This window comes from Mucilaginibacter gossypiicola (genome assembly GCF_900110105.1).
In the GTDB taxonomy this organism is placed as follows: domain Bacteria; phylum Bacteroidota; class Bacteroidia; order Sphingobacteriales; family Sphingobacteriaceae; genus Mucilaginibacter; species Mucilaginibacter gossypiicola.
On sequence record NZ_FOCL01000002.1, the window covers coordinates 461,374 to 519,044 of the forward strand.

47 protein-coding genes (2 of these 47 only partly in view) are annotated in these 57,671 nt (G+C 43.3%); 18 read left to right on the top strand and 29 right to left on the bottom strand.

The genetic code is table 11. The annotated features are described in order from the left end of the window. The 3 genes in view from BMX50_RS07270 to BMX50_RS34485 are tightly spaced (at most 18 nt apart) and all read left to right on the top strand, a layout consistent with a single transcriptional unit that may run on beyond the window. Window positions 1-248, top strand: the end of a protein-coding gene (locus BMX50_RS07270; RefSeq protein ID WP_091209653.1) for an inorganic phosphate transporter. Its footprint begins 1,177 nt before the window's first position; 248 of the gene's 1,425 nt are visible here — the last part of the coding sequence; its start codon lies off the left edge, out of view; it ends in the stop codon at window positions 246-248. Between the two features lie 9 nt (window positions 249-257). Beyond that, window positions 258-1,079, top strand: a complete 822-nt coding sequence (locus tag BMX50_RS07275; RefSeq protein WP_091209655.1) for a universal stress protein — start codon at window positions 258-260, stop codon at window positions 1,077-1,079. A gap of 18 nt (window positions 1,080-1,097) precedes the next feature. Further along, window positions 1,098-1,265: a hypothetical protein gene (locus BMX50_RS34485; protein WP_167667839.1), complete on the top strand. Its 168-nt coding sequence runs from the start codon at window positions 1,098-1,100 to the stop codon at window positions 1,263-1,265. Window positions 1,266-1,359: 94 nt separating this feature from the next. Here BMX50_RS34485 and BMX50_RS07280 read toward each other — a convergent pair whose 3' ends face one another. Further along, complete coding sequence (locus tag BMX50_RS07280) at window positions 1,360-2,244, bottom strand: UbiA family prenyltransferase (protein ID WP_091209657.1); 885 nt, start codon at window positions 2,242-2,244, stop codon at window positions 1,360-1,362. Window positions 2,245-2,375: 131 nt separating this feature from the next. Here BMX50_RS07280 and BMX50_RS07285 point away from each other — a divergent pair, with 131 nt between their 5' ends. The 8 genes from BMX50_RS07285 (at window position 2,376) to BMX50_RS07320 (ending at window position 9,560) form a co-directional block, all read left to right on the top strand. After that, complete coding sequence (locus BMX50_RS07285) at window positions 2,376-2,903, top strand: YceI family protein (RefSeq protein WP_091209659.1); 528 nt, start codon at window positions 2,376-2,378, stop codon at window positions 2,901-2,903. Window positions 2,904-2,922: 19 nt separating this feature from the next. Then, a complete protein-coding gene (locus BMX50_RS07290) occupies window positions 2,923-4,032 on the top strand; it encodes a type III polyketide synthase (RefSeq protein WP_091209662.1) in 1,110 nt (369 codons plus the stop codon). Between the two features lie 6 nt (window positions 4,033-4,038). Further along, complete coding sequence (locus BMX50_RS07295; RefSeq protein WP_091209664.1) at window positions 4,039-5,163, top strand: NAD(P)/FAD-dependent oxidoreductase; 1,125 nt, start codon at window positions 4,039-4,041, stop codon at window positions 5,161-5,163. A 118-nt stretch (window positions 5,164-5,281) separates the two neighbouring features. After that, window positions 5,282-5,980: a methyltransferase domain-containing protein gene (locus BMX50_RS07300; protein WP_091209666.1), complete on the top strand. Its 699-nt coding sequence runs from the start codon at window positions 5,282-5,284 to the stop codon at window positions 5,978-5,980. A 9-nt stretch (window positions 5,981-5,989) separates the two neighbouring features. Further along, window positions 5,990-7,054 (top strand): sensor histidine kinase, encoded by a 1,065-nt coding sequence (locus tag BMX50_RS07305; protein ID WP_091209668.1) that lies wholly within the window; start codon window positions 5,990-5,992, stop codon window positions 7,052-7,054. 48 nt (window positions 7,055-7,102) lie between these two features. Beyond that, entirely contained in the window at window positions 7,103-7,753 is a 651-nt protein-coding gene (locus BMX50_RS07310) for a DUF47 domain-containing protein (RefSeq protein ID WP_091209670.1), read from the top strand. Window positions 7,754-7,775: 22 nt separating this feature from the next. After that, on the top strand, window positions 7,776-8,786 hold the full coding sequence (locus tag BMX50_RS07315) for an inorganic phosphate transporter (protein WP_091209672.1): 1,011 nt from the start codon (window positions 7,776-7,778) through the stop codon (window positions 8,784-8,786). Window positions 8,787-8,822: 36 nt separating this feature from the next. Beyond that, window positions 8,823-9,560, top strand: a complete 738-nt coding sequence (locus BMX50_RS07320; protein WP_091209674.1) for a DUF4197 domain-containing protein — start codon at window positions 8,823-8,825, stop codon at window positions 9,558-9,560. 72 nt (window positions 9,561-9,632) lie between these two features. Here the strand turns inward: BMX50_RS07320 and BMX50_RS07325 are convergent, their stop codons facing one another. The 3 genes from BMX50_RS07325 to BMX50_RS07335 form a co-directional block, all read right to left on the bottom strand. Further along, on the bottom strand, window positions 9,633-11,009 hold the full coding sequence (locus BMX50_RS07325) for a carboxypeptidase-like regulatory domain-containing protein (RefSeq protein ID WP_143065119.1): 1,377 nt from the start codon (window positions 11,007-11,009) through the stop codon (window positions 9,633-9,635). 16 nt (window positions 11,010-11,025) lie between these two features. After that, entirely contained in the window at window positions 11,026-11,595 is a 570-nt protein-coding gene (locus tag BMX50_RS07330; RefSeq protein WP_091209679.1) for an RNA polymerase sigma factor, read from the bottom strand. A 226-nt stretch (window positions 11,596-11,821) separates the two neighbouring features. Further along, entirely contained in the window at window positions 11,822-13,381 is a 1,560-nt protein-coding gene (locus BMX50_RS07335; RefSeq protein ID WP_091209681.1) for a M28 family metallopeptidase, read from the bottom strand. A gap of 525 nt (window positions 13,382-13,906) precedes the next feature. On the opposite strand from BMX50_RS07335, the gene BMX50_RS07340 reads away from it, so the two are divergent. After that, window positions 13,907-15,841, top strand: coding sequence for a hypothetical protein (locus tag BMX50_RS07340; protein WP_091209683.1), 1,935 nt, complete (start codon window positions 13,907-13,909; stop codon window positions 15,839-15,841). 120 nt (window positions 15,842-15,961) lie between these two features. Here BMX50_RS07340 and infB read toward each other — a convergent pair whose 3' ends face one another. The 4 genes from infB to BMX50_RS07360 all read right to left on the bottom strand — a co-directional run bounded on the left by infB (window position 15,962) and on the right by BMX50_RS07360 (window position 21,422). Then, on the bottom strand, window positions 15,962-19,105 hold the full coding sequence (gene infB, locus BMX50_RS07345) for a translation initiation factor IF-2 (RefSeq protein WP_091209685.1): 3,144 nt from the start codon (window positions 19,103-19,105) through the stop codon (window positions 15,962-15,964). A gap of 61 nt (window positions 19,106-19,166) precedes the next feature. After that, on the bottom strand, window positions 19,167-20,402 hold the full coding sequence (gene nusA / locus BMX50_RS07350) for a transcription termination factor NusA (RefSeq protein ID WP_091209687.1): 1,236 nt from the start codon (window positions 20,400-20,402) through the stop codon (window positions 19,167-19,169). Window positions 20,403-20,405: 3 nt separating this feature from the next. After that, entirely contained in the window at window positions 20,406-20,870 is a 465-nt protein-coding gene (gene rimP, locus BMX50_RS07355; protein ID WP_091209689.1) for a ribosome assembly cofactor RimP, read from the bottom strand. Between the two features lie 126 nt (window positions 20,871-20,996). Then, the gene (locus BMX50_RS07360; RefSeq protein ID WP_091209691.1) at window positions 20,997-21,422 is read right to left on the bottom strand and encodes a hypothetical protein; all 426 of its coding nucleotides are present in this window, start codon (window positions 21,420-21,422) and stop codon (window positions 20,997-20,999) included. 66 nt (window positions 21,423-21,488) lie between these two features. On the opposite strand from BMX50_RS07360, the gene BMX50_RS07365 reads away from it, so the two are divergent. Continuing rightward, window positions 21,489-22,094, top strand: a complete 606-nt coding sequence (locus BMX50_RS07365) for a murein L,D-transpeptidase catalytic domain-containing protein (RefSeq protein ID WP_244280889.1) — start codon at window positions 21,489-21,491, stop codon at window positions 22,092-22,094. Window positions 22,095-22,173: 79 nt separating this feature from the next. Further along, window positions 22,174-23,079, top strand: a complete 906-nt coding sequence (locus tag BMX50_RS07370; RefSeq protein ID WP_091209694.1) for a prohibitin family protein — start codon at window positions 22,174-22,176, stop codon at window positions 23,077-23,079. Window positions 23,080-23,092: 13 nt separating this feature from the next. Here the strand turns inward: BMX50_RS07370 and BMX50_RS07375 are convergent, their stop codons facing one another. The 7 genes from BMX50_RS07375 to BMX50_RS07405 all read right to left on the bottom strand — a co-directional run bounded on the left by BMX50_RS07375 (window position 23,093) and on the right by BMX50_RS07405 (window position 36,289). Continuing rightward, complete coding sequence (locus tag BMX50_RS07375; protein WP_143065120.1) at window positions 23,093-23,650, bottom strand: hypothetical protein; 558 nt, start codon at window positions 23,648-23,650, stop codon at window positions 23,093-23,095. 293 nt (window positions 23,651-23,943) lie between these two features. Beyond that, the gene (locus BMX50_RS07380) at window positions 23,944-26,226 is read right to left on the bottom strand and encodes a GH92 family glycosyl hydrolase (protein WP_091209699.1); all 2,283 of its coding nucleotides are present in this window, start codon (window positions 26,224-26,226) and stop codon (window positions 23,944-23,946) included. A gap of 142 nt (window positions 26,227-26,368) precedes the next feature. After that, complete coding sequence (locus tag BMX50_RS07385; RefSeq protein WP_091209701.1) at window positions 26,369-28,555, bottom strand: hypothetical protein; 2,187 nt, start codon at window positions 28,553-28,555, stop codon at window positions 26,369-26,371. 73 nt (window positions 28,556-28,628) lie between these two features. Continuing rightward, complete coding sequence (locus tag BMX50_RS07390; RefSeq protein WP_091209704.1) at window positions 28,629-29,378, bottom strand: DUF3823 domain-containing protein; 750 nt, start codon at window positions 29,376-29,378, stop codon at window positions 28,629-28,631. A 13-nt stretch (window positions 29,379-29,391) separates the two neighbouring features. Next, window positions 29,392-31,314 (bottom strand): RagB/SusD family nutrient uptake outer membrane protein, encoded by a 1,923-nt coding sequence (locus BMX50_RS07395; protein WP_208864661.1) that lies wholly within the window; start codon window positions 31,312-31,314, stop codon window positions 29,392-29,394. A gap of 15 nt (window positions 31,315-31,329) precedes the next feature. Continuing rightward, a complete protein-coding gene (locus tag BMX50_RS07400) occupies window positions 31,330-34,500 on the bottom strand; it encodes a SusC/RagA family TonB-linked outer membrane protein (protein ID WP_167667840.1) in 3,171 nt (1,056 codons plus the stop codon). A 601-nt stretch (window positions 34,501-35,101) separates the two neighbouring features. After that, window positions 35,102-36,289, bottom strand: coding sequence for a class I SAM-dependent rRNA methyltransferase (locus BMX50_RS07405; RefSeq protein ID WP_091210345.1), 1,188 nt, complete (start codon window positions 36,287-36,289; stop codon window positions 35,102-35,104). A 165-nt stretch (window positions 36,290-36,454) separates the two neighbouring features. Between BMX50_RS07405 and BMX50_RS07410 the strand changes: the two genes are divergently transcribed. Then, a complete protein-coding gene (locus BMX50_RS07410; protein ID WP_091209708.1) occupies window positions 36,455-37,309 on the top strand; it encodes a DUF2911 domain-containing protein in 855 nt (284 codons plus the stop codon). A gap of 200 nt (window positions 37,310-37,509) precedes the next feature. Here BMX50_RS07410 and BMX50_RS07415 read toward each other — a convergent pair whose 3' ends face one another. From BMX50_RS07415 to BMX50_RS07435, 5 genes are all read right to left on the bottom strand, one after another. Next, a complete protein-coding gene (locus BMX50_RS07415) occupies window positions 37,510-39,222 on the bottom strand; it encodes a sodium:solute symporter family protein (RefSeq protein ID WP_091209710.1) in 1,713 nt (570 codons plus the stop codon). Window positions 39,223-39,330: 108 nt separating this feature from the next. Next, on the bottom strand, window positions 39,331-39,522 hold the full coding sequence (locus BMX50_RS07420; RefSeq protein ID WP_091209712.1) for a hypothetical protein: 192 nt from the start codon (window positions 39,520-39,522) through the stop codon (window positions 39,331-39,333). Between the two features lie 483 nt (window positions 39,523-40,005). Further along, a complete protein-coding gene (locus tag BMX50_RS07425) occupies window positions 40,006-42,060 on the bottom strand; it encodes a M13 family metallopeptidase (RefSeq protein WP_091209714.1) in 2,055 nt (684 codons plus the stop codon). A 172-nt stretch (window positions 42,061-42,232) separates the two neighbouring features. Then, window positions 42,233-44,287 (bottom strand): M13 family metallopeptidase, encoded by a 2,055-nt coding sequence (locus tag BMX50_RS07430; protein ID WP_091209717.1) that lies wholly within the window; start codon window positions 44,285-44,287, stop codon window positions 42,233-42,235. An 85-nt stretch (window positions 44,288-44,372) separates the two neighbouring features. Next, window positions 44,373-44,615 (bottom strand): helix-turn-helix domain-containing protein, encoded by a 243-nt coding sequence (locus BMX50_RS07435; RefSeq protein WP_091209720.1) that lies wholly within the window; start codon window positions 44,613-44,615, stop codon window positions 44,373-44,375. Between the two features lie 407 nt (window positions 44,616-45,022). Here BMX50_RS07435 and BMX50_RS07440 point away from each other — a divergent pair, with 407 nt between their 5' ends. Together BMX50_RS07440 and BMX50_RS07445 are read left to right on the top strand one after the other, a co-directional pair. Beyond that, the gene (locus BMX50_RS07440) at window positions 45,023-46,162 is read left to right on the top strand and encodes an acyl-CoA dehydrogenase (protein ID WP_091209722.1); all 1,140 of its coding nucleotides are present in this window, start codon (window positions 45,023-45,025) and stop codon (window positions 46,160-46,162) included. 57 nt (window positions 46,163-46,219) lie between these two features. Further along, window positions 46,220-47,461, top strand: coding sequence for a peroxiredoxin family protein (locus BMX50_RS07445; protein ID WP_091209724.1), 1,242 nt, complete (start codon window positions 46,220-46,222; stop codon window positions 47,459-47,461). A 140-nt stretch (window positions 47,462-47,601) separates the two neighbouring features. Here the strand turns inward: BMX50_RS07445 and BMX50_RS07450 are convergent, their stop codons facing one another. The 6 genes from BMX50_RS07450 to BMX50_RS07475 all read right to left on the bottom strand — a co-directional run bounded on the left by BMX50_RS07450 (window position 47,602) and on the right by BMX50_RS07475 (window position 54,283). Then, entirely contained in the window at window positions 47,602-48,324 is a 723-nt protein-coding gene (locus BMX50_RS07450) for an ABC transporter ATP-binding protein (protein WP_091209727.1), read from the bottom strand. A gap of 3 nt (window positions 48,325-48,327) precedes the next feature. Beyond that, complete coding sequence (locus BMX50_RS07455) at window positions 48,328-49,803, bottom strand: DUF5687 family protein (RefSeq protein WP_091209729.1); 1,476 nt, start codon at window positions 49,801-49,803, stop codon at window positions 48,328-48,330. A gap of 88 nt (window positions 49,804-49,891) precedes the next feature. Continuing rightward, the gene (locus BMX50_RS07460) at window positions 49,892-50,620 is read right to left on the bottom strand and encodes an Abi-alpha family protein (RefSeq protein WP_091209731.1); all 729 of its coding nucleotides are present in this window, start codon (window positions 50,618-50,620) and stop codon (window positions 49,892-49,894) included. An 18-nt stretch (window positions 50,621-50,638) separates the two neighbouring features. Next, window positions 50,639-51,919, bottom strand: coding sequence for a replication-associated recombination protein A (locus BMX50_RS07465; RefSeq protein ID WP_091209733.1), 1,281 nt, complete (start codon window positions 51,917-51,919; stop codon window positions 50,639-50,641). 531 nt (window positions 51,920-52,450) lie between these two features. After that, window positions 52,451-53,560: a DUF6515 family protein gene (locus tag BMX50_RS07470; RefSeq protein ID WP_091209734.1), complete on the bottom strand. Its 1,110-nt coding sequence runs from the start codon at window positions 53,558-53,560 to the stop codon at window positions 52,451-52,453. A 147-nt stretch (window positions 53,561-53,707) separates the two neighbouring features. Next, entirely contained in the window at window positions 53,708-54,283 is a 576-nt protein-coding gene (locus BMX50_RS07475) for a hypothetical protein (RefSeq protein ID WP_091209736.1), read from the bottom strand. A gap of 153 nt (window positions 54,284-54,436) precedes the next feature. Here BMX50_RS07475 and BMX50_RS07480 point away from each other — a divergent pair, with 153 nt between their 5' ends. Beyond that, entirely contained in the window at window positions 54,437-54,850 is a 414-nt protein-coding gene (locus BMX50_RS07480; RefSeq protein WP_091209738.1) for a hypothetical protein, read from the top strand. Window positions 54,851-54,883: 33 nt separating this feature from the next. Here BMX50_RS07480 and BMX50_RS07485 read toward each other — a convergent pair whose 3' ends face one another. From BMX50_RS07485 to pafA, 3 genes are all read right to left on the bottom strand, one after another. Beyond that, window positions 54,884-55,273 (bottom strand): hypothetical protein, encoded by a 390-nt coding sequence (locus BMX50_RS07485; RefSeq protein WP_091209740.1) that lies wholly within the window; start codon window positions 55,271-55,273, stop codon window positions 54,884-54,886. 8 nt (window positions 55,274-55,281) lie between these two features. Further along, window positions 55,282-55,908: a thiamine phosphate synthase gene (locus tag BMX50_RS07490; protein ID WP_091209742.1), complete on the bottom strand. Its 627-nt coding sequence runs from the start codon at window positions 55,906-55,908 to the stop codon at window positions 55,282-55,284. A 129-nt stretch (window positions 55,909-56,037) separates the two neighbouring features. Further along, window positions 56,038-57,671, bottom strand: the 3' portion of a protein-coding gene (gene pafA, locus BMX50_RS07495; protein WP_091209744.1) for an alkaline phosphatase PafA. 49 nt of this gene lie beyond the right edge of the window; the window shows 1,634 of its 1,683 coding nt (coding positions 50-1,683); its start codon lies beyond the right edge, outside the window; its stop codon occupies window positions 56,038-56,040.

Genomic DNA, 57,671 nt, shown 5'->3' on the forward strand with positions numbered 1-57,671 from the left:
ATGCACAGGGTGCTACGTCGGAAATAGTGGCGGCGTCAACCATTGGTTTGAGTACCGGCTTCGGCCTTCCGGTTAGTACTACACACGTGTTATCAAGCGGGATAGCCGGGGCAATGGTTGCATCCGGAGGGAAAGGAAATTTAAATAACGGCACGCTTAAAAATATCGCTTTAGCCTGGATACTTACCTTACCGGTTGCGATAATTTTAGCTTTTTTATTATTCATGCTTTTTCATTTGTTTATATAATAGGGTAAAATGAAACAAATACTGGTAGCCACCGACTTTTCAAAATGCGCCGCAAACGCTATGGCTTATGCCATGGAACTGGCAACTATATTAGGCCGCGAAGTTTGTGCCATACACGCTATACACCCAACCGAAGGGATCAATAATAGTACTTACAACGCCATTTTCATTGAAGATTATTACAATAACAAGCGCGAGGCGTTAAAAGAATGGGTAAGCACTTATACTAACGATGACAAGTATAAAAATGTTAAGGTTACCACGCTTTGCGATGTAGGCTTTTTAAAAGCAGTAATAACCCGCTATGTTGATAAGCACGAAGTTGAGTTACTGGTGATGGGTATTATGGGTGCTACCGGCATTAGTGGTATTGTTGGTAGCAATGCCAGCATGGTGGTAACCAAAATAAAGATCCCTACACTGATCATACCATTGGAAAGCAAGTTCGAAAACGTACCGATGATCACCCTTGCCACCGATTTTGAAACCCGGCTTTCGGCTGTTGATGTGAATGCGCTTAACGAAATGATCAAGGCGTTTGGTTCGGCCAAAATGCAGGTGCTTTATGTGGCCGAAAAAACCGATGCAGAGCAGGTACAGATTTGGGAAGCCCGCTTACGCGACCTGATTAAACATACCGATCTGGAATTTAATTATATTCAGGGCAGCAGCGCATTAAACGGCATCATGAACTTTATCCAATCGCACGAAACAGATATGCTTTGCCTTGTGAAACATCATCACAATATCGTGTACCGTTTGTTTACCCGTAGTACAGTGAACCAGGTGATGAACAAATCGGTAAAGGCAATATTGATCTTACATGAGTAACCACTAAATACAAGCATTATGAACCAGGTAAATTATCCTATAGTAATCATCGTAGTTATTGCGGTTATTATACTATTGATATGGATCATCAGGCGTAACCGGAAAGATGAAAAACAATTGGAAAAAGATATCATCCAATCCGAACTAAAACCGGAACATAACGACGACAAAGAAATAAAGTCCTGAATTTACTTAACGCGCAAGAAGCGTTTTCACCTTGCCGAAATATTGCGGGTATTGCAGCAATCACAATTTAGTTTGTATAGGGGCCGCATTTATCTTAACTGAATACCGCCAGCACCCCAAAATAAATCAGCATACAACCCGAGCTTATAAAATTCATGCGCATGGCATTTTTAAAGTTGGCATTGGCTGTTGATTGGCCCACTTTATAAAACCAATAATTGAAAAAGAAAAATATCGGTGCTGCACATACCAAAAAGAAATAAAAGTTTAGCATCATGCCCGCCAGGTGCCAGTACCAGTAGGAGAGTGCTATTCCCGAAGCAAACAATACGCTTGAAAATATAAAAGAGCCTTTGTAGCCTAAAACGATACTGAGCGTTTTATCGCCACGTTTGCTGTCTTCCTCATGTTGATAAACCTGGGTTAATGGGTATGATGCTCCAATGAGGCATGAGCTGATAGCCCCCGGAATAATAAACCCTAAATCCCAATGACCAAACAAACTTGTACCGGTGAGGGCCGTATAGGTAGTATAATAGATGAAACATCCCTGAAAAATAAACACCGTTAAAAAGCTGATGACAGGATATTTTTTTAAACGGGTAGCAGGATGGCTATACAGCTTTGACATAATGCCATAAATGAGCACCGCAAAAGCAAATTCCCAGCTTATAATAAAGCCAAGTAAAAACGCAACTGCCTCCAACAAAATAGAAAAATAGTACAGGCTGATATCTACTTCGGGCGGTTTGGCTAACAGGGCAATGCTATCCTCATCCTTATCAAAATAACTATTGTAGCCGTTACTGGCCGGAAAGGCAAGAAAGTGCCAGATAAAAAACACAAGCACAGCAGTGGAAGCCTTAACAGTATTGGCCTGGCTAAAGGCAAACAGGTATACCGGCAGCAAAAAAACAGAAAACACAAACCTCAAATGCGCCAAGGCCGACCGGGTAGGAATAAATTGTTTCAGTTTCATTATTGCTGTTTGCTGGTAAATACTCTAAAAAGCAACTTAAAGTTGCCCAGGTAACGTTATAAACTTACAACCTTTTATATAAAAAATTGTACCGCATAAATTATTATGTTTGGGAACAGCGTTAATGTAACATGAATAAGAAAATTTATATAGCTGCACTTTTAATATTAGCAGCAACAGCAGGCTTTGCACAAACGGTAACTAAATCAGATGTCAGCTTTAAGATCAAAAATCTGGGCTTTAATGTAGGCGGCACCTTTAGCGGTTTGCAGGCCGATATTAAGTTTAAGCCTAATGATCTGGCAGGCAGCTCTATTGAAGCATCGGTTGCTTCAAATACTGTGAACAGCGATAATGAGAGCCGCGATAACCACCTTAAAAGTGAAGATTATTTTGATGTAGCCAAATATCCGAAGATCACCATAAAGTCGGTTTCATTTAAACGTAAAAGCGGGAGCAACTATACCGGCAATTTCAACGTAACTATTAGAGATAAAACAAAGTTGATCGAAATACCTTTTACCTACGTAGAAACAGGTAACACGGCACAGTTGAAAGGCAGCTTCATGATATTACGGACAGATTTTGGCATAGGCGGCAAAAACCTGATCCTTTCAAATGAGGCCAACGTTTCGGTTGAGGCAGAGATCAGCAAATAAAACGGCTTAACTATTTTTAATGGAGAGTTGCATCAGTGCTATCGGGATAGCAAATCCCGCCAATCGTATTGCCCAGCAGGATATTTACCATTTCATGGCTAACGCCTTTGGATTGGATGCAACCAACGCCGCGAGGTTAAAAGGGATCTATGACCATTCCGGAATTGACTACCGATATTCGGTGATCCCTGATTTTGGCTACCGCGATCCTGCCGATTTTACTTTTTTTGAGCAATCAGCCGGGCTCGAACCATTTCCTGATACTCAAAAACGATTAAAACTTTACGAAAAAGAAGCCATCGCCATAGCGGTAGATGCCGCTAAAAATTGTCTTGAAAATTTTGACGGAGACATTACCCGCAATATAACTCACCTTGTAACTATCAGCTGTACAGGCATGCATGCACCGGGTATTGATATTGAACTGGTGGACAGGCTCCAATTAAACCGCGACACCGAACGTACCTGCATTAATTTCATGGGTTGTTACGGTGCCATAAACGGCCTCAAAGCTGCCGACTATATTTGCCGTGCCGATGCCGGCGCTAAAGTGCTTGTAGTAAGCGTGGAGCTTTGCACTTTGCATTTCCAAAAAGTAAATACGCTGGATAACTGGGTTGCCAATTCGCTGTTTTCGGATGGCGCGGCAGCTGTACTGGTCGAAAACACAGCAAATCGTTTAGGCAGCGGCAATTACCTTTCACTCAAAAATTTCTATTCGGAATTTGTTGCCGAAGCCCGCAATGAAATGGGCTGGTATGTGGGCAATACCGGCTTTGAAATGAAGCTTACTTCCAAAGTATCCAAACAAATCAAAAAACATATCAAGGCTCTTACCGAGCGCTTTTTACAAAAGGCAAAAACCTCAATGGAAGATATCACGGCTTATGCTGTCCATCCCGGCGGCCGCACTATTTTAGAGGCAGTTGAAGATGCCTTGGAACTTCCCGAAGAAAGCAACGCCTTCGCTTACCAGGTGCTGCAGGAATACGGTAATATGTCGTCGGCCACTATTTTGTTTGTACTGGATAAAATGCTTAAGGCAGGAAATCTTGTTGATCAAAAGATATTGAGTTTTGCCTTCGGTCCGGGATTAACGGTTGAGGGAATGATACTTGAAATGCATTAATCCTATATGAGCGATGTAATTGTAGTTGGCGGAGGCCTGGCCGGATTGTTTAACGCTATATTGCTGAACCGCGCCGGGCTTAAGGTTACAGTCATCGAAAAAAAGACCTATCCCATGCACCGCGTTTGCGGCGAATACATCTCTAACGAAGTGATCCCTTTTTTGTCTTCGCTGGATATCAATCTTGATGAACTTAATGTTGCCCGCATTAACCGGCTCGAGGTAACAGCAGCATCCGGAACCAAACTTTCGCAGAAGCTCGATTTGGGAGGTTTTGGCCTGAGCAGGTTTACTTTCGACAATTTCCTATATCAAAAAGCCCTTGCCGAAGGGGTAAATGTTTTAGTCGGCAGCCGGGTAGAGGACATCCGTTTTGCTGATGAACAGTTTGAAGTACTAACTCCCGGCGAAACACTGACCGCTCCGTTGGCTATCGGCTCGTTCGGCAAACGATCCAATCTCGATCAAAAGCTTAAACGGCCGTTCTTTTATAAACGAAGCCCTTACCTGGCGGTAAAATTTCATTTGCAGATGGATTTCCCACAGGATTTGATCCAGCTTAATAACTATAAAGATGGCTATTGCGGTGTAAGTAAAACCGATGGCGACAGGTATTGCATGTGCTATATGGCGCATCGGGATGATCTGCGCAAATATGGTTCACTGCAAGCTTTAGAAGAGAACGTGATCCGCAGAAACCCATACCTGGATGAGATTTTTCGTAACGCCAAATTTCTCCTGGATAAGCCGGAAGTGATCAATGAAATCTCCTTTGAGAAAAAAGCACCGGTTGATAACCACATCCTCATGAGCGGCGACACTGCCGGGATGATAGCTCCTCTTTGTGGCAACGGAATGACTATGGCTATCCATTCGGCCAAAATTCTTTCAGAAAAAATTATCGCCCATTACAACCCTGGCAGCTTTAATCCTGATAAGCGTGCCAACCTCGAGCAAGACTATACCCAAAGCTGGAATAAACAGTTTGCCCAACGGCTTTGGATTGGCCGGCAATTACAGCGTTTATTTGGCAACGATAATATGACGGCCTTTACTTTAAATACGCTAAGTCATCTGCCTTCAGTAGCGCAATACCTGATAAGTAAAACTCACGGCCAACCATTTGCGTAGCTCAAGCGTATCCTATTATAGTGTCTGTTAATAAATTTCACCCAAGGTTGGTAAATGGCTTTAATAATCAAATCACCAGCTTTCGGCTTTATGCATTCTGCTTTTAGCTTCATAACATATGCCCGATTTAAGTTACCGTACCGATACCCTGGAAATCATGGATGATTTTAATCTTCCATCTGCCGATATAAACCCGGTGCTTGAAGGGCTTGGGAAGATGAACGCGCTGTTTGGTGGCCATAAAAGCATCATCAAACTATTAAATAAACTTCCGGTAAGTAACGGCTATACTGTAAGCGATTGGGGCTGCGGCGGCGGGGATACTTTGATTGCCATTGCCAAATGGGCTAACAGTAAGCAAATAGATCTTAACTTAAATGGAGTGGATGCCGCTCCGGCAGCAGTTAAGTACGCGCAGCAACAAACTTCCGGATATAAAAATATCAGCATTACACGAGCCGATGTTATTGATGAAGTATGCCTCATTAAACCGGCCAATATCATCATCTGCAGCTTGTTCACCCATCACTTTGATGATGAACGCTGGATAACGCTTATTCAAAATATGCATGCATCGGCACAAAAAGGAATTATCATCACCGACCTGCACCGGCACTGGCTTTTATATCATGCCATAGTGTTAATAACCCATGTTTTTACCCGCAATGATATGGCCCGTAACGATGGCCCCCTTTCGGTTAAGCGGGGCTTTAAAAGGCACGAATTGTTAGCTTTATTAAAAAAAGCACAAATTGATAACTTTAAATTAACATGGCGCTGGCCATTCAGATGGGAGTTAATCATCTATAAATCGTAGCTTTACGCTATGAATTTGCGTGTACTGGTTTTAACAACCTCGCTTGGCGTGGCTATTACGCTATCAGCCGTTAACTTTTATTTTCAGCATAAATGGTACGATGTGATGGTTACTTTCACTGTAGCCCTTGGTGTAAGTTACTTCGTTTTTTACTACCTCATCGAAAAGTACATTTACTCCCGTATCAAGTTAATTTATAAACTCATTCACAACCTGAAATTAGGCCGCGACCTTAGGGATGCCCTTGGCGAGCACGTAAGCGCTAATCCCATTGCAGACGTGGAACAGGAGGTAAAAGAATGGGCAAAACAAAAAAAAACCGAAATAGACGAGCTGCGCAAACAGGAAAAATTCCGCCGCGATTTCTTATCCAATATTTCGCACGAGTTTAAAACCCCGCTTTTTGCTATACAGGGGTACATAGAGGCCTTGCAGGATGATGATTTTGACGACAAGGAAATGGCGCGCCAGTTTTTGGAAAAAGCTTCAAAAAATGTCGACCGCTTAAGTTACCTGATCAAAGACCTTGATGAAATTTCAAAGCTTGAATCGGGCGAGATGCCTATCAATTACACCAAATTCAAAATCAACGACCTCGTAAAAGAGGTTTTTGAATCACTGGAGATTAAGGGCAAGCAGTACCACATCAAACTCATATTTAAGCAAAAATACGATGAACCTATTGTGGTAAATGCCGACAGGGAAAAGATAAGACAGGTGCTGGTAAACCTGATAGATAACTCATTTAAATACGGCAAAGAAGAAGGAAGCACTTCGGTAAGCCTTTTTGTGCTGCATGATCAGGTTTTGGTTGAAGTTACGGACGATGGTATAGGTATAGAGGAGAAATTTCTGCCACGCTTATTTGAACGCTTTTTCCGTACAGACAGCAGCCGTTCGAGGCAGATTGGAGGCTCGGGCTTGGGGCTTGCTATTGTTAAGCATATTATTGAGGCCCATCAGCAAACTATTAATGTGCGCAGTACTGAAGGGCTGGGGTCAACTTTCGGTTTTACGCTTGCAAGGGCTAAACAAACCATTCCGTTCCCGAATTTACCTACACTAAAAAGTTAACATTAATTTAACATACTAACCGTACCTTTACAGCAATTTTAAATCATTATGTCGCTTAACAGTATATTCCAGTATTTTGTACCAAAGGATAAAAAAATATTCTTCCCACTGTTTGAACAAGCCGCAGCCAACGTTGTAGCCATGGCAACAATATTGGTTGAAGCCGTTAACTCCAACAACGCCCAAACCCGTGAGGACTTATACAAGCAGATTGACAAACTGGAAAACAAAGGCGACGAATATACTCACCAGATTTACCTTGAGCTTGGTAAAAACTTTATCACTCCGTTTGACAGAGAAGATATCCATGCTCTGGCTACAGCTATCGATGATGTTGCCGACTATATTCAAGGCGCTGCCAACCGCATGAGCCTGTACAGGATAGATGATTTAAATGAGCATATCCGCAAGCTATCTGACCTGATACTACAGGCAAGCATCGATCTGGAAAAAGCAGTAAAAGAGCTAAAAGACCTTAGGAACGTACGCAACATTGCCGATTCATGCATCAGGATAAACAGTGTTGAAAACCAGGCCGACTATGTTTTTGACCGCGCCGTAGCTGATTTGTTCCTGTATGAAAAAGATGCTATCCGCCTTATCAAATACAAAGAAATATTAGCTGCCCTTGAAACCGCCACAGATATGTGCGAAGATGCAGCTAACGTTATGGAGTCAATCTTAGTTAAAAACGCTTAAGTAAAATCTTATCCCCAGCTAAATGGTTACTTCCCTACTTGTAGTTATTGTTGTACTCGCCCTGTTGTTTGATTACACCAATGGCTTTCATGATGCCGCAAACTCCATAGCTACCATCGTATCTACCAAAGTATTAACACCGTTTCAGGCTGTGTTAATGGCTGCGGTATTTAACTTTGCCGCTTACTTTTTTATTAAAGACCATAAAGTAGCCAATACTGTATCAAAAATTGTATTGGAGCACTATGTTACCCTGCACGTGATTTTGGCAGGCTTAGTTGCAGCTATTACCTGGAACCTGTTTACATGGTGGTTCGGGATCCCATCCAGTTCATCGCACACCCTTATAGGCGGTTTTGCCGGTGCAGGTATGACCAATGCGCTTTACATGGGCGCTAATGCCTTACAGGCTGTCGAAATGCAATATGTACTCAAGATCATTGCATATATCGTATTAGCGCCTTTTATCGGTTTAATTATAGCCTACGTTGTAACCATATTAATATTACACCTTTGTAAAACTGCAAGACCCGCCACTGCCGAGCGCTGGTTTAAACGCATGCAGTTAGTATCATCCGCAGCGCTAAGCTTTGCTCACGGTGGTAATGATGCTCAAAAGGTAATGGGTATTTTATATGTAAGTCTTATTGCTTCAAAAGTTATACAACCGGGCACCGCAATGCCTGAGTGGATCCCATTGGCTTGTTACTCGGCTATAGCAGCAGGTACTATGTCAGGTGGTTGGAAGATCGTTAAAACAATGGGCTCAAAAATAACCAAGGTTACACCGCTTGAAGGCGTAAGTGCCGAAACAGCCGGTGCCATCACCCTGTTTATTACCGAGCGCTTCGGGATTCCGGTTTCAACAACACATACTATCACCGGTTCAATTATTGGTGTAGGTTTAACTAAACGTGTATCGGCAGTACGCTGGGGCGTTACTATTAACCTGGTTTGGGCATGGATCATCACCATCCCTATTTCGGCCCTGATAGCAGCCGGTGTATTTGCATTGTTACATTTCTTTGCATAAACAAACAGGCAGTAATTTTGTTAGCTTTACTTAAATATGAAAACAAGACTACTTATTATTCCCGCTTTAATAGCTTTCATTACATTAAGCAGCTGTGATACATTGAACCAGGTAGCTAACGCCACCGTTCAAAACCAGGGAACTCCAACATCACTTGAAATTGGCAACGGTTTAAAACAAGCCCTTGAAATAGGCACAGGTAAAAGCTCTGATCAATTATCAGCAGTTAACGGTTTTTTTGGCAATGCGGCCATCAAAATCCTTTTCCCGCCCGAAGCTCAAAAAGCTGAAAAAACCTTACGCAGCCTTGGCTTAAACAGTCTTTGCGATAACGTGATCCTTTCGCTTAACCGTGCGGCCGAAGATGCAGCAAAGCAGGCAAAACCTATTTTTGTTGATGCTATTAAGCAAATGACCCTGCAGGATGTTACCAACATTTTATTAGGCAATCAGGATGCAGCAACACAATATTTTAAACGTACAACTACTGCAAAATTAAGCCTGCAATTTAAACCTGTTATACAGGGAAGCTTAAACAAGGTAAATGCTACCAAGTATTATACTGATGCTGCACAGGCTTACAATAAAGTGCCTTTTGTATCAAAGCTTAACCCCGATATCAGCGATTATGTAACTCAAAAAGCCATCGATGGTTTATTTGTGGAGATAGCGAAAGAAGAGCTTAACATTCGTCAAAATCTTGGTGCACGTACAACACCATTATTGCAAAAAGTATTTGCTTTTGCTGATAAGAAGAAAACTACCGGACAATAAAACCGAAAATTAAAACATAAAAAATGGCAGTGTTAATTTAACTAACACTGCCATTTTTATTTATAGTGATTTTTATTTCTGCTTTTGGAACTTCACCTTTACAGTAACAACTTCGGGCTTGTTGTTGGAACTGCCAACCCATGAAGGGCCATTTTTTATCAATTCAATGGCCTTTTGATCAGCCGTTTCATTCAGTCCTTTTTTGATATTGAACTCGTCGGTTATACCACTCGGAAATACGGTAAATGTTACGGTAACTGTACCCGTTGTATTATCAGGCAATACGGCATTGGTTTGCAGGTATTTTTTCAGGCTACCCCAACCTAACTGCGGATGCGCTACCGTCACACTCACCTCGCCATTATCATCATCTCTTTTAGGGTTAGTTACTACCACTTCGGCCAGCGCCCTTGAATCGGGTTTAAGTGCCACTTTAACGCTATCGCCGCGTGTGGCATTAACCTGCCTTGATTCATAACCAATATAAACAACGTCAAGCGTAGCTTTATCGGCCGGAGAACTGAGGGCGAATTTGCCGTTTACATCAGTTACTGTACTTCGGTTGGTACCTTTTATCCTGATAGCTGCACCAATTAAAGGTGAGCCATCATCGCGGGAAATAATAGTACCAGCAATGTATAATGACTCCGCATTTGCTTTACTGCTAAAGCCTGGTGCTGGCGAAGAGGTAACCCCATCAACCTTACCTGGCAATTTATATTGCATCGGAGCTTTTGCTTTTGCCACGGTTGTATTAGCTCTTAGCAATATTGGCTCCGAACCCGTAGTATCTTTTTTGGTGGGCGATGCTGTATAGCCAAACACAATCCGTTCACTTAGCCCCGTTGCCGGAGCTTCTTTTAATATCTCTTTATCTTTAGCAGCAGGTTCCGCAGGGGCTATCTGCATAGTGTTGCCGGCAGACGGGACAACATTGTTTGATGCTGTCTTATTATCGGCAGCCGAGATATCCTGCTGATAAAGCGCGTTAGCCGACGGCTTTCCCTTTCTCGTTTTTTTATTTACAGCGATTAAAGGCGCTTGTACTGTTCCAACGGGATTTGCATTAGCTTTTTTAACGGTATCCCCGGTTTTTATTGTATCTGTAGCAGCTATTAACGGCGGAGTAGAATTTCTGTTTTCTGTGATGTTATTGCTTTGCAATTCGGTTTTGGCCGATCTGTTAAGATAAAGCCCTCCTAAGCTTAATGCAATTAAAACCGAAGCAGCAATGGGCCAAACGGTCCATGGAATAACCCGGTCTTTCTTTTCTTCGGTACGCTGTTGCAGCCTGGCTGTCAAATCAGCAAGGTTTAACTGTTGACTTGTCCCCATGTTTTCATATCCTTCCAATGCATCCATCAAAAAAGGGTCGTTTAGCGCCTCCATTTCCAGTTTGTGCATAGCACGGGCATCAAGCTCTCCGCTGAGATACTTCTGTATTTGCAATATATTTGCCTTTTTACTATGCACTGTTCCGTTCGAGGCAAATTTTCAAATTCCTTTTACCGTTCTGGATATAACTCTTCACCTCATTTAAAGTATACCCGGTTATATCGGCAATTTCTTTATAACACTTCTCTTTTAAATAAAACAGGTCGATGCTCTGCTTTTGTCCGCCTGTAAGCCCAGCTATACAGCTTTCTAAAGCTTTCAATGCCTCTTCCCTGTTATTATCATCAGGATGCAAAAAGGGGGTAAATTCCATAACCTCATCTAAATTAACCAACTCCATCTTTTTACCGCTCCGCAACTGCATCAAACAATAATTGCGCCCAAGTACATAAACCCAATTCCTGAACTGGTTAATTTCATGCTTTTTAACCTTATCAACCAGTTCCTCAAAAATGCCCATTACCGCATCTTTAGCGAGTTCCTCATCTTTCAGATATTTAAGGCAAACGCCATAAACAAGGGGCATATACCGTTCATATAAGTTGCCCAAAACAGTTAGGTTACCGCTTGCGCGATAATCACTAAGTAGTTCCTCGTCTGTTGATTTCCCTGGTTTTTGGGGCTTTATAAATAGGTTCATTAAACATACAAAATTAATTTATTAAAACGGTTTATGGAAATTAACTGACTGCAGATAGCTCTATTTAAGCGAAATAGACTGATAACAAAGTATTTTTCACATAGATTATGCCAAAATAAGGAGATCAAACTATACAACGAACAGGAATAAACAGCGAAAAAAAGTGTAAAAAATAAAAGAGCGACACCCTGAGGCATCGCTCTTTTACAAATATAGTTACCGGTTATTACCTTGCCCGTTGTGGCTTTGGCAGTTCTTTACGCGGTATCATTTCGGCTCGTTGCGAGGTATGATAAACAAAGGAAGCAACAATTGTAGCAGCTTGTTTCAGGTCGTCCTGTACAAGTCGATCATAAGTGTCCTGGTTACTGTGGTGGGTACGTGTACCATAGTCAATAGCATCCTGGATAAACTGAAAGCCCGGAATACCCACTGCATCAAATGAAAGGTGGTCGGTACCGCCTGTGTTACGGATGGTAAGCGTGGTAGCGCCAAGATCTTTAAATGGCTCAAGCCATGCTTTAAAGATAGGGGCTGCCGCCGAGTCGCCCTGCAAGTATACACCACGAATCTTGCCCGTACCATTATCCAGGTTATAATAAGCCGAAAGCTTTGCCTGTTCCGGTTTCAGCTCCATGGTTTTAGGGTCGCCAAAATGGTTGGCCACGTAACCTCGCGAACCAAACAAACCCTGCTCTTCCGAACTCCATAAAGCAATACGGATGGTACGTTTTGGTTTAAAATTGATGGCTTTTAAAATACGCATGGCTTCCAGCATCACTGCACTGCCCGCAGCATTATCTGTAGCGCCGGTAGCCGCATGCCATGAATCAAGGTGGCCGCCAATCATTACTACCTGGTCTTTCAGTTTTTTATCCGTGCCGGGAATTTCGGCAACTACGTCATAACCCTGCAGGTCATCTGAAATAAATTGTGTTTTGATATCAGCTTCCAGTTGTACCGGCTGACCACCTTTAATCAGACGTACAATGCGCTGATAATCTTCGCTGCTGGTTTCCAACTCGGGAGCTACCGCTTTGGCAGTATCGGCATAGGATGCACCATTGGTAGTAAACACCGTACCGTCGGTACCGCGGGCCTGGCTTAAAACTAAGCCTGCTTTTTCATCAACCAGAAACTGGCTAAGTGTTGCCCTGAAAGCACGCAATTTGCGAAAAGTGGCCATCTGGGCGGCATCTGCAGCATTCCTGCGCGGGCCTTCCGGGGTAGCCTTTGCATTGGCCATTTCGGCAAGTTCCTCGTCGGTATAGCGGGCAGCATCAACTTTCCAGGTACGCTCAGTTGGGGCTTTGGTATCAAATATCACAATTTTGCCAGCCAGTTTACCTTTATATTGCTCAAGCTCGGCTGCCGAATCGGCTTTGAGCAGCATTACCTCGCCTTTTATTAAACCATTTGTACCTGGTGTCCAGGCTTTAGGGATGGCGATAATAGCATGATAATAAGGAATAGTAATAGCAGCATAGTTTTTTTGAACTTCCCAGCCTTTACCAAATTTACCCCAGGCTTCCAGTTTGGCGTTGGCCATGCCCCAGGTTTTGAGCTGATTAACCGCCCAATTTTGGGCACGTTTTAAGCCCGGAGAATTTGCAAGCCTCGGGCCAGAAACATCCGTCAGATAAAAAGCTGTTTCCATCACTTTAGAATGGTTAAGGCCTTCTTCCCTGATTTTTTGAACCATGGCGGCATCAACAGGTTCCTGTGCAAATGCGGGTACTGCAATACCCGCCGCGATAAAACACGAAAAGAGTAGTTTTAATTTCATATACGATAAATTATAAGATCAGTTAGTAACAAACCTATTTATTATAATTTAAAATTGAGGACAGGTTATGTTAACAAATTTGTTACATGAAATTGAATTACTAAGATCTCCGTCCGGAGCTACATAGCATAGGGCAATGTCGGATATTGTCTTGTAATTGTACACCGGGTCAAGGCTATTCCCCCGTTGCTGTTCAACTTTGAAAGTGTGAACACTTAGCGTTTTCTTCTAAAAAATCATCATTGATAATCAGGCATTTATAATCCCCAAAAATCAACAACAAACCACCATGAACAAACCAGCACTGATAACCAAATAGTTACAAAATTTCGGTTTAAAAAGTTGAACACCCTATTTTTAAAAATTGAACACTGACAAAATGTTGTCGGTAATTTATTGACGTTTAGCGATACTGCTCTTAAGACCTTGTTAAAGTATAAATTTTCACTTGATATTATTTAAACGAAATACTTATTTTCATTCAAGGACGTTATCTTACCATATACTTAAACCTATCTTAAATCAATGACAACCATCGCTAATTATGCGGCTCTTAGAAGCTACGCTTACACCCCAGGAAATGAATCTGTTTTTGTTGAAGGCTACTCCACTACCGGAGACGGCGGCCAAGGTACTTTTAATTGGGACCCTTCCGGCACAGAAGCAGACAACGACGGAACCATTATAATAGTTGGTTCCACCACGCCCGGACGATGGAAACGGCTATATTCGGGTAGTATTGATCTACGCTGGTTTGGCGCGAAGAATGATGGCAGCGCCGATGTAACATCTATATTAAACAATGTAATTGCATTTGCTGATACTGTCCCTTCAGCAATCTCTTTTATCGGATCCTATTTGGTTAATGGCACTGTAAATATTAATAATGCGGTTACTCTTGAAGGTGTCAGCAACCAGTCTGTCATCACAGGTACAGGTGTTCTTTCATTTAGTTCAGGCAGTACCGGCGGCACCATATGTGGAGTTACTTTCACCGGAGCCCGCATTGCAATCAATTGCAGCGATGTTACTATTTGCAATTGTATTTTTAACTCAATAAATGATAATGCCATTAAATTAACAGGCACTAATAACAATGTGCTGATTTTAACGAACACGTTTACTAACATAAATCCAACCAGCGACGCTACTTTTAACTCGACAGGACGGGCTGTTTATAAAACTGTAACCAATCCCCAGGGTACAAGCGACCAGTTACGTATCATCAATAATTTAATTGACGGGATAAATTCGGGTTCTTGTATTTTTATAAGTGGCTTAAGCACCAACATCCTTATTACTGCCAATATTATAAAAAACACCATGGGCCAGGGTGTTGAATTTTATATGGCCAGTTATGATTCAACCGGCCGGGTGCTGAACAACCAATTTTACGGAATTGGCAAGGGGCGCATGAGTGGCGTAACATCACCTTATATCGGAGGGAAGGGTTGTAATGCAATTTATGCGGGCCAATATCAAGGCGGTACGGGGCCATTTATAGGTATCGATGTTGCGGGTAACCACATTGATCTTTGTTATGAGAACGGCATCGAAGGAGCATTCAACCTGATCTCGAATAATTATGTAAAAGATACCGGTTATGATCTGATAAATTTTCCAACGGAAAGTCCCGAAGGTATTTACGATGGCCATATTATAACAAACAACACCATTATAAATCCGGGTAAAAACGGGATCTATTATGCCACTGCCGGATCGATCACAGACCGGATTATTACAGATAATTATATTTTTAACCCTAAGGGAACTGATTCGGGTATAAACCTGCTAATTACTGGAAGTACCAAAGCCACCTACTCCAATTGTCAAATTGAAGGCAATATCATCGATGGTTTTGATAATGCCATATATCTCAGAAATCTTGAACTGTATCAAAATGTTGGCCTTTCATCAAATGAGGGTGTTAATTGCAATTACTTTTTTAAGGATGCGGCAGGATTTGGCCTGGATCTAAGAAATGAAGGGTCGATAGCGACAAATATATTGCAAAACCAATTGTTTAGTCAGTGGACGGGTACTGTGCCGGATAACTGGACATTATTAAATGGTACTATTCTTAAAGTAACTGATGCCGATAACGACGTTGTACCTAAAATCACGGCTACTGATGCCTTTCATGGCAGGCTGGTTCAAGGTAGTATGTCTTTCCCCACATTAGTTACAGGGAACCGGTTCTTACTTTTTCAGATCACCGCAATGGGTAGCGCGGATTTGCTACTCCGGATCACAGTATATAACAGCGACGGAACACTCTCAAGCACGGTATCCAGCTTTGTTACCTCAGGTATTTCATCTACCGCCTATACAGTATATAATTGTTTATACAACATTCCATCTACACATATTCAGATAGAGATCGGCACAAGCGGCGTCTCCGGAACCTGGGTTCAATTCAAGAATATACAGACATACTTTGTTGATAAGTTGCCACATTAATTTCGTCATAGTCAATCTGCCAAAGTTTAGCGATGTTCGAATTGGCATTAATTTAATCTCCCCAACAAAAAAAGGGCTTATCTTTTCAGATAAGCCCTTCAATATTTAAAAGCTATTTAATTACAGCTTGCGTTTAACTTCTACGTTTTCGTAAGCTTCAACAATGTCGCCTACTTCAATGTTGTTAAAGTTGTTGATGTTCAAACCGCACTCGTAACCTGCGCTTACTTCTTTCACGTCGTCTTTGAAACGTTTCAGAGAAGCCAGTTCGCCGGTGTAGATCACCACACCATCGCGGATGATACGGATCTTGCTGTTACGGTTAATTTTACCATCAAGCACCATACAACCTGCAATAGTACCCACCTTGCTAATCTTGAAGGTTTCGCGGATCTCAACGTTAGCCACAATCTTCTCTTCAAAGGTTGGTGCAAGCATACCTTCCATCGCCGCTTTGATCTCGTTGATCGCGTCGTAGATGATCGAATACAGCCTGATATCTATTTGCTCGGCTTCGGCCAGTTTACGGGCACCACCTGAAGGGCGTACCTGGAAACCGATGATGATCGCATCAGATGCCGATGCCAGCAACACATCTGATTCGGAAATCTGACCTACCGCTTTTGAGATGATGTTCACCTGGATCTGCTCGGTTGACAGTTTCAGTAATGAATCTGACAAGGCCTCGATAGAACCATCCACGTCACCTTTAACGATAATGTTAAGCTCCTTGAAGTTACCAACAGCCAAACGACGGCCGATCTCATCAAGGGTGATGTGTTTCTGAGTACGTAAGCCCTGCTCGCGTTGTAATTGCAAGCGCTTGTTGGCAATTTCGCGTGCTTCAACTTCGCTCTCAAGCGCGTTGAACTTATCACCCGCTGTTGGTGCGCCCTGCATACCTAATACCTGTACAGGTGTTGATGGTCCTGCAGAATCCACACGCTGACCGCGCTCGTTGGTTAACGCTTTTACACGGCCGCTATAGCAACCTGCCAATATCGGATCGCCCACTTTTAAGCGACCTGCCTGTACCAGGATGGTGGTAACAATACCACGACCTTTATCTAAAGCAGCCTCAATAACAGTACCTACGGCACGTTTTTTAGGGTTGGCTTTCAGTTCAAGCAATTCTGCTTCAAGTAATACTTTTTCCAATAACAGATCAACATTTAAGCCGGTTTTGGCCGAAATTTCCTGCGACTGGTATTTACCGCCCCACTCTTCAACCAAAATATTCATAGCCGATAGTTGTTCCCTTACCTTATCGGCATTGGCACCCGGTTTATCAATTTTGTTGAAAGCGAAGATGATTGGTGCACCTGCAGCCTGTGCGTGGTTTATGGCCTCGCGGGTTTGCGGCATCACGCTGTCATCGGCAGCTATCACTATAATTACAATATCTGTAACCTGTGCACCCCTTGCACGCATCGCGGTAAACGCTTCGTGACCCGGTGTATCCAGGAAGGTGATCTTACCTTTATTATCAGGCAATGTTACCTCGTAGGCACCAATGTGCTGGGTTATACCACCCGCTTCACCGCCTATTACGTTGGTTTTGCGGATAAAATCCAGTAATGAAGTTTTACCGTGGTCAACGTGGCCCATGATGGTTACGATTGGCGCACGTGTCACCAAATCGGCCGGATCATCAACCTGGTCAAGGTTGGCTTCCTCATCCTGCGGTTTAACAAATTCAACCTGGTAGCCAAATTCATCGGCCACAATTGAAAGTGTTTCAGCATCAAGCCTTTGGTTAATGGAAACGAACATACCAAGGCTCATACAGGTAGATATAATCTGTGTTACAGATACATCCATCATGCTTGCCAGCTCGTTTGCTGTTACGAACTCGGTAACCTTCAATACTTTTGATTGAAGTTCCTGTTCCATTGCCAGTTCTTCGGCACTTGCAGCAACGTCATCACGTTTTTGACGACGGAATTTAGCACGTTGCGCAAACTTGCCCGACTTACCTGCACCGCTTAAGCGTGCAAGTGTAGCCTTGATCTGGTCTTGTATATCCTTTTCTGAAGGTTCTTCTTTCGGTGTGCTGTGTTGCGGAGGATTATTCCGGTTATTCCTGAAATCAGGACGGTTGCCGCCGCCACCATGATGACCACCGCCACCCTGGTTTGGCCCGCTATTGCCAGGAGCACCGTGTGTACGGTTCCTGAAATCCGGACGATTAGGATTAATGGTACCACCACCACTCGGCTGCTGGCCTTGCTGATGATTGCCACCGCCGCCTTGCTGACCGTGCGGATGGTTACCATCACCGCCGCCTTGCTGCGGGTTACCCTGGTTATCTTTACGCTTACGTTTGCGCTTATGATCGGCCGAGTTATTATTTGAATTTGATGATGAAGCCACCGGGTTGCGTTTTGGCGCATTAACCGGCAACTGGATCTTACCAATAATGTTTGGCCCTGTTAAACGCTCTGCCTTAGCACGGATCACATCCGGCTCCTGGCTTTCATCTGCTGCCGGTGCTGCAGGAGCTTCGGTAGCGGCCGGAGGCGTTACAACCGGTGCTTGTACAACAACCGGGGTTGCAGGCGCTTTCGGTTCTTCAACCTTAGGGGTTTCAACAACCGGCGGTGCAACTGGTGCAGCGGGCGCTGGTGTTTCAACCTTTGGAGGCTCTGGCGCAACAGGTGTTACAGGCTTTGGCGCTTCAACTTTTGGCTCAGCAGGTGCCGGGGCCGGTGTTGGCGCAGGTGCCTGGGCAACAGGCTCTGGCTGTTTAACAACTTCCACAGGTTTTTCAACGGGCTTCTCTGCCTGTGGCTGTGGCTTAGCATTCAGGTTGTTAAGGTCAATTTTTCCAACTACCTTAACACCAGGTAATACGTCATTGCGCTCATCAGAACGTGCAGGGGCTGCTGGTGCTGCCGGAGCAGCAGGCTCGGCCGGTTTTGGTTTTTCAACCTGCGGCTGTGCAAAGTGCCCTGTATTCTTGATCAGTATCTCTTCGTTCTCAAAATCGCGCGAACGGCGGTTCTCAACCGGCTTTTCAGGAAACTGTGCAGCAGGCTCTTCTTTCCTTATCTTTCCGATACTGATCTGCTTAGCTTCCTCCTTAATACTCTTGTCAACAGCAAATTCCTTCAACAAGGCATTGTACATGTCGTTATCCAGCTTAGCCATAGGATGCTTGTCAACCTTGTATCCTTTGGTAGCTAAAAAATCGACAAGGGTACCCATGCCAATGTTCAGTTCTTTTACTGCTTTAATTAATTTTATGGATTTGTCTTCTGACATTTAATATTACTTTCTCTGCTTATTTGGTGCAAAAATACGCTTTTTATTTTGCTTATTACGTTTATTCAAACTCCGCATTCAAAATTGATAGCACTTCTTTTACAGTTTCTTCCTCTAAATCGGTGCGTTTTACCAGTTCACCAACGGTTAAGGCCAATACTGATTTTGCTGTATCTAAACCAATGCGTTTAAATTCGTCAAGGATCCAGCTATCAATTTCGTCTGAAAACTCTTCGATGTCCACATCTTCGTCATGCTCATCAGCCTCACGGTAAACATCAATTTCGTAGCCGGTCAATTTTCCGGCCAGCTTAATGTTATGCCCGCCACGACCGATAGCTAATGATACCTGGTCGGGTTTCAAATACACTGCAGCCGTTTTTTTCTCATCATCTAACTTAATAGAAGTGATTTTTGCTGGCGATAAAGCACGCTGAATATATAACTGAACGTTATTGGTAAAGTTAATAACGTCGATGTTTTCATTTTTTAACTCACGTACGATACCGTGGATACGTGAACCTTTCATACCTACGCAGGCACCAACCGGATCAATACGGTCATCATATGATTCAACTGCAACTTTAGCACGTTCGCCCGGTTCGCGTACAATTTTCTTGATGGTGATTAAGCCATCAAAAATTTCAGGCACTTCAAGTTCAAACAAGCGCTGTAAAAACTCAGGTGCTGTACGTGAAATGATGATCTTAGGATTACTGTTCAGCATATCTACCTTTGATACAACAGCTTTAACGCTATCGCCTTTCTTAAAGTAGTCGGCCGGGATCTGTTCTGTTTTTGGCAGCAACAACTCGTTACCTTCGTCATCAAGTACTAAAGTTTCCTTTTTCCAAACCTGGTAAACCTCGCCTGTAACAATTTCACCTACACGGTCTTTATATTTTTTGAAAATCTCGTCTTTCTCTAATTCCAGAATTTTTGATACCAGCGTTTGGCGGGCAGCTAAAATAGCACGGCGGCCAAAACTTTCTAAAGTGATCTGCTCAATATAATCATCACCAACTTCAAGGTCGGCGTCATACAGGTGCGCTTCGGCAAGTTCTATCTCCAGATCATCGTCCTCACTAAAGCCATCTTCCATAACTTTACGGGTACGCCAGATCTCTAAGTCACCGTTGTCGGTATTAACAATTACGTCGCAATTTTCGTCCGTACCATACTTTTTCCTGATCATGCTTCTGAAAACGTCTTCCAGTACGCTCATCATGGTAGGGCGGTCAATGTTCTTGAAATCTTTAAATTCCTGAAAAGAATCAATTAAATTAATATTGCTCATTTTTTACTTAAATGATATTAAAACCTTTGTTTCTGTTATTTGATCAATCGGGATAACGCTTTCAATAACCTGCGCCTTTTTCCCTTTTTCTTTTACTTTTTCTTCAATGGTGATGGCATCCTCGGTAAGGCCGGTCAGTACACCTTCGCGCTTGGCACCATCTTTCATTTTAATACCCAGGTTACGACCAACATTTTTGGCGTATTGCCTTGGCGATGACAGCGGAAAATCAATACCCGGCGATGAAACTTCAAGGTTGTAAGCAGTTTCGATCACGTTTTCCTCTTCCAGATGGAAACCTACGTGCCTGCTTACCTGCACACATTCATCAATGCCGATACCGTTATCGCCATCAAGCAGAATAATCAGCTTACCGTTCGAGTGCATTTTGATATCCACTATAAACAGGTTTGGCTTATCTGCTATTTTCTCTTCTACCAGTTCTTTTACCCTTTTTTCAATATTCATTACCCACCGGTGTTTTTGACAGAATAATTTTGATTGATAAAATAAAAGAGGGGACTAATTGCCCCCTCTTTTATTAACGGTTGCAAATATAATCAAAAATATTAAATTTTCAAGCATCCGGATAGTTTATTGCTTAAAAATCAAATCTGTATAGTGCAAAGTTCCGGGTTTGCTATGGCTTTTTATCAGATCGGTCAATGTACCGCCTTCTTCAAAATTATAATAACGAAAAAAATAGGTTTGCTGTGTGCTAAAAGCCGTATCAGGAGTAAAAATAACCACATTTTCTTTAATTACGTAACGTCCCGGCTGTACAGGCTGCAGGTTTTTTAAAGTAGTATCGGCGGGCATACGGTAAACAGCCATGAGGGTTTGCCAGGCCGTTGCCGATGAGTCACGACCGATTTCATTAATAATAGCCGGATCAAAGCCTGATATCTGCAATGCTTTTCCGTTATTAACAGGGCTAATAGTTACTAATGCTTTGGTTGATGTTTCGGCACAACCGAAAAAAAACAATGGCAAAAGCAATAGAGGAAAAAGTTTTTTCATTTGGCAAGATAAGTTTATTGTAATAAAATGCGGATATTTCTGTTCACAATACAAAACCTGTCACAATTGAAACTGAGAACTTTATTCCTGATCATATCGATATTTTTTTGCTGTTTTAAAGTTAATGCCGGGGCACCCCGGATAGACCTTAACCATGTTAAAGCCAAGGCCCGACAGAGCCTTACATTTTGCCGGCAACGGGGGTACAACACCCGGTATTGCATTTTAATTGACATGTCGTTGCCTTCGGGGATTAGGCGTTTTATGATATGGGATTTTAAGAAGAACGATACGCTGATGAGCGGACTGGTAAGCCATGGCTGTGGCCGCAACCCATGGAATGGCGTATGGTCAAAAGATAAACCATCATTTAGTAATATGGATGGCAGTCATTGTACCGCCCTGGGCAAATACGAAATAGATGGCCGGGCCTGGAGCGCGTGGGGAATTCATGTAAAATATTACTTAAACGGGTTGGAGAGCAGCAATAACAATGCCCTGGCAAGGCAAATTGTTTTCCACTCCTGGGAACGGGTTGCCGAAAATGAAGTTTATCCTAACGGCACACCCGAAGGCTGGGGTTGCCCTGCTATCTCCAATAACACCATGAAAACTGTGGACGCTTTGTTGAAAAAGCAGAAGAAACATGTATTATTATGGATCTATCAATAAGTATCGCCTGCTTAATCTCCCTAAAAAACATTCTTTGATAACCGGCTTGCAGCATTCAAAAAAAGCTTAACTTCATTGCATGTTTATAGCAGTATTAGGAGTTATTGTACTCATTGTGGGTATAGTGCTCAAACGTTCGCCCGAGCCGGCCGGCCGGTTTAATGGCGTGGTAACCACTGTGGGTATTGCCCTGGTAGTGCTTGGCTTGCTCCTCAATATATTTAAAGTTATTGAACCAGGTAAAGTAGGGGTTCAAACCCTGTTTGGGAAGGTGCAGGACCAGGTGCTTGAAAGCGGTTTACATATCATAAACCCGGTTGTGGAAATCACCACTTTTGATGTTCAAACCCAAACCTATACCATGAGTGCCGTAAACAACGAAGGCCAAAAGGAAGGCGATGATGCTATCCGCGTACTTTCATCAGATGGATTGGAGGTTACCATCGATCTTTCGGTACTATACAAAGTAAAGCCCGACAAAGCCCCTTACATTATGCAGAACATTGGCGAAAACTATGTAGATAAGATCGTTCGCCCTGTTTCGCGCACCGCAATTAGGGATAATGCTGTTGCCTATGCTGCTGTTGACCTGTATTCAACCAAGCGACAGGAGTTCCAGGATAAAATAAACCGTTACATTACTGCCAGTTTTGAAAAACGCGGGCTGGAGCTGCAGCAGATACTAGTGCGCAACATCACCCTGCCGGCCTCGGTACGAGCCAGCATCGAATCAAAGATCAACGCCGAGCAAGATGCCCAGAAAATGGAGTTTGTGCTGCAAAAGGAACGCCAGGAAGCCGAGCGTAAACGCGTGGAAGCACAGGGCATTGCCGATTATCAGCGTATCCTTTCAACCGGGTTATCAGACAAGCAACTGCAATATGAGGCCATAAAAGCTCAAAAGGAAATTGCGCTTTCGCCCAATGCCAAAGTGATTATTATTGGCGGCAAAGGAGGCAACCCTATCATGATAAATGACAAATAGAGCGTAATTAGTACTAATCCGCTTTGTATGCTTTCAAAACTGTCCTTTCCTTGCCTTCTGCGGGCCAAAGGGTAATTTTGTAATGATCGGTACCTTCGTCCTCATCGGGGTTCACGTTCTTTACAGCATACGAATAAATGCGTACCCGATATCTTGCCGGGGTAACGATGGCTTTCAGGATAATTTTGGTATCCGGAAAATTCAGGATTTCCATAATGCCGGAGCTTAGTTTTACGCTGCCTTCAACAACATGGTCGTATTTGCTGAAATCTTTTTCGGTATCGGCTAAGTTAAGCACATTAAGTTCGGCCCGTACATGTCCATAGCTGGCTATTTTTATACCGATGATATCTTCCGTAGTACCTAAGCGCGCATTTTGGGCATCGCTGTTCCAAAAGGTAGTATCGCCGGTGGTACCGGTAAATGCCGAATCGCACAGGTAAAATTGATTATGGGTAGTAAAAAAATCAAGATTGTATTTACCCGAGGGGCGCATGGAGAAAGCAAAGACCGCAGGCAATACCAAAAGAAATACAAGTAAGACTGAGCGTTGTTTTTTTTGCCTTTTCATTGATAAGGCAAGTTACAAAAAAGATAAAAGCAATGCCTTTCGGATAGTATAATTCCCTTTAAACAAAAACGCATCCCATATATCTCCCATCATAGCTATTTGATCTGCATGGTGGGAGACGCATGTGATGCGTCTCTACAAAAAAAATAAAAAAGAGCGGGATTGTGCGATTCCCCTCTTGAGAGAGCCTGTCCCGAAATTAATCGGGAGGTGGAGGGGTGTGTTTCTGCTTTGACAAACACACCCCTGCTATCGCTCATTCCCGCCGCGCCCCCTCTAGAGCGGGGAATCTTTTATTTCTCTTTCTCGTTACTCATTGAATAAGGCACATCGGCATCTTTGGTACCGCGGTATTTATTCGGGGTAGCCTGCATATCAAAATCAAGCACTGCACCGTTTAACAAACCTTTGTGACTTAACCAGTTGTTGGTGTATGGTTTACCATCAACAGTAAGTGTATTTACATACCTATTTTCGTCGCTGTTTTTTGGCGCGTTTATAGTGATGGTTTTGCCATTCTCTAAGTTAACCGTCACTTTTTTAAACAGTGGGGCACCTAACACATACTGATCGCTGGCCGGGGTAACCGGGTAAAAGCCCATGGCCGAGAAAATATACCATGCAGATGTTTGGCCGTTATCCTCGTCGCCGCAATAACCGTCAGGTGTTGCCCTGTAAAGCCTGTTCATAGCTTCGCGAACCCAGTATTGGGTTTTCCATGGCTGGTTTGCGTGATTATATAAGTAAATCATGTGCTGAATTGGCTGGTTACCATGCGCGTACTGGCCCATACCGGCAATCTGCATCTCGCGGATCTCATGGATCACACCACCATAATAGCTGTCATCAAATACCGGCGGCATTTCAAATACCGAATCCAGCTTGGCTGCAAATTGCTGCTTGCCGCCCATCAGGTTTATTAAACCCTGAATATCGTGGAACACTCCCCAGCTATAATGCCAGCTGTTACCTTCGGTAAAGGCATCGCCCCATTTAAACGGATTGAACGGTGTTTCAAAAGTACCATCCTGGTTTTTACCGCGCATCAGTTTAGTTTGCGGATCAAAAATATTACGGTAGTTCTGACTGCGTTTTTTGTAGATCTCGATTTCCTTTTTTGGCTTGCCAAGGGCTTTACCTAACTGGTAAATCGCAAAATCGTCATAAGCATACTCGAGCGTACGGGCAGCGTTTTCGTTGATCTTAACATTGTAAGGTACATAACCCAAAGTATTGTAATACTGCACCCCACGGCGACCGGTTGCATTAGGGCCTTCGTTGTTAGCGCCGTGTTTAAGGGCCTGGTATAATGTTTCAATATCATAACCGCGCAAACCTTTCAGGTAAGCTTCAGAAACTACCGATGCAGAGTTATTACCGATCATACAATCAGCATAACCCGGGCTCGACCATTCGGGCAGCCAGCCGCCTTCTTTGTAATCATTGATGAGGCCTTCCTGCATTTCCTTATTGATAGATGGATAAACCAAATTCAGGAAAGGGTACAATGCCCTGAAAGTATCCCAGAACCCGGTACCGGCAAATAAATAACCCGGCGCAACTTTACCGTTGAATGGGCTATAGTGTACGTTTTGTCCGCTGGCATCAACCTCGTACATTTTGTTGGGGAAGAAAAGCATGCGGTAAAGGCTGCTGTAAAAGGTGCGGGTTTGATCGATAGTACCTCCTTCAACATCCAAACGGCTCAAGGTTTTGTTCCAGGTATCTTTCGCTTTTTGACAGGTTGCTGCAAAATCATCATTACCCAACTCACGTTTCAGGTTAAGTTCGGCCTGCTCAATGCTGATAAATGAGGAAGCAACTTTTAAATGAACTTTTTCGCCTTTTGCTGTTTTCAGGGTGATCACTGCACCGGCATGGTCACCGGTGTATTCCAGCTGTCCAGCATCCTGCTTCCAATCGTGCCACGCAGAAGCCAGGGCAAATGGTTTATCTACATAAATAACAAAGTAGTTTTTAAAGTTGGCAGGTACCGCACCGCTGTTTTTAGTGCTGTAACCAACTATCTTTTGCTCGCCGGGGATGATCTTCACATATGAGCCTTTATCAAAAGCATCAATTATGATATGGGAACTGTCGCTTTTAGGGAAAGTGAACTGGAAACTGGCGGCACGTTCGGTTGGTGTAATTTCGGTTGTTACATCATAATCAGCCAGGTAAACACTGTAGTAATACGGCTTTGCAGTTTCGGCTTTGTGCGAGAACCAACTGGCGCGATCTTTTTCGTTCAGTTTTAATTTACCGGTTTCCGGAAAAACGGAGAACATGCCATAATCATTCATCCACGGGGATGGCTGGTGGGTTTGTTTAAAACCAAGAATCTTATCGGCATCATAGGTATATTGCCAACCATCGCCCATTTTACCGGTTTGTGGTGTCCAGAAGTTCATACCCCATGGCAATGCCACAGCCGGATAGGTATTACCATTGGAGAGCGATGGCTTTGATTGCGTACCCATGAGCGGGTTGATCAGATCGACAGGTGACGACACCTTTTCTTGTGCCGAAAGTGCTGCCGGTAAAAAGGCAAACGCCAGGAGGAGTAACTTTTTCATTTATTATTTGGGTGCTTTATTTTCAAATCACTGTAAAGACAATTTTCTTGAGCGAATTACGCAATCTCTTTTCAAAAAAACTTCCGCACACGAAATTTCATGTACGGAAGCATAAACCAACTCTCTCTCAAAAAAGAATCTTTTACCATTTAATGCTCACCTTGATACCGTCAGGGCTGTTGGCAAAGCCCAGGTATAAGGTGTTTGATGATTTATCCCATGAGGATTTTACATCAGTAATGGTTTTTCCTTCGCTATCGGCAACTACTGTTTCCTTTGGCTGCGCCGGCAACAAGATCCGGGCACTGTTTAATGTTTTGATAGGGCTTTTAGCTATAAAAGCATAACTATTAGCTGTTGCCGCTTCGTCGTAAATCCTTGATGCCGAAGCCAGTACTTTTGGCTGTTTTTTATCCGCAACACGCTTAACAACGTATAACAAAGCCTGTTCATTAGGATTGATCGTTTTTTCGGCGAGTACAGGCAATTGCGGATCAAACAGATCGATAACCGGGCCTTTAACAGTATAAGGCTTGCTATCGGCATTTTCATCCATAACCGAAACAATATCGTACGGGCCGCGCTCCAGGTACATGCTGTTTTTAAATTTTAGTTTGCCGCCCTTAGCATCTTTTTCATAAGCTTGCTTAACGTTTTTAATGAAGTTTTCATCATTATTAGGTTGCATCACATATTCTTTAGGATTTTGCCTTAAAACGTAAACCGCACCTTTACCAACAGCAAAACGCTGATCACCTCCGGTTGGGTTTATACCCAGCAGTTTAAACAGATGCTCAGATGGAGCTTTGAAATTGTTCCCTTTGGTATCCCACCATTCCATTACCGATTGGTACGGATCATCATCACGACCTGCATAGATCAGCACACCGCCATTTTTAACCCACTCGGCTAAATGCTCATGAACCTCGGCCGATACCGGTTTCATGTTAGAATAGCTCATCACCAGAACTTTGATATCCTTAAGCGAGGCCGCGTAGCCCAGGTTTTCCATATGTATGGTTTGTACCGGCACGCCACGTTTTACCAACGGCAAAGTTTGTCCGTAAAAATTGGAAAACTGCGGATCCTCAAAACCGTTATGCGTAGGGAAGCGCTGAAACATCAGGGTATTGCTCATCAGCACACCGATACCGTTAACGCCGGATACCTTATTGGTTGAAACAGGCATATCATTAAGCGCATTCACCATGATCTGCATCTGGGTTGAATAAAACTGCGGGATCAGTGTTTTTTCGTTAGTACCCAATACGGGGTACGGATGGGTGTAGATCCTTTCTGGCCATGGCATTACCTCGTAGTCGGCCACCATTGGGTACAACAGCTTAGCAGTGAAAGTAGCCTGGTAATTGCGTTTGTAATCGCTCCAATCGTGTACGCGGTCTTCAATCGGGTCGGTAAGGAAAAACACTTTACGACCGGTTGGGGCAGTCATTGATACTACCGAACCATATTCCAGGAAGGCGTTTTCAAACACACGCTCTTTTTCTTTACCATTAAAGTAAGTAGGCTCGCGTGAGGTACCTGTCCATACCTGGGCGATATAGCCGTCGATACCCGGCAATGAAGCCAGGCTTGCCTCCGGACTAACAATTTGCCATGACGAATAGTTTACCAGCGAGTGCGTAGCGATGAATACCTTAATGTTCATGCCTTTGCTTTTGCCGTACTCCTTGGCGTATGATGATACCTGTTTTATGGTTTCGTAATACAGGTTATATTTTAGCTTGTTCGATAAGTAAGTGTTTTCAGCAGATGCGTCCTGCGGTTTCCATGGGAAGCCATAATATTTTTGCCATTGCTCTTTGAAGCCGGCGCTGTAACCTGCACGGGCCCAAAACTCAGGCTCTTCTAAAAAAATGTTGGTGATGCCAACGTCAATCACACGCTTAACCACAGCGGTTTTCATGTATTCGATAAAGGAATCATCAGGCACCACGTAAGGCATATCCTTACCGTGGAAAATGGTATCGCCTTTTTGTGTTACCTGCCCTACACCAAGGTGGTTTTTACCATCCCATTTTCCCAAAAAGTAGTCTTTGTAATCGCCCCAGGCAATACCTGTCATGAAATTTACATCATAACCACGGTCGCGCCATGATTTAACGCGTTGCTCAAAGGTCATATTAGGATGATCATTAGTGCCATATACAATGGCGATATCCGAGCGCACATCAATTTCCGGCCTCCACGGACTGCTGGTTTGGAAAGCTGTTTTTTCTTTCAGGGATGCCGGCTTCGGGTTAGTGTCCTGTGCAAAAGCCCCGGCGGCAAATGCAAGTCCGCAACAAAAAAGTAGCGTGTTTTTCATAGTCATATTTTGTTAAAACTGTGTTTGGAAGAGACCACTCCCAGGCCCCTCCCTCACACAGGTATTATTATTTTCACGGAACTTTTACCTCTTTAACATCGGTATAGTTATAGTAATTAAGACCATAAGACATCTTTGCGCCTACGCGGATAAAGTAACTTCTTTTTCCTGGTAGTTTACCGCCAAGCGTAGTAAGGCTAATGGTTTTGCCCACCGCATTATTTGCATCGTCACCTCCTAATTTCGGAGTATAACGGTTATCATAGTTATTATTACCTACGTAATTGTTTGAATTAACAAATACCGCAACGTCACTCACGTTTTGCTGAAAATTAGGATCGGCAGTACCGCGGGTAATTTTAAAGCTTGTAGTTATGGTACCATCTGCATTTAAAACAGGATCACCAACCCACTCTATCCTTAAAAATGGTTCAACCGAAAAGTTTACGGTGGTTACATCCTTTACATCAACAGTCTGGCTTTTATCAACAATGGTTTTGCCGGTATTATCAACCTGCACCAATGGTACAAAAGCGCCCTCTGCCGAAATTACGTTTTTGCCTGCAAACAGCTTGGTATTTTGATAAGTACCATCCTGGTATGAGGATATATAAAAAGGAGTAGGATTATCGCTCCAGCTTATCTCCAATAATTTGATACGGGTACCTGAGCCCTGTTCTGTTTGCAGGCTTTTACCTGTACCGGCATCTGTTACTGTACCTTTTAAAGTAACATTGGGAGCGGCATAATTATCAACTTTTTTGCATGAGCTGCCTGCGGCAACCAATACACTTAATGCTATGCTATAAAATAGTTTTTTCATCTCTCTCTTAAAATTAATAACCCGGATTTTGAATTAAATTCTGGCTTTTCTGGATCTCAGGATCAGGTATCTGCTCATAGTACCAGCGCGGATCAAATGTGTAGCGTGAGTTACGCTCATCTAAACGCGCGTCAAGGAAGTATTTCCCATCGGCAATAGAATAGAACGGCATCAGCGTACGGTAAATGGTGCTGTTTTGCTCCTTGTCGGCAACCCTCCAGCGACGCATGTCCCAGTATTGTTTATTTTCAAAACCAAGCTCTTTTTTGCGCTCTTTGCGTACTACATCAACAGTTAAAGCTCCTGATCCGGTCAAGAGGTCGGCACCTGCACGCTCGCGGATCTGGTTAATTTGAGTAAAGGCATCCTGCAGGTAATTTTTATCCCCCTGGCCAAGCGAGCTTAACTCAAAAGCGGCTTCAGCACGGTTCAGCATTACCTCGGCATAACGCAGCTCAATCCAGGTTTGATCAGAACGATTTTCCAGCACCTCTGATGTTGGCTTATCCGGTACAATGTATTTACGGATAGCAAACCCCGAAACCGAGCAGGTGCCATCGCCTGTAAAGTAACCACTTAAACCGGCTGGATTCATCGTAGTGCCATCCGGCAATTTCACCGGAGTTTGATTAGCATTAGCCGCCTCAACAATGTTGGCTGTTGGATAGTGGGCGGTTGAACCTGCAGGTAAAAGCGGGCTAATACCACCAACAGAGCTTCCGGTATAAATGCCCCTGCGTATTTCAATGCTTACGCCTTTCATTACATCACCAGGTAAAACTACTGTTGCCCTTAACCTTGGCTCAGCGTTAGCAAACAGATCCATGGTATTAGTGTACAAATCATATTTGCCATTTGTAGTGGTTTTGATAGTTCCGTCGGCGTTTTTAGGGATGCCATCAAACATTTCCACAAAGTTGAGGGTAGGATTAACCTCAGACGAATATCCATTGGCTCCCATCAGCTGGCGAGGTACATTGTAGGCATCATAGCCGTGCACCGATTCCGGATAATGATATTGGCGTACAAATATGTTTTCGGGGCTTGATGCATCAAAGAACAGGTTAATGTAGTTTTGATATTGCGCAGTTTTATCACCTGCTACCCAGGCCTTTTTGTATAAACTGTATCTGCCTTCTAAAAGTGCAGCCGCATCATATGCTGCTTTGAAATAAGTTACCGCTTTTGCAGCAGGGATGCCACAAAGCCTGTTGCCGCTACCATCAACCAATGACACCTGGTTGTATTTGGCAACCGAGCCCGCATAAAGCATAGCGCGTGATTTAAAACCGGCTGCTGCATACTTGTTAGCGCGACCAGCCTGGTTGCTCTCAGGCAGGTTGGCATATGCATAATCAAAGTCAGAACTGATCAGGTCATAGATCTTTTCTTCGGATGAACGTGGTATTTTAAGTTCATCAACGCTTTGCTCGGGATAGTTTAGCACCTTATCAACATAAGGCACACCGCCATAACGTTTAACCAGTGCAAAATAACAAACCGCACGAATAAAACGGGCCTCACCTAACCAGGCGTTTATCTGTTCCGTAGTATAATTGCTGGCATACTTAGGCAGAGTTTCAGATAAATAATTTGCATCCCTGATTGTTTTATAACAAAAGCTCCAGGTAGTTGGCCTGTCGTCAAAAATCAGGTTTTCCTGCATTGAATTACTCTGATCGCGGCTTAAAGCCTCGCCTGTAGTAGCACTCGTAGGCGCAATGATCCAGAAAAAGTTAAGACCTCGTGCCGGTGAATACCTAAAATCCTCAATAGGGAGCTCGGCATACATCCTGGCCATATAAGCCGTTATACCGGCGCTGTTTGCGAAAACGTCCTGATCCGTAATAATATTCGGAGGCAGGGTATCCAGCTTTTTACATGCTGCGGTACAGCAAAGTAAAAAAGCCAATATCATATATGAGTATTTTTTCATGATCTGAGTAATTGATTAAAGTTTAACATTTACGCCAAGCGAGAATATCTTGTCAAGCGGGTATAAATAACCGTAATTAGCAGAAGGGTGTTCCGGATCGAGGTATTTCAAACCGGTTACGGTTAATACGTTATAGCCGTTAACAAATATCCTGGCGCCTTTAATACCTGCCTTTTTAGCTGCGCTGGCAGGTATGCTGTAACCAATCTCGGCCGATTTTAACCTTACGTAAGCTGCACTGTGAATATTTGACAGCGAGTTTGTATTGGCTGTTGTTCCGGTTAAAGCAAAAGTACCTGGTACCCATACCGTGTTAGGATCATAAGGATCGGCCTTAGGATCAGCTGGGTGATATCTGTCCATAAACATACCTAAAGCGCTGCCGCCACCCCAAAGCGGGATGTTCAACTGCTCAATGTATGATACGTTAATGCCTGCAGCACCTTGCAACACAGCATTAAAATCAAAGCCTTTATATGAGCCGCCCAGCGTTAAACCAAAGGTTGTTGCAGGGGTGCTATAGTTATTGTTACTTACGTTTTGTGAAATAGGGTGAACATCCTGATCGTTAATAACACCATCGCCGTTCCAGTCCTGCAGAATATAATCGCCAACTACTGTATTTCGTGATACATATTGCGGGCTGTTCAGGATCTGCTGATAGTTTTGGAACTGACCATCGGCACCATAACCCCAGAATATATTGTTATACCTATTATCATTATTGTTGTGCCAGTTTAACTGTGAGTTGCCATAAGGCGGATGTATTTTATAAAGCCACATTGAACGGGTGTAACCAAAAGTACCTTTAACCATGTAGTTGAAAGCGCCAATGTGGTTACGGTGGTTAAGCTCAATATCAAAACCTTGGGTACGATCAGAGTTCAGGTTTTCTTGCGGTAAGCCTACACCTACTGCTCCCGGCAGGTTGTTAAACCTTGTATCTAACAAGCCCGTTCTGTTACGTCTGAACACATCAACTGTAACACCCAGTAAACCATTCCAGGCGGCAAGGTCGATACCGGCGTTGTAAGTTTTTGATACCGTCCAGAAAATATAAGGGTTGGCAATACCTTTATTTTGGGCACCTGAAACAAAAGCTCCGTCAAATACCGAACCTGGCGTAGTAGTATTATTACCACCCTGGGCAGGGTAATAATAGCCCGAAAGGTAACTGTAACCATAGTTATCCGTGTCGTTTCCTAACTGAGCGGCCGAGAAGCGGATTTTCAAATCGTCAATAAATGATAATGCTGAAGTATTTTTCCAGAAGTTTTCCTGCGAAACACGCCAGCCTATAGACGCGCCAGGGAAAAAGCCCCAGCGTTTAATTGGTGAGTTTTTAGAGTTGGCATCGTCCCTGAAACTAAATTCAAACAGGTATTTTGATTTGTAATCATAGTTAACACGACCAACATATGAGCGGGTTACGTAATCAAATGGGTAGCTGTTATCAACCGTTGCGGTTTGGTTAAGTGCATTACCCGAAGCCAGCTGATCAATAGGTAGTGAAAGCTGACGCATGGCGTTGAAGTTATCACCTTTTTGCTCGCCCTCTTCGTAAAGTGCCAGCGCGCTAATGTTATGGCCTCCAAATGAGCGGTTATAGTTTAATGATAACTGCATCAGCGTGTTTGGCTTCTCATAAAACTGCCTTGTAACAGCACTTGGCGATTGATTGGCTATAGCCTGGTAGGTATTTGAGTTTGCATCATAATTATACTGATTGTAGGCTTTTTGAAAAAGCTTGTTGCTTGAAAAGTAATAATCATAATTATACATTCCTTTAGCGCTTAAACCCTGTACAAACGGTACATTATAAGTAGCCGATACTGATGTTTGCAACCATTTGTTGCCTATTTGTTTGTAACCATCAACACTGGCATCAGCCATTGCAACCGGGTTTGAGCCGTCAACCTGTCCGTTACTTAAATAGCCCGGATTATCATTTGCATAAATACCCTGTGTAGGGATTTGCCTCCAGAACGAACGGATTATCCACCAGGCATCCTGGTATGGCTGGTTCTTTTGCTCAAGGGTACCGCTCAAGTTCACATCAATCGTAAGATTTTTGTTGATGCGGCTGGTAATATTTGAGCGAAGATTATACTTTTTATAATTCAGGTCACCGCTTTTAAAAAAGCCGTTCTGATCGGTAATACCCATACTGATAAAGTAGTTGGTATTCTCGCTGCCACCGCTGGCGTTAAGATTGTGCTGCTGCTGCGGGGCGCTTTTGCCAAATACGGCGCTATACCAATCTGTGCTTTTTTTAGCACCACTGGTGTAAGCCTGAAAATCGGCATCGGTATATTTTACCTGTCCGCCGTTTACGTTATGCAAAAGTTGCTCATTAACCAGTGTCATAAAATCAACTGCGCCTACCGGTTTTGGCATATAAGCCGGCACCTGCCAGCCGTAAGTGCCGGAGTAATTTAGATCAACCGCTCCTTTTTTCCCTTTTTTTGTAGTTACGATAACCACACCGTTTGCAGCGCGCACCCCATAAACCGCCGCCGAAGCATCTTTCAATACTGAAATGCTTTCGATATCGTTTGGATCGAGCCTGGTTATGTTGTCACGCGGAACACCATCAATAACAACCAATGGGGCACCAAAACCGCGGATATCAAAATCGTTGGCAAATGAGCCAGGTTCGGCCGATTGTTGGGTAATACGCACACCAGCTATTTTACCGGTAAGCATATTTAGTGCGTTTTCGTTTTTGGTAGTCACGATTTCGCTGTTTGTAACCGCAGCAATAGCGCCTGTTACCGATGCTTTTTTCTGTGTACCGTAGGCTACCACAACAACCTCGTTCATATTGGTAGCATTGGGCTGTAGTTTTACAGCGATGTTTTTTTGATTACCTACGGCAATTTCCTGCTGTGTGTAACCTAAAAAACTAAATACTAATGTCTGACTTGGCTCGGCATTGATACTGAATTGGCCATTAAGGTTGGTGGTAGTACCATTGGGGGTGCCTTTAAGCTTTACACTAACGCCGGGAAGCGGCAGCCCTTTTTCATCATTTACAACACCGGTTATTTTGCTGCCCTGAGCAAAAGCCGATGTACACATGGCTAAAATTAAAAGGACAGTAATACAATATTGCATTACCCCTTTCACTTTAGCACGATAACGGATGCGATGGCATCCATCATAATTGGTAAAATTTTCGTACATAAATAATTGGTTAATGGGTTTATAACTCATGCCTCGAGGAAAGCAAAAACCATTAAACAGGGATGGTTAGGCCCGCTTAATGCATATCATGTTTTCCATTTGGCGGGACAATGATATAGCGGGTGGTATTAAAACGAGGGTTAAAAAAGGGGTTAATTGGGCTAAAATTTTATTAACCGTACAAAAATTAACCGCTTTTTTAAGCGGAGGAGGGCAAACTAATGAAATACTACCGCAGGTTTAGCGATAGGGGAAGCAATGGGCGCTATGAATAAAACTATGTCATTGCGAGCGTAGCGTGGTAATCGCACGGAAGCGCAGCCGCCCTGTATAGCATGCGATTGCCGCGTCGCGCCCGCGCTCATCCCAGTCTCGCTCCTTGCAATGACATGATTTTTTTCTTCTCTGCTGCCGCGGGTTTAGCGATAGCGTAACCCGTGGTTGATATGCGGTAAGCTTTCAGCTTATATCATTAAATGCGGTTCAGCTGAAAGCTGAAATCATGGTTACCACGGGTTGAAAACCCGCGGTAGCATTAAATGCCGAAGGCCTGTCTTGCGATGCAAAACAGGCCTTCGGCTATAGTTCCCCCTTTAGGGGGTTAAAACACCCTGCAAAGTAAACCTTTTAAATACTCACCTTCGGGGAAGGAAGCACGTACCGGATGGTCTTCGGGCTGGTGGAACTGGTAGATAAATTGCACCTGCTTACCGGCATCAAGCGCGGCCCAGGCTATTACCTGTTTAAAAGTTTCCATATCCATAGCTCCAGAGCATGAATAGGTAGCCAACAAACCGCCCTCGTTAAGGAGCAGCATGCCTAAGCGGTTCAAATCTTTATAAGCTCGTGAGGCACGGGTTAATGCCGAACGCGATGGTGCATATTTAGGAGGATCCAGCACAATAACATCAAACTTTTCACCCTCATCCCTGAATTTACGAAGCTGAACATTCACGTCGGATTTAATGGCTGTATGTTTAGCTGCATCCAGTTTATTTAACCTGATATTTTCGGCCAGTGTTTCAATGGCCAGTGCCGAACTATCTACACTGGTTACCGAAGCTGCACCTTCTTTAAGGCTGTTTAGTGTGAAACCACCGGTATAGCAAAAGCAATCCAGTACTTTTTTATTTTTCGCATGCATAGCCAGGACATGACGGTTATCCCGCTGATCGCAATAGAAGCCCGATTTTTGGCCTTCGGTGATATTGATCCCGTATACAACGTTGTTCTCCAAAACTTCAACCAGTTCAGGCGGCGGGCTGCCAGCAAGTACTTTATTTTCTGCTTCGGCCAAGCCCTCGTGAGCGCGGGAGGCATTATCGCTTTTATCTGAAATACTTTCGGGGTTCAGCAGCTTTTTGAGCTCATCTATAATAACAGGCATTACATTTTGAATCCCAGAGGTGAGTACCTGTACCGCTAAATGGCCTGCGTACTTATCAACAATAAGTCCTGGCAAATAATCAGATTCGCTGAAGATAAGGCGGCAGGTGTTTGTTCCGTTAGCCAATATGCTATCCCTACTTTTAACTGCTGTTGCCACTTTTTCGCGAAACCAGGCTTCGTTTACCTGAACATCCTTGTTCCACTCCAGCAGGCGCAACGTAACCCTCGACTGATCGTTATAAAAACCATAGGCCATAAATTCGCCCTGCGTATTTACTAAGCGAACCACATCGCCATTGGCAGGTTTGCCTTTTACTTTTTCAATCGCCCCTGAAAATACCCAGGGATGCCTTTGCAGTACGGCTTTTTCTTTACCCTTCTTTAATATAACGTCAATCATGGGTGCAAAGGTAATAAAGCGCTGGTAATTTTGGCCTTGTGGAAACGTTCCATCCATTTGTCGCGTATTTATGATGTGGCTTCTAAACCTTGAAAATATTTTTACGTCATACACAATAATATCCGCATTAAAACATTTGGTATCTTAGATTCGAAAACTATAATCATGAAAAAAACTTACGTACTCCTGTTCAGTATGCTGATAGCTTGCTGTTGTTTTAGTTCAAAATCATACGCCCAGATTCCCCGCATACCTGAGGCCAGCTCAACACAAACCATTATCCAGGACTTCGGATTAGGAAAAGTAACCATCACTTATTCCCGCCCAAACGTTAAAGACCGCAAAATATTCGGCGGCATCATCCCTTACGGCGAAGTTTGGCGCACCGGTGCTAACGCTGCAACCACCATCACCTTTACCGAAAAAGTTGTTATTGAAGGTAACCCTGTACCTGCCGGGACTTATTCCCTGTTCAGCATCCCAAACAAAGGCGAATGGACTATCATCCTCAACAAAGTTGTAAAACAATGGGGAGCTTACAGCTATAAGCAAGACCAGGATTTTTTGCGTTTTAATATAAAGCCAATCCGCGTAAGCGAAAAACGCGAAACGTTTACGATGGCCTTTGTTAACTCAACTACCAAATCAACCGACCTGGTTTTGGTTTGGGACAAAACCGCGGCCTATATCCACATGGAAACCGACGACGACGCCAAGATCACAGCCAATATCGACGAGTTGATGAAAGGCGACCGTAAGCCATATTATTTTAATGCCATCCAGTACTATTACGAAAACCATAAAGATGTTGATAAAGCATTAGGCTGGGTTTACGAAGCCGAAAAAATTGAGCCTAAAGGCCCCTGGTACAAGCTCTGGGAATCGCGCCTGTTGTTACGTAAAGGCGATAAAGCCGGAGCTATAGCTGCTGCCGAAGCTGGTATAGCCTTAGCCAATGCCGATAAAGATGAAGAATATGCCCGCTTGAACCAGGAAGCGCTGGATCAGGCTAAGCAGTAAACCCCTCCCAACCCTCCCCAAAGGGGAGGACTTTAAAAAATAAAAGGTCCGTTTCTCATAAGGAAACGGGCCTTTTTATTTGCATGTAATTTAAACTAAAAAAATGCCCCGGAGGGGCATAAGGTTTGTAGCATTTAATGTAAAGATTAACAAATTGCCCCAGAGGGGCAAAACAATCAATTTGTAGATAAATGATTCGACTAATTTGAGATTTCCTGAGTAGATGTTGATTTAGGAGGTGCCATTACGCTAATAACCCATGCGATAATGATGAGCAGAAGAGCGCCGATAGCATTAAGCCACAAATAGGCAATTACATTATAATACCCCATAAGGCAGATCAATGCTTCGGTTATAATAGCGGCTATAAATACAGCGGTACCTTTTATCTTCTTGAGATAAAAAGCTACGATGAATACACCAAGAATGGTTCCATAAATATAAGAACCCAATTGATTTACCGCCTCCAGCAGGTTACCGATGCGACTGGCGTACAATGCCATGCCGATGCAAACCACCCCCCAGAATACCGTTGCCAGGCGCGATGCATTTAAATAGTTCTGATCTGTAGCATTAGGGTTAATAATGCGTTTGTAAATATCAACCACACTTGTTGAAGCCAGTGAGTTTAAAGCACTTGCGGTTGAACCCATAGATGCCAGGAAAATAATAGCCATCAGTAAGCCGATCAACCCTTTGGGCAAATACTGCGTTACAAAAGAGAGGAACACATAGTTGGTATCATTATCGTCGGCCTTGGGGTTATTCTTTTTCATCAGTTCAATGGCGTTTTGCCTGATGGTGTGGGCCTTGTTATCAGCTACCTTTAACTGATCCTGCGCGTGGTTAATACGGTCTTGATTTTTACTGTCGATGGCTTTTACCAGTTCATTGGCTTTGATCTTCTTTTGCTCAAAGGCCTGGGTATATTGCTGGTCGAGAGAGTTATATTGTGCTGCGTAATTACTGTTTTTAATCTGCCTTACCTCATACTGGTTAAAAAAAATTGGTGGCCGGTTAAATTGGTAAAATGCAAACACAAGTATACCGATCAACAGGATCAGGAACTGCATCGGGATCTTGATCAAACCATTCATGATCAAACCTAAACGGCTTTGCCCTACCGAACTGCCTGTTAAATAACGCCCAACCTGGCTCTGATCTGTACCGAAGTAGGAGAGTTGCAGGAAGAAGCCCCCAATTAATCCGCTCCAAACGGTATAACGGTTATTCGGGTCAAATTTCCAGTCTATTACATTCATGCGCCCCATTTTACCGGCCATCTTAAGCGAGCTCATGAAGCTCACACTATCTGGCAGCAGGTAAACCACCAGCACTCCTGCCAAAAACATGCCCATAAAAATAATGCTCATTTGCATTAGCTGGGTGTATGATACAGCCTTGCTTCCGCCATAAACTGTATAAATAATTACCAGGCCGCCTATAAAAAGTGTAGTATAAACGGTGTTGATATTTAATATGGTTGAAAGGATGATAGAAGGTGCATAAATAGTGATGCCGGTAGATAAGCCCCGCTGCACCAAAAAGAGGAATGATGTAAGCGCGCGGGTTTTGAGGTCAAATCGCTGCTCTAAAAACTCGTAAGCAGTATAAACTTTAAGGCGATGAAAAATAGGAACAAAGGTGATGCAAAGCACAATCATGGCCAGCGGCAGCCCGAAGTAGAACTGCACAAAACGCATCCCATCCGAATAGGCCTGTCCCGGCGCCGAAAGAAAGGTAATAGCACTGGCCTGCGTAGCCATTACCGATAAGCCCACATGGTACCACGGCAATGAACGGCTGCCCATCAAAAACTGGTCGATATTTTTATTGCTGCCGCTTTTCCATATGCCATACAGCACTATAGAAAATATGGTAAGGCCTAAAACAATCCAGTCGGTTAAACTCATTCAAAGAATTTGGTAATGAGCCAGAATACTAAAACTAAAAAAACCAGCCATGCAGCAACAATGCCGTAAAACTGGTTCCAATTTTTTATAAATGAGGGCAGGTCAGGATCAGGCCTCTTCATTACGGCCACGAACTAACACGGCGATAAATGCAGCAGCAGTTAATAAACCTAAAACACCACCTACAAAAATCCAGGTAAAGCCTTTTTCAATAATACCGCCTACAAATAGGCCCGAAACTAATCCTACTAAGTAGTATATGTAATCAAAGTTCTCTTTTTCTTCTTTATGGTGTCCCATGATGTTATGTATATGATTGCGACAAAAATAGGTGATTAATTGAATTTTACCAAAGTTTGTTTTGTAAAAGAATTATAATAAACTATGTCATTGCGAGCGCAGCGCGGCAATCGCAAGGAAGCATACACGCCCTGTATAGTATGCGATTGCTTCGTCGTTTCTCCTCACAATGAGACAGTCGTAAATTATTGATTATTAATATTTTCCTTGATTCAATCTTATAAAAATGGGCGTTGCCTGCGGCCCGTGCTATCCGCTTATACTGCACAGGCATTAGCCACAAGGCCGGTATCCGCTACTATCACTAACGCGGCCACCGCGCGCCATCGCTAAAATATATTTTATACCTCATCACGCTCTTTTTAGGATTTCCCGGATGGTTACCCGCAATAGAATCCAGACTTACGAAGTTTTTAAAACTTCGTAAGTCTTCTGCTTTTACCATTTACCTACAAGAAATTTCCTTTTTAGGGGCCGGGACACCTACCAAATCTTCACCCTTTTATCCGGATCAATCCACATCTTGTCACCTTTTTTAATATTAAAAGCTTTATAAAACTCCGGCACATCACTAAACGGACCGTTCACCCTTAAAAAGCCTGGAGCATGTACATCTGTCAGAATCTGGTTGGCTAACGACTCATCGCGCTGCTGGCCCAGCCAGCCGAGGGCGTAGCCTAAAAAGAAGCGCTGCATTGGCGTAAGCCCATCAATGAGCTTACCTTCTTTGTATTGCTGGGTCTTTTTAAAAGCGTCAATGCCTAACACAATTCCGCCCAGATCGGCAATGTTTTCGCCTAAGGATGCTTTGCCATTTACGTGCAGGCTGTCCAGTACCACATAGCTGCTGAACTGGTCGGCCAGCATGTTGGCGCGTTTAGTGAACTTTGCCGAATCGGTTGGCGTCCACCAGGCCCTAAGATTGCCTTTGGCATCAAACTGGCGACCTTCATCATCAAAACCATGGGTAATTTCATGACCAATGGTTGATGCCGCTACATAACCGTAAGCTACCGCGTCATCCACCTCGCTATCTTTTACCCCCGGAATGCTGAACTGTGCCGCAGGCAATGTGATCTCATTATTTGAAGGACTATAGCTTGCGTTATAGGTCTGTGGTGTCATGCCCCATTCAGTATGGTCAACCGGCTTTCCCAGTTTATTGATATTAAACAGGTAAGCCCAGTGCCGGGCCTGCATCACATTACCGGCATATGATTCGCGGCTGATCTCCATGCTCGAAAAATCCTTCCATTTATCGGGATAGCCAACTTTAGGGTGGATAGCATTGAGCTTGGCTAAAGCTTTCTGTTTGGTTTCGGGGCTCATCCAATCCAGTTTGGCAATGTGCTCGCGGTAGGCCTGGCGTATGGCCTCAACCATATCGGTATAACGTTGTTTTGCCTCCGCCGGGAAATATTCTTTCACAAAAAGTTGTCCCAACAGTTCGCCCATTAAACCGTTTTCGGTATCCAGTACCCGTTTCCAGCGGGGTAGCTGTTCCTTGCGTCCTGATATTACCTTGCCGCTAAATCGGAAACTTTCGGCATCCGCAGCAGTGTTAAGATAAGGGGCGTATGAGGAAATCAGTTTCCAGCGCAGGTAAGCTTTCCAGTCATCAACAGAAAACGTGCTAAGCGCGGTATTCACCGCTCTATAATACTCCGGCTGCCCAACAATCACCGTATCAATTGGCTGCTTATACTCCAGCTTGCTGAACATTACAGGCCAGTTGATATTGGGTGTAAGCTTGCCCAGCTGGGCTATGGTCATTTTGTTATAGTTGCGATACGGATCGCGCAGGTTTTCGAGCTTGCGGCTGCTGTCGGCCAAAAACTTCTCAATTTTAAATACGCTTGCTGCTCCTTGCGTCGCTTTTTGCTCATCCCATCCTGAGAGCTTCAACATGGCCGGCAGGTGGTTGTTCATGTAATCCGTTCGTACTTTGGTGGTACGGGCATCGGTTTTAAAATAATAATCACGGTTAGGCAGTCCTAAACCCGATTGCCCCAATTGCACGATGGTTTTAACACTGTTTTTGGCATCCTGACGTACACCGCTGCCTATAATATTGCGGGTGCCGGTGGTAGTTAACACGGCTGCTGCGTTCAGGATCCCTGCTATATCGTTAGCCTGGTCAATAACATCCAGCTGTGCTTTTATGGGGTTGATGCCTTGTTTTTCGATATTGACTCTATCCAGTCCGGTGTAATAAAAATCGCCTATTTTTTGGGTGGATGTGCCTTTTGGGGCATTGGCCTTCAGTGCATCTTCGTTGATCTTTTTCAGCCTGTCGCGCAGCTCTTCGGATACTACGTTGCCTATGCCCCAGCTTGAGTATGCTGCCGGTATGGGATTACGTTTAAGCCAGCCGCCGTTGGCATATTTAAAAAAATCATCGCCCGGCTTTACCGATTTATCCAGATTATCGTAAACTGGGTCGGTGGGTTTATCGGTAGTTTTTGTTTGGTAGGCGCTCAGGGCAAATAAAGCCAAAGCAGCTCCGCCAAAGAGGGTTCCTTTGTAAAGTTTGGTCATGTCAACGCTTTTTAACAAATTTAATAAAAACAAAGGCCTTGTCTGAACCCGAATTTTATGAAATTAGGAGAATTTTTGGAATTTTCCTGGCATTCTGCCAACTCCTTTAATTCCATAAAATTCCGGTTCAGACAACTACTGATATTACTCCCCATTTAGGGGGCTGGGGAGCCTACCATATCTTCACCCTCTTATCCGGATCAATCCACATTTTATCACCTTTTTTAATATGGAAAGCCTCGTAAAACTCAGGCACATCGGTAAAGGGTCCGTTAACACGCATAAAACCGGGAGCGTGCTCATTGGTAAGGATCTGGCTTGAGAGTGATTCCTTTCTGTCTTGGGTAAGCCAACCTAATGAGTAGCCTAAAAAGTAACGCTGTAATGGAGTTAAACCATTAATAAGTTTACCTTCTTTATATTGTTGGGTTTTCTTGAAGGCATCAAGGCCTATTACAATCCCGCCCAAATCAGCAATATTTTCGCCCTGGGTGGCTTTGCCGTTTACATGCAAACCGTAAATGCTGTACCCATTAAACTGATCGATAAGCATTTTGGCGCGCTGGCTGAATTTTACCGAGTCCTGCGGTTTCCACCACGCTTTCAGGTTTCCGGCGGCATCAAACTGGCGGCCCTGGTCGTCAAAACCATGGGTCATTTCATGGCCTATGGTTGATGCAGCAGCATAGCCGTAAATAATGGCATCGTCAATATTCTCATCCTTATAACCGGGGATAGTGAAAATGCCGGCTGGCAATACAATTTCGTTATTTGATGGATTATAGTAGGCATTGTAGGTTTGCGGGGTAATATCCCACTCGGTACGGTCGACAGGTTTGCCCAGCTTAGCCGCACTGAAGTTATGCCACCATTCGTTTGCCCGCAATACATTGAGTGCATAAGAGCCACGATTGATCTCTAATGTCGAAAAATCCTTCCATTTATCCGGGTAGCCAACTTTCGGGTTCACCTTTGATAGTTTGTAATAAGCTTTCTCCTTGGTTTCGGGGCTCATCCAATCCAGCTTTTCAATATGCTCCTTAAAGCTGGTACGCATTTCTTCAACCAGTTTTACGTACCGCTCTTTTGTTTTTTCGGGGAAATACTCTTTTACGAAGATCTGTCCCAATACCTCGCCCATCAAACCATTTTCGGTATCCAATACCCGTTTCCAACGTGGAAGTTGCGCGGTACTGCCCTCAATTACTTTCTCATAAAAACGGAAGATCTCCTGGTCAAAAGGCTTGCTCAGATACGAGCCGAAAGCAGTGATCAGGTTATTACGCAGGTAATTTTTCCAATCATCTATCGAATAAATTTTCAGCGCCTTATTCAGCGCCCTGTAATACTCTGGCTGCCCTACAATTACGGTATCGGAATTTTTGTAGTCCATCTTTTCAAAGGTGGGTTTCCAGTCAATATCCGGGGCCAGCTTGCTCAAAGCGGCAAGCGTCATTTTGTTGTAGTTATGATACGGATCGCGCAGATCTTCCAGCTTGCGGCTGCTATCAGCCAAAAAAGATTCAAGCGAGTAGGTTTTTCTTGCCGCTGCTACTGCTTTGTCGGCAGGTAAGCCGGCCAGTTTAAACATTGTCGGCAGATATTTATTTTGATAATCGTTACGGATAGCCACACTATGCTCATCCTTATTAAAATAATAATCGCAGTTAGGCATACCTATGCCCGATTGGTATAGGCCCAAAGCCATTTTTGAGCTATTTTTAGCGTCCTGACCAACATAAGCGCCAATAGGTTGCGTTACGCCAATCCTTTGCAGGTGTGCAAACTCATCAACCAGGCTTTTGATATCTGTTATCCGGTCAATTTTGTCCAGCTCGTCCTTCAGTGGTGAAAGGCCTTGCTTTTCGATATTAACCGTATCCATCCCACTGAAATAGAAATCGCCTATTTTTTGGGTGTTGCTTCCCTTCGGAGCATTGGCCTTTAGAGCATCTTCGTTGATCTTCTTCATCCTGTCGCGCAGCTCCTCCTGCACAACATTACCAATACCCCAGGAGGCGTATGCCGCCGGGATTGGATTTTTACGCAGCCAGGTGCCGTTGGCATATTTAAAAAAATCGTCACCGGGCTTTACGGTAGTGTCCATGTTATGGATCACGGGGTCGCCGGCTTCGTAGGTTTTTGTTTTGTCTTCATGGCTACAAGCACTGAGTAAAGTGCCAAGAGCTACAGTGATCAGGGATAAGGAACGGATTTGTTTGTTCATTTTTTAGGTGTGTGTATGAATTAAAATACAACGACTGTATGGTAAAATAGAATTTAGGACAGCGTTTTTTTCTAAATATGATAATTTAATATATCCCCTGGAAGAAACCTGCTAAAGAAACATCAAAATAATAACAAATTTTACGAAGTGTTTCCAACCGGATATCAATAATACCTGATTCGAGCCTGGCAATATTTATGCGTGTTTCATTAAAAAACCGCTCCTGAGTAACCCGGTTTTGCTTACGCAAAGTTTTTATCTGTAAGGCAACTTTTCGTTTAAACGCGTTATCTGCATCGTTAAGACATTCAAAATCAGTTAAAAGCATGGACGGATCGGCTTATTTAATAGTTTATATTTTTTGTAAAAGCTAAAAATAAAATAACATCAATAAATTTTATATGCAGATATTATTCTTTTATAAAAATTGACAACTAACGTTTAAACATGAAATATTAATGCCACAATTTTATAATTATGGCAAAAGATTTGTATAGAAATATTCGCCCTGTATCATCTGTGAAAAAAAAGAAATTTAGTAACATCTACCTGTGAAAAATTAAAATTGAATTCTCAGACGCCCAAGTTGAGATTTTTTGTTCTTTGTTTTGGGTTTAATCAATAGTTTAAATTAATTAGGGGAAAGGGAGCTTCAAAAAAAGCTCTCTTTTTTTGTTTATAAAATTTACTATGCATGCATAGTAAATTTTATATATTTATGTTTTAATTATATCCATGTATTTTGAACTGACCGAAGAACAAAAAATGATTCGCCAGGCTGCCCGCGACTTTGCGCAGGCAGAATTGAAACCTGGTGTTATTGAACGCGACGAGCTGCAAAAATTCCCAGCCGAACAAATTAAAAAACTTGGCGAACTTGGTTTCCTGGGCATGATGGTATCCCCCGTTTATGGCGGTGCAGGCATGGATGCCATATCATATGTGCTGGTAATGGAAGAGCTTTCAAAAATTGATGCATCTGCCTCGGTAGTAGTATCGGTAAATAATTCGCTGGTATGTTATGGGCTTGAAAAATATGGCAGTGAGGCGCAAAAGCAAAAATATTTAATGCCGTTGGCCAAAGGCGAATGTATTGGCGCTTTCTGCCTTTCAGAACCAGAGGCCGGCTCTGACGCCACATCGCAAAGTACTACCGCTATTGACATGGGCGATCATTACCTGCTCAATGGTACCAAAAACTGGATTACCAATGGCGGTATGGGATCTACCTATATTGTAATAGCCCAAACTGATGCAGCCAAAAAGCATCACGGCATTAACGCCTTTATTGTTGAAAAAGGAATGCCTGGCTTTACTGTCGGCCCTAAAGAAAACAAAATGGGCATTCGTGGCTCGGATACCCATTCGCTGATGTTTACGGACGTTAAAGTGCCCAAAGAAAACCGCATTGGCGAAGATGGCTTTGGATTTAAGTTTGCCATGAGCGTATTGGATGGCGGCCGCATAGGCATTGCTTCGCAGGCTTTGGGTATAGCATCCGGTGCTTATGAATTGGCTAAACTATATGCTAAGGAGCGTAAAACTTTTGGCAAGCCACTGGCCGATCACCAGGCTATCCAGTTTAAGTTGGCAGATATGGCTACCGAAATAGAAGCTGCCCGTTTAATGTGCCTTAAAGCAGCCTGGCTCAAAGACCATGGAAAACCCTATGCCCATGCGTCATCAATGGCCAAATTATATGCATCTGAAGTGGCTATGCGTACTACTACCGAAGCAGTACAAATTCATGGCGGATACGGTTATGTGAAGGAATATCACGTTGAACGCCTGATGCGCGATGCCAAAATAACGCAGATCTACGAGGGAACATCTGAAATTCAAAGAATTGTCATTTCGCGCGGATTGTTGAAATAACGGCGTTGTTTTTATACCTTTGAAAGTATATAGATTAAGTAGACTATATATTTAAGTATGACTTTCAAAAATATCGCGGCCGGTATTTGCGGATTATTATTTCTGCAAACCGGCTTTGCTCAAACTAAACTAAAAACCGGCGAATGGCGAGGTGCGCTTAAAACTAAATCAGGCACCGAAATTCCTTTCAATTTCGAAGTTAACAACACCGGCGGCAAACAACAATTAGCTATCATTAATGGTGCCGAGCACTTTAAAGTAACAGATGTTGCCACCAAAGGCGATTCGGTTTTTATTCATATGCCTTTATTTAATTCCGAGTTTAAACTAAAACTTAATGGCGATAGCCTTAACGGTAATTGGGTGAGGCACCTCGCCGATAATGACCTTTTAGTTCCGTTTAGCGCCGTACCTAATACATCATGGCGCTTTTTCAAAAATCCGGAAAAACCGGCATTTAATATCGGCGGACGCTGGTCGGCAGTGTTTGGCGAGGGAGAACGGGCAGATACCACTGTTGGTGAGTTTAAGCAGGATGGCAATAAACTTACCGGGACCTTCTTAACTACTACCGGCGACTATCGTTATCTTGAAGGTTCTGTTAGTGGTAATAAACTCTACCTGTCTACTTTCGACGGAGGCCACGCCTATACTTTTACCGCTACTATCAGCGACGATAAAACGCTAACCGATGGTAAATTTTACGCCGGGTATTCTTCAGTGCAGGCATGGGCTGCCCTAAAAGATGAAAATGCCAAACTGCCCGATGCATATTCCCTTACATCACTAAAACCCGGTTACAAAAAATTAGCCTTCAGCTTTAAAGACCTTGATGGCAAAACCGTTTCGCTTGATGATACCCGCTTTAAAAATAAAGTAGTGATTGTACAGATCCTGGGCTCATGGTGCCCAAACTGCATGGACGAAACCGGCTATATGGTTAATTACTATAAAAAGTATCACAATAAGGGTGTTGAAGTAATTGGCCTTGCTTATGAGCCTACTACCGACTTTGAAAAATCAAAGAATGCGCTGCAGCAGGTAAAAGACAGGTTTAAAGTAACCTACCCGCTGTTGATAACCGGCTTCACCAGCGATAAAAAACAAACCGCCCAAAGCCTGCCTATGTTATCAAAAGTGGTTGGCTTCCCTACCACTATTATTATTGATAAAAACGGCGACGTACAAAAGATCCATACCGGTTTCAGCGGCCCGGGTACCGGCGAGCATTATACCGAGTTTATCAGTGAGTTTGAGAAGTTGACGGATGATTTGTTAGCAGCCGTTCCTGCTCCTTAAAACAGGGGTTAATTGTCGGTCTATCTCAACAAAAAAGAAAAATCATGTCATTGCGAGCGCAGCGTGGCAATCGCATACTGTACAGAGCGGCTATGCCTCCGTGCGGTTGCCACGCTGCGCTCGCAATGACATTTTTGATATCAACTTTCTTTTTCAGATGGGGCGACTTCTACCCCAAAATACGCCTCCAACTCATTCAGCGTCGATGAACTTGTCGCAATATCCTTAATGATCACACCCTTTTCCATTAGCAGGATCCTGTCACACACATCGGTGATGTGATTAAGGTCATGACTGGATACTATGGTAGTTACGCCTTTGTTTTTGTTGAGGTCCTTAAGGAGATTTTTAAGCCTGAATTGGGTACTGGGATCTATATTGGCAAAAGGCTCATCCAGCATCAGCAGCTGAGGCTCTTGCAACAGGCAAGCGGCAACACCAACCTTGCATTGGTTACCTTTTGAAAGATCACGGATGTATTTACCCTTCTTCAGGATCTCGCCGTTAAAGAAATCGGTGAGGCCGGTTAAAACATCATCAACGTGTGCACGATTGAGGTTGTGTAATCCGCCTATGAAATAAAAATATTCTTCGGGAGTGAGGTAGTCTATTAAAAAACCTTCATCGAGATAAGCTGCGGTATAATCCTTCCATTTTTCATGACCGGCTACCACTTCGCCGTTAGATAAGATCTCGCCGCTTTCGGCACGAATGAGATCAAGCACCATGCGAAACAGCGTGGTTTTACCCGCGCCATTGTTACCAACAAGCCCAACGCTTTCGCCTTTGTTTATTTGCAGAGTGGGTACATCTACAACGGTAATGCCGTTATAAACTTTTTTTAAATTTCTTACTTCAATCATTGTTTATTTATTTCTGAAGCCTTCGGCAATGGTATAACGCTTTTCTATAAAATCTTCTTCCAGTTTTTTAACCCAAAAATCGCGGGTTAAAACAAATATGATCCCCGTAGCGGCCAGCATCGTCAGGCCAATATTGGCGTGTTTAAACAGTGAGAAAGGCAGGTAAATGACATAGGGTGTAATCATCAACGGGAACGAGATCAGCATCTGCGTAGCACCTACACCTTCCCAGTTAAATGATGCCCCTTTTGATAAATTGATGCTTTTAGCATTGCGATTGGCAAAAAACAGCACTATGGTTGTGTTAACACCGATATTCCACAGGTACATTACAAAATGCACTAATACTATACGCCAGCCAAAATAGGCGTAAGGCGTAGTGAGAATAAAGGCAACAGTTGATACCATGGTAAATAGCAGGTATTTTGCCTTCAAGAAATCGCGGAAATTAATCTTGCTTACCAAAATGCCATCGAAATGAGCACCCTGCCAGCTGTACATGAACTGACCGTAATTTATAATGAAAATCCCCGTCATAAACATCCCCACAAAAATATACCAGGTTTCGCCATAATGACTGTTGGTATAAAATATGAGCCCGTAAAACATAAAGAACAAGCCCATAACCAGGGCCGAACGCGGCCGTTTGTTACGGAAAATCAATTTGAGTTCATTGGCCACCAGGTCGCCAACTTTGCCAAACCTGCTTAACAACGGAAACTCAGTACTGCTTTTATAGGCCGAAGCTTTGCGCGAGCTTAATTCCTCCAGGTAAAGATTTTGTTTTAGGTAAGCAAAGTTGATGTAATACATAGCAATAGCAAGCACAACTGGTAACAATGCCAACGCCGGTTTACCGAGCAAATGACCGAAGTACAAATAAGAAACATTGCGTATCGAATACAGGTGAAAACGGAAATCGCCGGTGATAATAAGGGCCAGTAATGCTACAAATACCAGGAAAACCCAGCCGTTTAAATTAGCCTTGCGTTTAATAAACAAGGCCAGGTAATTGTTGAAAAGCATAAAGCCTAAAATGGCCAATATAAAAGCCAGTGCTGGTAAACCGCCCGAATCGGTAAGGATTATTTTTAAAATAAAGGGAAAAAAAAGGATAACAGGCCAAAGGTTAAAGGCCGAAAGCATAGCCGTAAATGCCAGGTATAACACTACTGTGTTACGTTTGATGGGTAAATGCAAATATGGCTGTACCCTCAATGTGGGCAGTTCCTGCAGCTGCATACGCATTACCAGATCGAACAAAAAGTAAAGAAGGAGGATACCGCAAAAAGAGATCACTATATCATCATGCGGAAAAGCCCCGGCCAGGAACTTATCTAAAATTAGCCCTATAAACAAAATGCACCCAAACAGATACAGAATAAGCAAAGCCATTACCACGCGAATAGCAATACTTTTACCTGTATTTTTTGACCGCCAAAAAGCTTTGAGTTCGTGCCCGAGGAAGGTAGTGATCATAGATATAGACAGTTAAAAGTTAAGGTATAGGCTTAGTTTAAGATATACCTTTTGAAAGCGAAGCTTAAATTACTTTATAATGCTCGATTTAAGAAATAATAAACCCATTTTCCGGAATACAAGCTTTAACAAACCAAGAACCAAACTCAGTCAATTCAATCTGAGTATGAATATAAGTTCCTGTTTGTTTTTTTTCCACCCGAATAGCTTCCTCATGCGTCTTCTGCCAAAAAACAAGATTCAACGATTTCATGTGCTCTATATACATATTGAAGTTTTCAAGAAATACTATTTTCTCCTTTGGAGTAGTATCTTTTTTTACAATAGTATTTATAAACCTTTTGCCATCCTCCCTTAAATCCATTGTATAATCATAATATATACAATCTTTGCTGAGTGCATATAATAACATTGCTTCATCAGGTGATAACTGGTCGATTATATGAAAAAAGGCAGGATGAGCGTCATTGATTCTTTCCTTATCAATAGCTCTTGATAAAAGATTTAGATATAAATCGGTTAAATAGTTATTCTCTTCTAAATATTTGAGCCTCTCAATTATAGGTCCACTAATAGACGCTGGAGCTTGTATTTGATTGGCTTCAGGTACAGAAGCACGTACTTTTTCAAAATATTTAGTTATTCTATCCTGATAGTTTGCTGATAGTTGAAACGGTAAAGTAAATAATCGGAGTGATTTCATCAAATCAGTTAACATCTTACCAGCTTCCTGAACTGATCCAGAAAAACCATCTTCGTATATTCTTTTAATAGTCTCAGCGCCTAAAATATTCCCGAGCTTTTCCAGATCTGCCATAAGATATTAGGTTTATAATTAGTATTTATACCTGTCGCCCCAAAGTTTTCTTAACTTTTCTTTTGATTCGTTTTCGCGCGCATTGTTACCGGGATCGTAAATTTTTGTTCCGCGGATGGCATCGGGCAGGAAATCCAGATCGGTAAAATTGCCCTCGTAGCTGTGCGCATACTTGTAATCCTTGCCATAGCCTATGTTTTTCATGAACTTGGTTGGCGCATTACGCAAATGCAGCGGCACTGGCAAATCGCCGGTTTGGCGCACCAATGCAATAGCGGCTCCGATAGCCGTAGTAGCCGAGTTACTTTTGGGCGATGTTGCCAGGTAAATAGCCGTTTGCGATAATATCAACTGTGATTCGGGCATACCTATTTTGTTAACGGCCTCAAAACAGCTTTGGGCAAGCAGTAACGCATTGGGATTTGCATTGCCGATATCTTCGGAAGCCAGGATCAGCATACGGCGGGCAATAAATAAAGGATCTTCGCCACCTACTATCATACGGGCCAGCCAATAAATCGCCCCGTTGGGGTCAGAACCCCGCATAGATTTGATAAAGGCCGAAATAATATCATAATGCTGCTCGCCGGTTTTATCGTACAAGGCCATGTTTTGCTGCACATGTTCCAGTACAACCTCATCCGTCAATACAATTTTTTTTGAATCGAACGCGTTTACCAGTAATTCAAATATATTAAGCAGCTTGCGGGCATCGCCTCCCGAGAGGCGCAGCAAAGCCTCGTAATCTTTTATGTTGATGTTTTTGTCCTTTAAAACCACATCCTCTTTCATCGCTTTATTCAGCAAGTCGATGAGATCCGTTTCGGAAAGCGGCTGCAAAATATAAACCTGGCATCGCGATAGTAAAGCCGAAATCACCTCAAATGATGGGTTCTCGGTAGTAGCGCCTATCAGTGTAACTATCCCCCGTTCTACAGCACCTAATAAGGAATCCTGCTGCGATTTTGAAAAACGGTGGATTTCATCAATAAACAATATCGGCAATACTTCTCCCTGCTGTTTTAGCAGAGATGCTTTTTCTATTACCTCCCGCACATCTTTTACGCCCGAATTGATTGCGCTCAAAGCAAAAAACGGCCGAAATAGCGATTGTGAGATAATATAAGCCAAGGTGGTTTTACCTACCCCCGGCGGCCCCCAGAATATCATTGATGGTAACGAACCCGACTCAATTGCTTTACGCAGTACCGCTCCCGGCCCAACAAGATGTTTTTGCCCAACGTAATCATCAAGCGATTTGGGCCGCATACGTTCGGCTAATGGCGGGAGGTTATTCATAAAAGTAAAATTCAGAAAAGAAAACGCTAAATCCTAAAAAAATTAGTAAAATAATGAATACTGGGGATAATTAAAGAGGTTTTTAAAATCCCCTCTTGAGAGGGGGGGCGAAAGGATTGAGCGGCAGCAGGGGGGTGTTTCTGCGATTGGCTCTGAAGCAGCCCCCCTCTCCCAAGAGACTATTGTGTGTACACATCTTTGAAAAAAAATGTCATTTCGATAGAGCTGGGGCGGGCTGAGAGGTGGAGCGAAAGAGAAATCTTCTACATCGAGCTCTACAATTATACCTGTAAAAGCAGGGCGTAGAAGATTTCTCCTCACCTCCGCTGCACAACCCCACCCTTGGTTCGTCGAAATGACATTTTTTTCTATTAATGATAAAATTAAAAAGATGTGTAAACACGGTAGCTCAAGAGGGAAATCGCACAGCCCGAATTTTCCCTAATAGAAGGCACTCTCAAATGATTCAACCAAAAAAGGCTGCCTCCATTACGGAAGCAGCCTTTATAATATATATTGAATTTTTATTAATTACTGTTGGTTAGGGTTTTGATCGCTGTTGTTATCTTCAGGATCGTCTGATGGTGTACCTACAATTTTGTAAGCTTTGTTATCACCATTTTGAGTTTCCTGGTAGTAATAACCATCTGGCGATACAAATAATTTTTCGCCATTGATTTTGATCTTCCTGCAATCAGGAGGCAATTGGGTTACAATGTCGCCAATTTGCGGGCCCTGATCAACGCTACCGTTGTCGCCATTACCCTGATCGGTATTTAATTGACCATCTTTACCGGCAATCACATAAACAGTCGAGCCGTCGTCTTTGGTATATGGCTGATAGTAAACACCGTTTAACTCGTAGTACTGTTCGCCATTGATCATGATTGATTCAGCTCCTGATGGCAAGGTTTTTATTTCGGCACCAATTGGTGGTTCAACAACTGTATATTGATCGTTGTACTGACGATAGTACAAACCATCGCTGTAGTAATACTGATAATCGCCCCACCAGAAAGGATAGTAGCCATAAGGTAAGAAACCTATGCTAAAACCTAAACGTGGGTAATAGAACGAATTGTAATAGTTACGGTATGGATAGTAGTAGTGATTACCAAAATAACCGCCACGGCCACCGTAAGCATAAGTACCGGGATAAACCCTGCGGCCACCATAAGCGTATGAACCGCCCCTGTAATAAGTACCACGACCACCGTTATAAGCGCGCCTGTCGACAGTTGCATAACCACCGCGGCTACCGCTATAAACACGTGCAGTGCTACCATAGCTACGTTGCGGCGCAATAGCCGAACCGTTTGGCCTAATGCCGCCATAGCTGCGTTGTTGCGGAGTGCCATAGCTGCTGCGCGAGTCAGTACCGTAGCTACGTTGTGGTGCTGCTATTGCAGTACGTGTACTACCGTTAAACGAGGTTGACGGGCGTGAAAAACTACCACCTGAAGAACGGGAAAAACTACCGCCTCCGCCACCACCGCCTGACGATCTTGAACCGCCCCCGCCGCCACCACCGCCGCCGCGAGAACCACCGCCGCCACGTTGTGCATCAGCATTAAATGCCAGGGATAAGCTCAATAAGCCCCCTAATGCAATTGTTAATAGATTTTTATATGTCCTTTTCATGATGAAAAATTTTTAACTGATCAGCACAGTAATTTTGCTGATATAAATATATAGACTATTAAATGTTTAAACGGTTTAACGCGTTTTAAATTATTTTTACTCAAAAAGCGAACCAATACTATCTATACGTACCAGTTACTGCTTTCGCTACTCCAAATCCTCGGCAATGAACAAAAAATCCTGCTCAAACTGCAAGGTAAAAAAGCCATCGTGCGTGGTTTGATACCTGTTATTACCAATAGCTTCAAGCCCGTTTAATTGCAAGCCTAAAGGATGTGAAAGCAATTCAATGAACTCGCCTGCCGGTTTCCATTTGCTGAACCCCGGATTAACCGGATAAATTTTTTGCTGCGCCCTGAAAATCACCAGGTTTATTTTATCGGCATAAAACAAAAACTCTTTCAGCTCCAGCGCATCTGTAATCACATTAACCGATGGGTAATTGTGCATTACCAGGTATTTTAAAGCTGTGCCTGCAGCATTATTATCCATGCCCAAAGGCATCTGTTTTACATCCGACTGCAAATCACCTGCATCACCATCGCCTATTATCCAGTCAACCTTTATGCCCGAGGCATCCAGCTTTTCGGCTGTATCCGTTGTACAGATCACTGTTGGGCTCCATTCCAGCAGCTGTCCAAGCATTTCCTCATCAAAAGTATCCATACTTAAAACCAGTAAAGCAGGCTCCTGTTTTTCGCGAACTATATGATGTGATGACATTGCTAATGTAGATGGAACAGATGAATATTAAATGAAAATATAAAGATGGGGTTTTTATTGATTGGTGAAGCTAAATCAATGTTTTATGACGGTAGAATAATATAAAAGGTCACCTTTTTATTTACAGGGTATTAATGGTAAATAAACCTCGTCATGAAAAAAAAGATTTTACTGTTTGTGCCTTTATTATTTACAGGCTGTATTATGGATTATTATGACAACAGACTGTCTGTTATTAATCAATCGCCGGTTAGCATTGCAGTAGAGATCGTCAACGATACAACCAAACGAACAGAAAATAACATCGAATATTATCAATCACATGCAATAGCGCCCAATGACACCGCCTTTATAACAAAAGCAGGTAAAAATGCGTGGCTTCAGTATATAGACGAAAGCAAAGACAAAACTTTATATATCTACATTTTCCATATTGATACCCTAAACAAATATCAAAAAGGCGGAGCCGATATGAGCTATTTGCTTGGGAGCAAGAAATATTTAAAGAGACTTGATTATACGCTTTATGAATTAAAAAAGTCCGATTGGCAGATAAAATATCATTAAACCATTATCAATATACAGGCTCAAGATTCGCAGTCAGATCTCGCCTAAATAGGCTCTTATACGCGGGGTAACAAGAAATCCATAGTCGCTGTTTTCTTCGGACTGTAAATTACCAAATGCCCAGTATTCTAACAATGCGATATGCTCATGCGTTTCGGGGTCTATTATTTTTTTTATAGATGTCCAATAAAAATCATCGTCGTCGGGATCATATTGTAGCAGATCATCATAGGAAGCTATTATCAAAGCTAAAAAAGCTCTTTTAACAGATAAAGTTAAGTCATAAGCCTTAAATGTGGCTAAAAACTCGCTTAATCTTGCCGGGTCAGCCAATTCGATATCCCAATCCTGTTCATCACCCCTCGCGGGCAGGTTTAACAACTTATTGAGATAATCAGTATCCTCTTTATATAAAATATACATCCGAAAATTTAATACATCTTCCTGTAAAACTCCTTAACCATTGAAGCCGGATCGGCCGCCATATTGATGGCCGATGATACCGCAATACCATCGATCCCCGTTTGAAGCAAAGGTTCTACATCATCTACCCGAATACCGCCAACAGCTATTACGGGGGTTCCGATACTTAGCTTCTCCAGTTGACGGTATCCGCTAAACCCAAGCGGATGGTGCTTAGCAGGCTCCTCTATATTAATGGCTGCAAACGGTCCGTAGGCGTAATAATCAACCACCCCGGCACTTTGCAGCTTTAACAACTCACCCGTATCCGCAGCAGATACGCCAAGGGTTTTATCGGTTCCGATAACCCTGCGGATTGTTGGCAGGTCGGCATCTGCATCGTCAATATGCACGCCCTGGGCGTCAACACGGTCAATCAGGTCATAATGATTGGCAATGATGAGGGTTGCGCCCCATTCATCGCAAATTTCGGCTATCTCGTTTATTTCATCAATCAGCTCATCTTCGGGCCTGGTAAAACAACGGTATTGTACCCAGTTTGCCCCTGCACTGCAAGCCATCTGCACCTGTTGTACATGGCTAAAACCAGGCAGGTCATGTGTAAGATAATGAAATTTAGAAATGTATTTTTTCATCTTATTAGTTCCGAAAGTCGGTCATGCCCGAAAGTCGGAAAGTTTTTAATTATTAACAGAAAAGCCCGAAAGTTTTTGTTGTAAACTTTCGGACTTTTCCGTCTTTCCTGACGCTCGGATTAAATAAACTTAGTTTTTCAGCGCTTCACTAATAGTTTTACCTACGCAGCCATTAGGTGCCTGGATATGCAAGAGTGATGCTACAGTAGCCGAAATATCCGTCATGTGTGTTTGGCGGGTAAGGCTGCCATGTTTAATACCCCAGCCCATAAACACCAATGGAATGTGCGAATCGTAAGGGTTCCAGGTACCGTGCGTTGTACCGGTTGGGCCACGGTCATTTGTACCATGACCGGTATACCATGCCGGTTTCAGGATGATCTGGATGGCCCCGCTATGCTCGGCATTATAGCCGTTAATGATCATGCTGCGCAAATCATCAGGAACATTAGCTTCCTGTACCTTTTGCAGATCAATTGCATAAGCAATACCCGGTTGTTTTTTCAGGTATGCAATACAATCCAATTTTACAGCATCTTCGCTAACACCTGCTTTTGCAAGTGCTGCGTTATTAAAGTTAACCTGGTAATTATCCATGCTGATGATCAGGTTATCTACCTTGTATTTATCGCTGATCATCGCGTTCATTTCTTTAGCAGCTTTGCCATCGTCCCAAACACCGGCAGGGATGTTATGATCTTTCAGGAAATTGGGGTTATGCGCAGCACCATGATCGGCACTCAGGAAAACCGAATAGTTGCCTTTACCTACAGTTGCATCCAAATAATTGAAAAACGCAGCCAGGTCCTGGTCAAGCCTTAGGTAGGTATCTTCAGCCTCAACCGAGTTAGGGCCAAACTGGTGACCAACATAATCTGTTGATGAAAGGCTCACGGCTAAAAAGTCGGTTACGGTATTTTTACCCAATTTTTCGCCCTCGATAGCTGCTTTTGCCAAATCAAGCGTCATAGTATTACCGAAAGGTGTTGAGCGGATCATGCCGATACGACCTTTATAAAGTTCAGAGGTTTTAACCGGTAAGGTTGGTGTAGCTGCACCGGCAAATTTGCCTTCATAACGGTCGCTGTTATCAGGCGCGCTTTGTATATAGGTATCAACAGGATATAGTGAGTTCCAATCCTGTTTCAGGTATTTTTCGGCAATTTTTTGATCGTTAAAAGTTTTAACCCACGCAGGCAGATTACTCATATAATAAGTACTGGTGATCCAGTTACCGGTAGCATCGTCAAACCAGTAAGCAGCATTGGCCGAGTGACCGGCAGGCAGGATACCACCGCGGTCTTTTAATGCTATACCAATAACTTTTGAACGGAAGTTGGTGGCCAGTCTCAACTCGTCAGTAACTGTGCTAACCAGCAAGTTGCGCGGCGACATTTGTCCGGCTTTTGAGGTACTGCCAACAGCTACTACGGTGCTGTCATCTGTGCAATACATGGATTTACCTGTGGTCTGGATAATAAAATCATTACCCACGATGCCATGGATAGCAGGGATAGAACCGGTATAGATACAAGTATGACCTGCTGCCGTTACCGTAGGAATATAGTCGATATTGGTGTTTTCGCAGGTGAAGCCTTCATTAAGCATGCGTTTAAAACCACCGGCCTGGTAACGGTCATAATAGCGGTACAGGTAATCCCAGCGCATTTGGTCAACCACTAAACCCACAACCAGTTTGGGGCGGGGAATTGATGCAGATACCGGGGCAGTTGTTGTAGTTTTCTTTTTTTGTGCCGATACCG

Bases quoted from the DNA above. Each gene is read 5' to 3' on its own strand.
- BMX50_RS07275 (WP_091209655.1), top strand. From the start codon at position 258: ATGAAACAAATACTGGTAGCCACCGACTTTTCAAAATGCGCCGCAAAC.
- BMX50_RS34485 (WP_167667839.1), top strand. From the start codon at position 1,098: ATGAACCAGGTAAATTATCCTATAGTAATCATCGTAGTTATTGCGGTT.
- BMX50_RS07280 (WP_091209657.1), bottom strand. From the start codon at position 2,244: ATGAAACTGAAACAATTTATTCCTACCCGGTCGGCCTTGGCGCATTTG.
- BMX50_RS07285 (WP_091209659.1), top strand. From the start codon at position 2,376: ATGAATAAGAAAATTTATATAGCTGCACTTTTAATATTAGCAGCAACA.
- BMX50_RS07290 (WP_091209662.1), top strand. From the start codon at position 2,923: ATGGAGAGTTGCATCAGTGCTATCGGGATAGCAAATCCCGCCAATCGT.
- BMX50_RS07295 (WP_091209664.1), top strand. From the start codon at position 4,039: ATGAGCGATGTAATTGTAGTTGGCGGAGGCCTGGCCGGATTGTTTAAC.
- BMX50_RS07300 (WP_091209666.1), top strand. From the start codon at position 5,282: ATGCCCGATTTAAGTTACCGTACCGATACCCTGGAAATCATGGATGAT.
- BMX50_RS07305 (WP_091209668.1), top strand. From the start codon at position 5,990: ATGAATTTGCGTGTACTGGTTTTAACAACCTCGCTTGGCGTGGCTATT.
- BMX50_RS07310 (WP_091209670.1), top strand. From the start codon at position 7,103: ATGTCGCTTAACAGTATATTCCAGTATTTTGTACCAAAGGATAAAAAA.
- BMX50_RS07315 (WP_091209672.1), top strand. From the start codon at position 7,776: ATGGTTACTTCCCTACTTGTAGTTATTGTTGTACTCGCCCTGTTGTTT.
- BMX50_RS07320 (WP_091209674.1), top strand. From the start codon at position 8,823: ATGAAAACAAGACTACTTATTATTCCCGCTTTAATAGCTTTCATTACA.
- BMX50_RS07330 (WP_091209679.1), bottom strand. From the start codon at position 11,595: ATGAACCTATTTATAAAGCCCCAAAAACCAGGGAAATCAACAGACGAG.
- BMX50_RS07335 (WP_091209681.1), bottom strand. From the start codon at position 13,381: ATGAAATTAAAACTACTCTTTTCGTGTTTTATCGCGGCGGGTATTGCA.
- BMX50_RS07340 (WP_091209683.1), top strand. From the start codon at position 13,907: ATGACAACCATCGCTAATTATGCGGCTCTTAGAAGCTACGCTTACACC.
- infB (WP_091209685.1), bottom strand. From the start codon at position 19,105: ATGTCAGAAGACAAATCCATAAAATTAATTAAAGCAGTAAAAGAACTG.
- nusA (WP_091209687.1), bottom strand. From the start codon at position 20,402: ATGAGCAATATTAATTTAATTGATTCTTTTCAGGAATTTAAAGATTTC.
- rimP (WP_091209689.1), bottom strand. From the start codon at position 20,870: ATGAATATTGAAAAAAGGGTAAAAGAACTGGTAGAAGAGAAAATAGCA.
- BMX50_RS07360 (WP_091209691.1), bottom strand. From the start codon at position 21,422: ATGAAAAAACTTTTTCCTCTATTGCTTTTGCCATTGTTTTTTTTCGGT.
- BMX50_RS07370 (WP_091209694.1), top strand. From the start codon at position 22,174: ATGTTTATAGCAGTATTAGGAGTTATTGTACTCATTGTGGGTATAGTG.
- BMX50_RS07375 (WP_143065120.1), bottom strand. From the start codon at position 23,650: ATGAAAAGGCAAAAAAAACAACGCTCAGTCTTACTTGTATTTCTTTTG.
- BMX50_RS07380 (WP_091209699.1), bottom strand. From the start codon at position 26,226: ATGAAAAAGTTACTCCTCCTGGCGTTTGCCTTTTTACCGGCAGCACTT.
- BMX50_RS07385 (WP_091209701.1), bottom strand. From the start codon at position 28,555: ATGAAAAACACGCTACTTTTTTGTTGCGGACTTGCATTTGCCGCCGGG.
- BMX50_RS07390 (WP_091209704.1), bottom strand. From the start codon at position 29,378: ATGAAAAAACTATTTTATAGCATAGCATTAAGTGTATTGGTTGCCGCA.
- BMX50_RS07395 (WP_208864661.1), bottom strand. From the start codon at position 31,314: ATGAAAAAATACTCATATATGATATTGGCTTTTTTACTTTGCTGTACC.
- BMX50_RS07400 (WP_167667840.1), bottom strand. From the start codon at position 34,500: ATGTACGAAAATTTTACCAATTATGATGGATGCCATCGCATCCGTTAT.
- BMX50_RS07405 (WP_091210345.1), bottom strand. From the start codon at position 36,289: ATGATTGACGTTATATTAAAGAAGGGTAAAGAAAAAGCCGTACTGCAA.
- BMX50_RS07410 (WP_091209708.1), top strand. From the start codon at position 36,455: ATGAAAAAAACTTACGTACTCCTGTTCAGTATGCTGATAGCTTGCTGT.
- BMX50_RS07415 (WP_091209710.1), bottom strand. From the start codon at position 39,222: ATGAGTTTAACCGACTGGATTGTTTTAGGCCTTACCATATTTTCTATA.
- BMX50_RS07420 (WP_091209712.1), bottom strand. From the start codon at position 39,522: ATGGGACACCATAAAGAAGAAAAAGAGAACTTTGATTACATATACTAC.
- BMX50_RS07425 (WP_091209714.1), bottom strand. From the start codon at position 42,060: ATGACCAAACTTTACAAAGGAACCCTCTTTGGCGGAGCTGCTTTGGCT.
- BMX50_RS07430 (WP_091209717.1), bottom strand. From the start codon at position 44,287: ATGAACAAACAAATCCGTTCCTTATCCCTGATCACTGTAGCTCTTGGC.
- BMX50_RS07435 (WP_091209720.1), bottom strand. From the start codon at position 44,615: ATGCTTTTAACTGATTTTGAATGTCTTAACGATGCAGATAACGCGTTT.
- BMX50_RS07440 (WP_091209722.1), top strand. From the start codon at position 45,023: ATGTATTTTGAACTGACCGAAGAACAAAAAATGATTCGCCAGGCTGCC.
- BMX50_RS07445 (WP_091209724.1), top strand. From the start codon at position 46,220: ATGACTTTCAAAAATATCGCGGCCGGTATTTGCGGATTATTATTTCTG.
- BMX50_RS07450 (WP_091209727.1), bottom strand. From the start codon at position 48,324: ATGATTGAAGTAAGAAATTTAAAAAAAGTTTATAACGGCATTACCGTT.
- BMX50_RS07455 (WP_091209729.1), bottom strand. From the start codon at position 49,803: ATGATCACTACCTTCCTCGGGCACGAACTCAAAGCTTTTTGGCGGTCA.
- BMX50_RS07460 (WP_091209731.1), bottom strand. From the start codon at position 50,620: ATGGCAGATCTGGAAAAGCTCGGGAATATTTTAGGCGCTGAGACTATT.
- BMX50_RS07465 (WP_091209733.1), bottom strand. From the start codon at position 51,919: ATGAATAACCTCCCGCCATTAGCCGAACGTATGCGGCCCAAATCGCTT.
- BMX50_RS07470 (WP_091209734.1), bottom strand. From the start codon at position 53,560: ATGAAAAGGACATATAAAAATCTATTAACAATTGCATTAGGGGGCTTA.
- BMX50_RS07475 (WP_091209736.1), bottom strand. From the start codon at position 54,283: ATGTCATCACATCATATAGTTCGCGAAAAACAGGAGCCTGCTTTACTG.
- BMX50_RS07480 (WP_091209738.1), top strand. From the start codon at position 54,437: ATGAAAAAAAAGATTTTACTGTTTGTGCCTTTATTATTTACAGGCTGT.
- BMX50_RS07485 (WP_091209740.1), bottom strand. From the start codon at position 55,273: ATGTATATTTTATATAAAGAGGATACTGATTATCTCAATAAGTTGTTA.
- BMX50_RS07490 (WP_091209742.1), bottom strand. From the start codon at position 55,908: ATGAAAAAATACATTTCTAAATTTCATTATCTTACACATGACCTGCCT.